This window comes from Desulfuromonas acetexigens (assembly GCF_900111775.1).
GTDB lineage: Bacteria > Desulfobacterota > Desulfuromonadia > Desulfuromonadales > Trichloromonadaceae > Trichloromonas > Trichloromonas acetexigens.
In genome coordinates this window covers 398009-455679 of record NZ_FOJJ01000001.1, presented here as the reverse complement: position 1 = coordinate 455679, position 57671 = coordinate 398009, and the positions used below count along the sequence as shown (strand labels likewise).

Genomic DNA, 57671 nt, shown 5'->3' with positions numbered 1-57671 from the left:
ATCTCCCCTCGGCCGTGGCCGATTGTCACCTTTGTCTCGGCACCACCCGCCGCTTCGGCAAGTATCGGGAGGACTTCCTCCATCCCGACGAGGCCGCGCGGGAGTTGCTCCCCCTGACCGAAAAGGGTCGGGTCGCCTTGGTCTTCGGCCGCGAGGATAGCGGCTTGCTGACGGCGGAACTCGATCTCTGCCAGCGTTTCATCACCATCCCTACTGCCGATGCCCTACCGTCCATGAACCTCGCCCAGGCTGTCTCCCTTTGCCTCTATGAAACGGCCAAGACCTTCGGCGAGCTGGAAGGTCGCCAACATGGGCGCAAGAAACTCGCCGAGAACCGCACCCTGGAGGGACTCTACGCGCACGTGCGTCGCACACTGCTCGATATCGAATTTCTCGACGCCCAGAATCCCGAGCACATTCTCCGTTCTTTCCGCCGCATCTTCGGCCGCGCCGGGCTTAACGACCGGGAAGTACGTATCCTCCACGGTCTCTTCAGCCGCATCGACTGGGTCGAGTCCGAGCGGCGGAAAGGGTAGGGAGCATGGCAACCACCCTGCGTCAGGAACAATTTGAAAACGGCGTGCGACTCGAATTCAAAGAGGATTCGAACCGCTATTTTGGTGATTACTACCGTCTGCGCATCGAAGTGCGCTGCCGGGTCGTAATCGATGCTGTGCTCTTTCCCGAGACCGCCGATCCCGCTGGAGAGGCCCGCCGCGTCCGGGGGTTGCTCGGCGAGGAGCTGACCTGGACCCGTCATCTGGAACGCATGGGCGTGGCTACGGCCGATCTTCCCGTCGTTCGCGCCGAACTTCTGGATTCCTTCGCGACCAGTGCCTACCCCTATCTGCGCAGCCCGGAATTTCCCCACCGTCTGCTGGCGGGGGAGCTGGAAAAACGCAAACAGGCCCGTCGTCCCTTTCGGTTGGTGAAATGATTAAACGTTTACGCATTGAGCGTCTCGCCTACGGCGGCGCCGGAATCGGCCGTCATGAGGGCAAGGCGATCTTCGTCCCCTGCACCGCGCCGGGCGATCTGGTGGATTGTCGCATCGTCCGCGAAAAGAAACGCTATGCCGAAGGGGAACTGGTCGCCCTGCTGGAGTCGGGTTGTGGACGGCGGTCGCCAGCCTGTCCGCTCTTCGGGCGCTGTGGCGGCTGTCAGTGGCAGCATCTGGACTATGGCGAACAGGCGCGCTGGAAGGAGGAGATCTTCCGCGACACCCTGGTCCGTCAGGTGAATGTTCCGCCGGATCTTGTTCTCCCGCTGGCGCAAGCCCCCGAGGAATGGGGCTATCGCAGCCGGGTGCAGTTCAAGTGCCGGCAGACCGAGGCGGGCCTGGTCATGGGCTTCTATAAAAGCGGCAGCCATTTCGTGATCGACGTGCCCCATTGCCCCATCGCCGCTCCGGCGGTCAACGGCGCGCTGAGGTATTTTCGCGAGTGGCTGGCGGCTTCCCCCTGCCCGGAGAAGATTCCCCAGGTGGACGTGGCGGTCGACGACGAAGAGCGGATTCGCGTCGTTGTGCATGTGCTTGACGGCCGGGAAGGGGAGTTGGCCGCCTATCTGCGCCCCTTGGCGGAAACGGCCGGTTATGCTCTCTTTCTCCAGAGTGGACGCAAGGATTCGTTGCGGGCCGTGACCGGCGCCGAGGATCTGTACATCCACCCCGAAACCGGCGGCGATCTGCGCCTGGCCTACGGGCCGGGGGGCTTCGCCCAGGTCAACCTGGCGCAGAACCGGCAACTGGTGGCAGAAGTCCTGGCCGCCCTCGGCGACGCGGCCCCGGGGCGGGTGCTCGATCTCTTCTGCGGCATGGGCAACTTTTCCTTGCCCCTGGCCCGTCGCGCCGGTGAGGTGGTCGGGGTGGAGGATTACGCCCCCTCCATCACCAAGGCCCGGGCGAACGCCGCCGACAACGGCCTGACCAATGCCTTTTTCCATGCTCGCCCGGCGGAAGGGGCGGCGGAATTCTTCAGTCGCGAGAAGCCCTTCGACCTGGTGCTGCTCGATCCTCCCCGCACCGGCGCTTATGCCGTGACCAGGGAACTGTCACAGCTGCGGCCTCCGCGCATTCTCTACGTCTCCTGCGATCCCCCGACCTTGGCCCGTGATCTCGTCCCACTGCTGCACGGCGGCTATCGCCTGGAATGGTCGCGCCCCTTCGATCTTTTCCCCCAGACCCATCACACCGAAAGCCTGACTTCCCTGCGCCTGAGTGCATAGAACATGATTTTTCATCGTCGGCTTTCGTCGATCAGGAAGCGTGGTATATTCCTTAATCCAGCGGTTAATCCCGGCCGTTGTTCTTCAGGGAGGGTCCCATGCCCCGTCGCTTCGCCCGTCTTTTTCTGATTTCGGCCCTGCTTCTTCTCTGCGCTTGCGCGAAACGCCCCTGGCCCGACCATCTGCTGGAAGTGGCCCCCGGACTAACCCTGGCGATCCAGATTCCGCCGGGACGGTGGCAGGCGTCCGATCAGCCCCCGGAATTTCTGGTGGCGGATATGATCGAACACCTTGCCCATGATCTCGAAGCACAGGGCAAGAAGGTGGATGAAGCCGCGCTTCAAGACTTCGCCACCAAACGCCTGGCGGCCAACGAGCACTTCATCTTTAATCCCGTCAGCGGCGCCCATCTCGATATCGATTTCAGCCCGTTAAGCGCCGGAGATATCGCCCCGTCACGGCGCATGGTTGCCGACTCGGCCCGTTTCGCGGCGGATAGTCTGATCGGTGAGGAAGGGGTGACGGAGGTCAACCATCGGGTACGGCGGGAACGGGTGCAGGGGGCCGATTATGCCTATAGCCTCGATGCCGCCTATCGCAAGCATGATGTCCCCACCCGTTTTTACGGCCTCATCGGTTTTGTCCGGGATAGCTGGTTCTTCTTTTATTTCACCGAATCGGGCAAGGACCCGGAGGATTATCCGGAGGCCCGCTGCATGTTGCGTTCGGCCCGACTGCTCCCCACCTCCTCCCGTTGAATGGCGGTTCGGTGCTTGCCTGAGAGGTCCGTTTCATGATAGCTTAACGCCTCTTTTGATCGTTATCCCCGATTTCAGACCCGAAGAGTCGACCTCCATGCGCTTACGGATCCCCGAACATCTGGCCATCATCATGGATGGCAACGGCCGCTGGGCCGAACGGCGGCATCTGCCGCGCATCGCCGGGCATCATCGCGGCGTTGAGGCAGTACGGGAGGTCGTTTCGGAGTGCCGGACCCTGGGCGTCCGTTATCTGACCCTTTATGCCTTCAGCTCGGAAAACTGGGGCCGCCCCGAGGATGAGGTCAAGGCCCTGATGGGTTTGCTGGTGCGTTATCTGGCTTCGGAACTCAACGATCTCTGCGCCCGTTCCATCCGCTTCCGGGTCATTGGCGAGACCGACCGGCTCCCTGCCGAGGTGGCGCAGGTGCTGCGCGAGACGATGGAGCGGACCAAAGACAACACCAGCATGGTGCTGACCCTGGCGCTCTCCTACGGTTCGCGCAACGAAATGATCCGGGCTGTACGCTCCCTGGCCGGGGAGGTCGCGGCGGGACAGCTCACACCGGAGGCGATCGACGAAGAGCGCCTGAACTTGGCCCTGGATACGGCCGGCATGCCCGATCCCGATCTGCTCATCCGCACCAGCGGCGAGATGCGCATCAGCAACTTCCTGCTCTGGCAACTGGCCTACACGGAACTCTACTTCAGCGAGGAACTCTGGCCCGACTTCAGCCGCCAGAAGCTGCATGAAGCCTTTGCCGTCTTCGCCCGTCGTCAGCGCCGGTTCGGACTGACCTCGGCGCAGGTTGCCGACCAGGATGTCCATTCCGAGGAGAACTGCCATTAAACAACGTATTCTGACCGCGTTAATCTCCCTGCCGCTGCTGATTCTGTTTGTTTCCTATGCTCCGCCCTTCCTCTTCAATCTGCTGGTCATCGCGGTGGCCGGCCTGGGTCTGACGGAGTTCTATCGCATGGCTCTGCCCGGAGAACCGCCCCGGGAACGGAATCTGGCGGTCGCCGGCGGGGTCCTTTTGACCCTGGCCTTTGCCTTCAATCCGGCGGCGGCGGTGCCGGGACTGGCCCTCGCCACTCTGCTTTTCGCCTCCTTTCTGCTCTTTCGCTTCGGTGATCTGTCCTCGGTCATCCAACGGCTCGGCCTCTTTTTGCTCGGTCTGCTTTATCTGCCGTTGCTCTTCGGCCATCTGGCCTTGCTGCACGCCCTGCCTGAAGGCAAGTACTGGGTTTTTCTGGTGCTCTTCATCATCATGTGCTCCGATTCGGCGGCTTATTTTACCGGGGTGAGTCTGGGCAAGCGTAAGCTCTATCCGGCCATCAGCCCCAATAAGAGTGTCGAAGGCGCCCTGGGTGGATTGGTCGGCGGGGTCTTCGGCGCGTTGCTCTTCAAATTCTGGTTTTTTTCCTCCCTGGGGATTTTCGATGCGCTTTTGCTCGGGATCGTCCTTGGGGTTTGCGGTCAGGTCGGCGATCTCTTCGAATCGATGATCAAGCGCAGTTTCGGGGTTAAGGATTCCGGCTCCCTGTTGCCGGGACACGGGGGTATCCTCGATCGTCTCGACAGCCTGATCTTTGCCTTCGCGCCCGTTTACTACTATGCGCTCTGGTTTGGCCCGGGCGCTGGTGGCCCGGCATGAAGCGTCTGAGCATTCTCGGTTCCACCGGTTCCATCGGCGTCAGCACCCTCGAAATCGTCGCCGAACATCCCGACCGCTTCCGGGTGGTGGCCATGACCGCCGGACGCAACCTCGACCTGCTGCAAAAGCAGATCCGCCGTTTCCAGCCGCGCCTGGTGGCGGTGTTGAGCGCCGCCGATGCTGAGATTCTCAAGGACGCTCTCGGCGCCTCGGGGCCGACGATCGTATCCGGGATCGAGGGGCTGATCGCCTGCGCCTGTCACGAAGAAGCGGACATGGTCCTTTCGGCCATTGTCGGAGCCGCCGGACTGATCCCGACCATGGCCGCCATCGAAGCGGGCAAGGATGTCGCCCTGGCCAACAAGGAAACTCTGGTCACCGCCGGGTCCTTGGTGATGGCGGCGGTGGCGCGCAAAGGGGTGCGGCTTTTCCCCGTCGACAGCGAGCATTCGGCGATTTTCCAGTCGCTTATCGGCCACCGGCGCGGGGATGTGCGCCGCCTGATTCTCACCGCTTCGGGCGGTCCCTTTCGCAACCGCTCCCTGGCGGAGCTGCAACGGGTCACTCCGGCTGAAGCCCTGGCTCATCCCAACTGGAGCATGGGCCGCAAGATTTCCATCGATTCGGCGACCATGATGAACAAGGGGTTGGAGGTCATCGAGGCGCGCTGGCTCTTCGATCTGCCCGGCGAGCGGATTTCCGTGCATATCCACCCGCAGAGTGTGGTGCACTCCATGGTCGAGTATCAGGACGGGTCGGTCATCGCCCAACTCGGTATTCCCGACATGAAGGCGCCTATCGCCTACGCGCTCTCCTATCCGGAGCGGCTCCCCCTGAACCTCCCCCCCCTCGATCTCTGCCGGCTCGGTTCCCTCTCTTTCGAGCCGCCCGACGGCCACCGTTTTGCTTGCCTGGAACTGGCCTACGGTGCGCTCCGTGATGGGGGAAGCGCGCCCGCCGTGCTTAATGCCGCCAACGAAATGGCCGTCGAGGCCTTTCTGGCCGGGGAGATTTCTTTTCTGGCCATTCCTGAGATCATCCGCGCGACCCTCGCCAACCATCGTGTCCTGCCCCTCAATCATATCGATGAGGTCTTGCGGGCCGACCGCTGGGCCCGGGACGAGGCTCGCAAGTTGATCCATTCATCCGTTTAAACGGAGGTTTCATTCATGATTACCATCGCTGCCGGCATCATCATGCTCGGCATTCTCGTTTTCATCCATGAACTCGGTCATTTCGCCGTCGCCAAATTCTGCGGCGTCAAGGTACTCAAGTTTTCCCTGGGTTTCGGTCCCAAGCTGCTTGCCAAGCAGTGGGGGGAGACCGAATACCTGATCTGTGCCATTCCTTTGGGCGGCTATGTGCAGATGCTCGGGGAAGGAAGCGGGGAGGGGGGGGAAGATGGACCCTTGACCCCTGAAGAAGAGGCCCGCTCTTTCGCCCACAAGCCGGTATCGCGGCGGACCGCCATCGTCGCCGCCGGGCCGTTGATGAATCTGCTCTTGCCTTTTCTGGTCCTGCCTGTGGCCTATATGGTCGGGGTCAATCTGCCGTCCTTCCTCGACGAGCCCCCCTGTGTCGGTTACGTGGTGGCCGACAGCCCCGGGTCGCGCGCCGGTTTTGTCGCCGGCGACTGTATCGAGGCGATCAACGGCGAGTCGGTGGCGAACTGGACGGATACCGGACCCCTGTTGATCGCCAATGCCGGTTCCGCCCTCGAGTTTTCCCTGCGGCGGAACGGGGAGTTGGCGACGGTGAGTATTTCCCCCGAGGAGAGCGCCTTGGAAGGGCTGCAGTCCCTTGGCCTGCTTCCTCCCCAGGAGGCGGTGATCGGCGGTCTGGCGCCGGGGATGCCGGCGTTGGCGGCGGGGATGGAAGTGGGAGACCGCATCCTCGCCATCGACGGGACGCCGATCCGTTCCTGGTACGACCTTCGCGGGGCAGTGCAGCAGGGCGGAGGGCAAGCCCAAACCTTCGATCTGCAACGGGGTGAGCGGACCCTCAGCCTGTCGATCAAGCCGGTGCGGGACGAAGCCAACGGCGAGGCGTACCTAGTCGGCATCAGCCCGCTCCAGGAGAGCGTCTTCAAGCGTTTCGGTCCGCTGGAGTCGATCAAGGCGGGAGCACAACGGACGGTGGAGTTGATCGAGCTGACCCTGGTCTTCATCCAGAAGATGTTTACCGGCCATGTTTCCACCAAGAGCATCGGCGGCCCCATCACCGTGGTACAGATCGCCGGACAGGCGGCTCAGACCGATCTCTCCAGTATCCTTACGGTCCTCGCTTTTCTCAGCATCCAGTTGGGGATTCTCAACCTGCTGCCGATTCCCATTCTTGACGGTGGCCATCTTTTCTTCAATTTTTACGAGTTCGTCTTTCGCCGTCCTCTCTCTCTGCGCGCCCGCGAGGTCATGCAGCAGGTCGGCTTGGTGCTGCTGATTTCCCTGATGATCCTGGCTTTCTACAACGACATCATGCGTATTTTCCTCGGGGGACAGTGATGACCGAGCGGTTGTTGCTGGTCGACACCGCGACCCCGACGGGAAGCGTCGCCGTCAGCCAGGGTGAAAAACTGCTCGGGGAGATTGTTTTGAGTGGCCCCGCCAATCATACCGACCATCTGCTCGGAAATATCGACGAGTTGTTGCGAGGTGTGGGGCTTGCTATTGGTGATATGGACGGTTTCGGCGTGGTTCTGGGCCCCGGTTCCTTCACCGGCCTACGGGTTGGCGTGGCGACGATCAAGGGTCTGGCGCTGGCGACCGGTAAGCCGGTGGTCGGCGTTACTTCCCTGACCGCCTTGGCCTGGCGGCTACCTTTTGCCGCCCTGCCGGTCTGTCCTCTGCTCGATGCGCGCAAAGGGGAGGTTTACGCGGCCCTTTACCAATGGATTGGCGAAGAATTTTCACCCCTTCTGTCCCCTTGCGTCTTGCCGCCCGACCGCTGGCTGGAGCGGCTTTCCAATGACGTCCTCTTCATTGGCGACGGCGCGCAAAGCTACCGGAGGCTGATCGAGGAACGTCTGGGCGAAAGCGCCCATTTCGCCCCCTGGCCGGCCCATGCCTGCCGGGCGTCGAATGGCCTCGGCCCGGCCCTGCAGATGCTGCGCCGTGGCGAATATATCCCACTTGAAGGCCTGATCCCCACTTACATTCGTCCTTCCGAGGCGGAACTGGCGGAGATCGGTCGCTATAGGGGATAAAACCGGGCCGCGATGGATAGAATGTTGACAACAAAAAATCCATTGGTTATTTTAAAATTGTGTTTTCGCCCTATGTTAACCCTTGATCGGGAGGTGTTCCATGGAGGAAAAAGGTCAGCCGCAGCAGGATCTGGTCCAGCAACTGTTTGACGGAAATCCCCGGTTCCGACTCCTGTACGAAGAGCATTTGTTGCTGGAAAAAGAACTGGAAAAACTGGACCAGAAAGCCTATTTGACCCCCGACGAAGAACTGGAAAGAAAAAAGGTGCAAAAACTTAAACTGGCTGGTAAGGATGAAATGGAAGCTATTCTCAGCCAATTCCGTCAGTAACCGCTTTTTCGCGCGTTAAGTCCGGAAAAGGGTTCGGGCCTCTGGCTCGGACCCTTTCCTGTATCAAAGGGTGTTTATTTAGCCCGAATCGTTTTTGCCGGGCCTATATTTGTTGTTTTTGGCTCCGGTACTTTGTTTATCTCATATATAGTGTTGGAAGGATTTTGATCTATGACCGCCAAACGCAGTGACGCCATTACCCAGGGCTTCGAACGCACCCCGCACCGGGCTCTGCTCAAAGGAACCGGACTTCCCGACAGCTCGATGAACCGCCCCTTTATCGGGATCGCCACCTCTTTTACCGATCTGATTCCCGGCCATACCGGGATGCGTGAATTGGAGCGTTTCATCGAAAAAGGGGTCCATACCGGTGGTGGCCACGCTTTCTTTTTCGGCATCCCCGGGGTCTGCGACGGCATCGCCATGGGACACAAGGGGATGCACTATTCCCTGCCGACCCGGGAACTGATCGCCGACATGATCGAGTCGGTGGCCGAGGCCCATCGTCTCGACGGTCTGGTGCTACTCACCAATTGCGACAAGATCACCCCGGGCATGCTCATGGCTGCTGCGCGTCTCGACATCCCTTGCATCGTCGTCACCGCCGGGCCGATGATGACCGGCACCGGCCGTCAGGGGCGGCGCTTCTCTTTCGTCACCGACACCTTCGAGGCCATGGCCCGTTACAAGGCCGGGGTCATCGACGAAAAGGAACTAATGCAGTGCGAGGAGCACGCCTGTCCCACCGCCGGTTCCTGCCAGGGGCTCTTTACCGCCAACACCATGGCGATCCTCACCGAGACCCTGGGTATGAGCCTGCTGGGCTGCGGCACTGCCCTGGCCGTCTCCTCCCTGAAAAAGCGCATCGCCTTTGCTTCGGGGGAGCGGATCGTCGAATTGGTACGGGATAACATCACCCCGCGCCAAATTCTGACCAAGGCCGCCTTCGAGAATGCTATCCGCGTCGATCTGGCCTTGGGCGGTTCGAGCAACACCGTTCTGCATCTGCTCTCCATCGCCCGTGAGGCCGGAGTCGATCTGCCTCTGGAAGAATTCGATCGTCTCGGCCGCACCACGCCGCAGCTGGCCTCGATGAATCCTGGGGGCAAGCATTTCATGGAGGATCTCGATGCCGCTGGCGGTGTCGCCGCCGTCCTCTATCAGCTGCGTGATCTCATCCAAGACAACCCGACCCTGACCGGACTGTCGACCCAACAGATTATCGCCAGCGTCGCCGATGTCGACGAAGAAGTGGTGCATCCGGTCAGCGACCCGATTCGGGCCGAGGGTGGTCTCGCCATTCTCTCCGGCAACCTCGCCCCCGATGGGGCGGTGGTCAAGCAGTCCGGGGTCTCGGAGAAGATGATGCGCTTTTCCGGCAAGGCCCGTTGCTTTGAGTCGGAAGAAGCGGCGATGACGGCGCTCATGGGCGGGCAGGTAGTGGCCGGCGATGTGGTCGTGATCCGTTACGAAGGCCCCAAGGGTGGCCCCGGCATGCGCGAAATGCTGGCGCCGACGGCGACCCTCATGGGTCTCGGGCTGGGCGATAGTGTGGCGCTCATTACCGATGGCCGTTTTTCCGGCGGCACCCGTGGCCCCTGCATTGGCCATGTCTCCCCCGAGGCGGCGGTGGGCGGTCCGATCGCCCTGGTCGAAGACGGGGACACCATTGAGCTCGATATTCCCAATCGCGCGCTCAAGCTGCAGGTTGACGACGTCGTGCTGGCCGAACGCCGGGCCCGTTGGAGCCGGCCCGAGCCAAAAATCAAAACGGGCTGGCTGGCCCGCTACGCCGCCGTGGTGACCTCGGCCAACACTGGCGCTATCTGTAAAGCCGATTGAGTCAGCGGCCCGCCGACGGGGAAGTGGCGGGCCGCTCCCGATAGTGTTTTAAAAACCCTGGAGGAGATCTTTTCGTGAAAAAGACCGGTTCACAGATTTTACTCGAATGCCTGCGCCTGGAAGGGGTGGACACCATCTTTGGTTATCCCGGCGGGACGGTCATCAACATCTACGATGACCTGATGGATTCGCCGATCAAGCACATCCTGACCCGTCATGAGCAGGCCGCGGTCCATGCTGCCGACGGCTACGCCCGGGCCAGCGGCAAGGTCGGGGTGGCTATTGCCACCAGCGGCCCTGGCGCCACCAACACCATCACCGGCATCGCCACCGCCTACATGGATTCCATCCCTATGGTCATCATCACCGGGCAGGTGCCGACGCCCCTGATCGGCAACGATGCCTTCCAGGAAGCGGATGTGATCGGCATCACCCGGCCCATTACCAAGCACAATTACCTGGTGAAGAATGTCAATGATCTGGCCCGCATCATCAAGCAGGCTTTCTATATCGCCCGTACTGGCCGGCCCGGCCCGGTACTGGTCGACCTCCCCAAGGACGTGCAGGTCGCCACGGCCGAGTTTGAGTATCCGGAAACCGTGGAACTGCGCGGCTACAAGCCGACCTACAGCGGCAACGTACGGCAGATTGAGAACGCCGCCAAAATGATCATGGCCGCCCGCAAGCCGGTGTTGTATGTGGGGGGGGGCGTTACCCTCTCCAATACCTCGCAAGAGCTCATGCAGTTGGCCGAACTGATCCAGGCGCCGGTCACCACCACGCTTATGGCGATGGCGTCTTTTCCCAAGAAACACCCCCTGTCTCTGGGGATGCTCGGCATGCACGGCACCTATTATGCCAACATGGCGGTGACCAACTCGGACCTGCTGATCTCCGTCGGTGCGCGCTTCGACGATCGGGTTACCGGCAAAATCGCCACCTTCGCCCCCCACGCCAAGATCATCCATATCGACATTGATCCGACCTCGATCAAGAAGAATGTGCGGGTCGACCTTCCGATCGTCGGCGATCTCAAGGATGTGCTGAAAAAACTGGTGAGCAAGCTGGGTGAGCGCAAAGAAGAAATCCCAGCCCTGGTCGAAGCGACCGAAGGCTGGCGACAAGAAATCAATGGCTGGAAGACCCAGCATCCGATGAGCTATAAGGCTTCGAAGACCATCATCAAGCCCCAGTTCGTCATCGAAAAACTGCGCGAACTGACCCGGGACGATGCCATCATCACGACCGAAGTCGGCCAGCACCAGATGTGGACCGCCCAGTTCTTCGATTTCAGCCAACCACGCACCTTCCTCTCTTCCGGCGGACTCGGCACCATGGGCTACGGCCTACCGTCGGCCCTCGGCGCCCAGGCGGCCTTTCGCGAGCGGCAGGTCATCGATATCTCCGGCGACGGTTCCTTTCAGATGAATTCCCAGGAACTGGCGACCCTGGTTCAGTATCGCCTGCCGGTAAAGATTGTCATTCTCAACAACAACTTCCTCGGCATGGTTCGCCAGTGGCAGCATCTTTTCTTCCATAACCGCTACAGTCAGACCTGTATGGAACTGCCCATCGACTTCGTCAAGCTGGCCGAGGCCTACGGCGCTACTGGCCTGAGGGCGACCAAGCCCGAAGAGGTCGAGGAGGTCATCCGCAAGGCTCTCGAGACCCCGGGGCCGGTCATTATGGAGTTCAAGATTTCCCGCGAGGAAAACGTTATGCCGATGGTGCCGGCCGGTGCCGGGCTCAACGAAATGGTGCTGGCTTCCTGAGCCGGACCCGACAGCCTTTTTTGAGGAGAGTTTTTTGCTATGAAACACACCATTTCCGTGCTCGTGGAGAATGAGTTCGGGGTTCTGAGTCGGGTCGCCGGACTCTTTTCCGGAAGGGGCTTCAATATCGAAAGCCTCTCCGTGGCGCCGGCTCTCGATCCCACCATCTCCCGCATGACCATCGTCACCAGCGGCGACGACCAGGTTCTGGAGCAGATCACCAAACAGCTGAACAAACTGATCGACACCATCAAGATCATCGATTTCACCGGCCAGGATTTCATCGAGCGGGAGATGGGGATGATCAAGGTGACGGCCGAGGAAGGAACCCGCGCCGAAGTGTTGCGTATCGTCGACATCTTCCGTGCCAAGGTCGTCGATGTCACTCCCCGCTCCTACACCATCGAAGTGACCGGTTCGCCGTCGAAGATCGATGCGGTGGTCGAATTACTGCGACCGATGGGGATCAAGGAACTGGTGCGCAGCGGCCCGGTCGTTCTCGGGCGCGGTCCCAAGGGCTGGCGCAACAGCTGACAAAACGGACGGTGAAGACAACGAAGCGACGCAAGGGCGAAGCGTTACGAGGAAAAATCATAGCGCGGAGCCCTTGCATTATGTTATAAGTATGGGCCAAATTTCCGGGACTTGAACGGTCCCGCCACGAGGAGGAAAGAACTAATGAAGGTTTATTACGACAAGGATGCCAACCTGGGTGTTCTCAAAGGCAAGAAGATCGCCATCATCGGTTATGGCAGCCAGGGCCATGCCCATGCGAACAACCTGAAGGAAAGCGGTATCGAGGTCATTATCGCCGAGGCCCCCAAGGGCGGCGCGAACTGGGTCAAGGCCGAAAAGGCCGGTTTCACTGTGATGACCACACAGGACGCGGTCAAGGCGTCCGACGTCATCATGATCCTGCTGCCGGACGAACTGCAGGGGGACATCTACCGCGAGCAGATCGGCCCCTTTCTCAAGCCGGGCAGCTACATCGGTTTCGGCCACGGCTTCAACATCCACTACGGCCAGATCGTTCCTGGCAAGGACATCAACGTCTTCATGGTCGCCCCCAAGGGGCCCGGCCACACCGTGCGCCATGAGTACCAGCTGGGCGGCGGCGTTCCCTGCCTGATCGCCGTCGAGCAGGACCCCTCGGCCAATACCAAGGACGTGGCCATGGCCTATGCCAGCGGCATCGGCGGCGGCCGCGCCGGGATCATCGAGACCACCTTCAAGGAAGAGACCGAGACCGACCTCTTCGGCGAGCAGGCGGTTCTCTGCGGCGGCGCCACGGCGCTGGTCCAGGCTGGTTTCGAGACTCTGGTGGAAGCCGGCTATGCGCCGGAAATGGCCTACTTCGAGTGCCTGCACGAGCTCAAGCTGATCGTTGACCTGATGTATGAAGGCGGTATCGCCAACATGCGCTACTCCATTTCCAACACCGCCGAGTACGGCGATTTCACCCGCGGTCCCCGCATCGTCACGAGCGAGACCAAAGTGGCGATGAAAAAGATTTTGGAAGAGATCCAGAACGGCGAATTCGCTCGCGAGTGGATGCTGGAAAACCGCGCCAACAAGCCGGTGCTCAACGCTCTGCGGCGTAAAGGCGCGGCCCATCAGATCGAAGAAGTCGGCGAGCGTCTGCGTGGCATGATGAGCTGGATCGGCAAGAACAAAATGGTGGATAAAGAGCGCAACTAATCGGCTCGAATCACAGACGACCCGGCGGCCGAGTCCCTCGTGCCGCCGGGTTTTTCTATGGGGAAACGACCTTCATGAAAAATCACAATCAGCCGGTGGCGGTGGAGGGTTATCCCTTTATCGGCCTTTTCGCTTTCGTGACCTTGATCCTGGCCTTGCTCGGCTGGGGTTTCCTGACCTTTCTCTGCCTCTGTCTGACCCTCTTCAGCGTCTATTTCTTCCGCAACCCCGAGCGGGTCGTGCCGAGCCAGGACGATGCCGTGGTGGCTCCGGCCGACGGCAAGGTCGTCTTTGTCGGCCCAGTCCAGGAGGAGCGCTGTTTCAAGGGGGAGGCGGTCAAGGTCAGCATCTTCATGTCGGTCTTCAACGTTCATGTCAACCGGGCGCCCTTTTCCGGCAAGGTCGTCGATATGTTCTATAACAAGGGGCAGTTTCTCAATGCCTCTCTCGACAAGGCCAGTCTGGACAATGAGCAGGGAGGGATCGTGCTCGAGACGGCCAATGGTCAGCGCCTGCTTTTCGTCCAGATTGCCGGTCTCATCGCCCGCCGCATCGTTACCTATCCCAAAGTCGGTGATCTTCTGGAAAAGGGGGAGCGTTACGGCCTGATCCGCTTCGGTTCCCGGGTCGACGTCTATTTTCCCGCCGGCAGCGAAGTTTCCGTTCGTCTCGGCGATCGCACCGTTGCCGGCGAGACGATCATCGGCACCCTCCGTTAGTTTTGCCCTTGCCGGGTTTCGCCGTTCAGTACCATCGATAAAGTCAAAGCATCCATGCCCGGCGGGTGTGGATGTTTTGACTTTTCCTTTTAGCACGCTCGGACCAACTTCCACGCCACTCACCCACTCATCTTAAAGCCCAAAGATCAGGGGACAAGCAACGATGTCCGCAACGAAAAAACGTATTGTCGTCGCCATGAGCGGCGGGGTCGATTCCAGCGTCACGGCCGCTCTGCTCAAGGAGCAGGGGCATGAAGTGATCGGCATGACCATGCAGATCTGGGACTATTCCTCTTTCGCGGAAAAAAATGGCGAAACCTGCGGCAGCTGTTGTTCCCACGACGATGTCCACGACGCCCGAAGGGTCGCGGAAAGCCTCGATATCCCTTTTTATGTGGTGAATTTTGAAAAGGATTTCCAGCGGCAGGTCATCGACCGCTTCTGCGACGACTACTTCGCCGGCCGCACCCCCAATCCCTGCGTGCTCTGTAATCAGAGACTCAAATTCGAGCTGCTGTTGCGGCGGGCGCGGGAACTGGAGGCCGATCTCCTCGCCACCGGCCATTATGCCCGTATCGAGCGCGAGCCGGAGGGCTTCGTCTTGCGTAAAGGGCTCGATCCGGCCAAGGATCAGAGCTATTTTCTCTTCACTCTGACCCAGGAAGAGATGGCACGGGTCATCTTCCCCCTCGGTGTAATGAGCAAGGAAGAGGTGCGTGCCCATGCCGCCCGGCTCAATCTGCGGGTGGCGGAGAAGGCGGAAAGTCAGGATATCTGTTTCGTTCCCGATGGCGACTACGTGCGTTTTCTTGAAGAGGAGCGCGGCGGCGGGCACATGGACGGTGAAATTGTCCATGTCTCGGGGCAGGTCCTCGGTCGCCACCGGGGCACCTACCGCTACACCATCGGTCAGCGCAAGGGGCTGGGGCTGGCCTGGTCCGAACCTCTGTACGTGGTCGCTATCGATGCCGCGAACAAACGGGTTGTGGTCGGGGAAAAGCCCCATCTAGCGGTGCGCGAACTGCGGTTGCGGGAAGTCACCTGGAGTCTCGCGGCGCCACCAGGGGAGCTGCGTATGGCCTGTCGCATTCGCTACCGTCATCATGAAGTGCCGGCGACGGTGACGCCGCTGGAGCATGACGAGGCCTGTGTCGTCTTCGATACGCCGCAAAACGGCGTGACTCCCGGGCAGGCGGCGGTCTTCTACGACGGCTACCGGGTTGTGGGCGGAGGGTGGATCGCTTGAGCCGGACCGTCGCCATCGCCACCCTGGGCTGCAAGACCAACCAGTTCGAGTCGGCGGCCATGGAAGAACGGCTGAATGCCGTCGGATTCACCGTTGTGCCTTTCGCCGCCGGGGCGTCCCTGGTCATCGTCAACAGCTGCACGGTGACCGCCGCCACCGATTCCCAGTCCCGCAACCTGATCCGCAAGGCCCGGCGGCTCAATCCTGACTGTCGGGTGGTGGTGACGGGCTGTTACGCTCAGGTCGACCCCCAGGCGTTGCGGGATATCCCCGGCGTCGCCGTGGTTCTCGGCAATGCCGAAAAGAGGAATTTTCTCGACTTTCTTGAAGAGGCCGGGGAGGGGACGCGCGTCGCTGTCTCCGATATTTCTGCCGAAACGGAGGCGGTTCCTTTGCCGTTGACCGCTTTTGCCGAACGCAGCCGGGCCTTTGTCCAGATCCAGAATGGCTGTAACGCTTTCTGTTCCTACTGCATCATCCCCTATGCCCGGGGGCGTAGCCGTTCGGTCCGGGCGGACGAGGTTGTCGAGCAGATTCGGTCGCTGACGGCGCGGGGCTATACCGAAGTGGTGCTGACCGGTATCCACATCGGCGGTTACGGCCTCGATTTGGCCCCGGCCACGACGCTGTTGGAACTGGTTGAGCGCATCGAAGGGGAAACGGAACTTGCGCGTCTGCGTCTGGGCTCGCTGGAACCGACGGAAATTCCCGATTCTCTCATCGAGCGGATCGCCGATTCCGCCATCCTTTGCCCCCATTTTCACATCCCCTTGCAGGCCGGGGATGATGCCGTGCTGCAGCGCATGAATCGCCATTACGATACCCGTTTCTTTCGCGACCTGGTGACAACGATCCACCGGCGCCTCCCCGAAGCGGCCATCGGGCTTGATCTCATCACCGGCTTTCCCGGCGAAAGCGATGACGAATTCGCCCACACCCTGCAGTTGATCGAGGAGTTACCGGTATCCCATCTGCATGTTTTTCCCTTCAGCCGCCGTCCCGGAACCCCGGCGGCAGCCATGGCCGGACAGGTGCATGGCGCGATTGTCAAGGAGCGGGCCGCGCGACTGCGGGAACTGGGGGAGAGAAAGCATCGGGCGTTTGCGCAAAGCTTCATCGGTCGCACTCTGGAGGTGGTCGTTGAAAGGGGCGCAGGGCGCGGTGCCTGCCGAGGCTTGACCCGTAATTATCTCAATGTTCTTTTCCCCGGAAACGCTCGGCTTGCCGGAAGACGCCTGCCGGTGACCGTTGATGCCTGGCGGGACGGGGCCTTGCACGGTACCCTGGCATGAGCAAACGGCGGGAGGAGTTGTTCGCTGAGGGTAAGGATGCCGGCACACGTCTCGACCTTTTTCTTGCCGGATGTCTCGCCGGCGTTTCGCGCAAGACCATCAAGCGGGCGTTGGACGGGGGCTGCGTCTTTGTCGATGGCCGAGTGCAACGCCGCGCCAATTACTCGTTACGGGGGAATGAACGGGTTTTTTTGACCCTTGCCGGGGAGAGTCCGCCGCCAGCGAAACCGGAACTGCACATCCTTTATCGGGATGAAGGCCTCCTTGCCATCGACAAACCGGCGGGGTTTCACTCCCATCCCACCGTGGACGGTCGGGGCAACGCCCTCGACCTCGTTCGTGAAGAATTGGCCGCAGGGGAGGGGGGCGAAACTCCGATCTTGCTCCATCGCCTCGACGGGGATACCACCGGCGTGCTCCTCTTTGCCCTCAATATCGAAACGAATCGCGACCTGGCCCGTCAGTTCGCGCAGCGTCAAGTCGAAAAGACCTATCTGGCGCTGGTGGCGGGCAATCCCCCAGACGTGTTTTCCGTGCGTAATAGCCTCAAAGCCGGTGTGCGGGGCCGGACCATTGCCGTCACCAGCGGTGGCCAAATCGCCGAGACCCATTTTCGTACTCTTTCCCGGGCTGCGCAGTTCGCTCTGGTCGAAGCCCTACCGAAAACCGGGCGCACCCACCAGATCCGTACCCATCTTGCCGGCTTGGGCCATCCCCTGTTAGGGGATGAGCTTTACGGTGGTCCGACCTCTCTCTCCTTGGGCGGAAGCTGTCTTCACCTGCGGCGCCATCTGCTCCATGCCTCGCGCCTTGGCTTTTTCTCCCCGGAATCCCGCCACTTCATGACCATCGATGCGCCCCTTCCGACTGATTTTCTTCCGTTTTTGAGGGAGTTCTCCCCAGCCCCCGGGGTGTAAATCCATCGCCTCGACAAATCATTTCCTGATCTGCTTTATTACATCGATTGGCTTTTATCTGATCGCTTTTAGGTTAAAATTGATGTCGAGGCACGTTTTTTGCTAATTAGAAATATTGAGTCTAATGGTCGTGATTGTTCTGGTGAAATCACCGCTATTTATGGAAAAAACGGCGATATAGCCACGAAAAGGGATATTGCATGACCGATACGGCGGAACCGCTACCCAATTCCTTGACAGTGCAGAGCAGCGACGGCAGCTATGCCTTGCGCCTGGTCGTGGTCAATGACGGCCTGGAGTGCCGAGGGGCGGTCGTCGTTAAAAAACCGAGTCTCGAGCTTTCTCCCGAGCGACTGCTCGCCATTTTCAAGGAATTTGGCATTCGTTACGGCCTGATCAAGCAACAGTGCCTGGAACTCTGTTACGCCGTGCGACACGGAAAGTCCTGCTCTAACCTCCTTTTGGCCCGCGGTACCCTTCCTTTCCCCGGAAAGGATGGCTATGTCGAGTTTTCGCCCGGGGTCTACCGTGAACGTCCTGATTTTTCCGAAGCAGAAGACGGCCATGTCGACTTTCGCCGGTTGAATGTTCATGGCAATGTCCGGCCGGGTCAGTTGATCGGAACCTTGCGCCCCGCCACTCCGGGAACGGACGGCAAGGGAGTTCGGGGGGAAGTTGTGGCGGCTGTGGCTGGTGAACCCTTGGCCCTCGAGCTGGGAGAGGGAGTGCGCGGCCCCGATGCCCAAAGACAGATTCATGCCGAACGGGAAGGGCGAGTCGTTTTTGACGGCAAGATGCTCGAAGTCAGCGAGATTCATCTGGTCGAAGGCGATATCGACCTGGAAACCGGGCATATCGATTTTATCGGTTTTGTCGAGGTGCGTGGGGATGTTCCGGACGGTTTTCAGATCAAAGCGCGGCGGGGCGTTAAAATCGGCGGGATTGCCGGGGCCTGTCTCATCGAATCCGAAGGGGATGTGGAGTTGCGCGGCATGGCCGGGAAGGGGACGGGGAAAATCCTCTGCCGGGGTAATTTGACGGCGCATTTCCTTAACGATGTCGAGGTGGAATGCGCCAACCATGTTCTCGTGCAGAATGAAATCCGCAATTCCCTGATCAAGTGCCTGGGGCTGGTCAGCCTCCCCAAGGGGATGATTACCGGCGGGGATTGTATCGCCCTGGGCGGTATCGAAGCGAACAAGGTCGGCGCACCCTCGGGGCTGCGCACCGAACTGGAGGCGGGAATCGACTACCGCGTGCGCGAGAAGCTCTGTGAGGCTCGCGACGAACTCCATGAGATCAATACCGAATTGCTCGAAATTAACAGCATTCTGGGTTCATTGAAGGCTCGCCTGGAAAGTGGTTTGCCCTTGAGTGACGGGGAAAAAGCCCGAATCACCGAACTCGCGGCCAAACTCGCTGAGTGCGAAAGCCAGCGACAACAGTTGCTCAATCAGATCGAAACCTTACAGGGGCAGGACAATAACCAGGCGAACGGCAAAGTAAATGTGAAATCTCTGCTTTTCGAAGGGGTGATTGTTGCTATCGGCAAGGCGCGCGAAACGATCAAGGCTGAGCGTCAAGGGCCCCTTTCCCTGATCGAAAATTCCCTTGATCACCAGCTTCGCTTCCTGCCGATGACCCCGCTGATGAAAACCTCCCGCGAACTCGAAAGAGAGTTGCTGGAAAATTCCCCACCGGAATAGCCCGCCTGATTTCCCCGAATCTTTTTGCCCCCCTTTGACGGATAGTGTATTTTGCCTGGTGCCCAAAAGCTTGCGCGGTCGCTTGTGCCAGGCCGCTGCTCTCTGTTTGTTTGATTCCGGTTATCTGAATTCATTGGAGTGTTTATGATCCTTCCTGCTATCGCTATCGTCTTCGGCCTCATCTTGCTGGTGTGGAGCGCGGACCGCTTCGTCGAAGGTGCGGCTTGCGTTGCCCGTCATTACGGCATGCCGCCGTTGCTCATCGGTATGGTCATCGTCGGCTTCGGCACCTCGGCGCCGGAAATGGTGGTTTCGGCGATTTCCGCCGCTCAGGGCAACCCTGGGATCGCTCTCGGCAACGCCTACGGCTCGAATATCACCAATATCGCCCTGATTCTTGGGGTGACGGCATTGATCAGTCCCATCGCGGTCCATTCCCAAGTGCTGCATAAAGAGCTGCCGATACTTGCCGGAATGACCGTTCTCGCGGCTTGGCAGTTGTGGGACGGGTCGATCACCCGGTTCGATGCGGTGGTCTTGTTGCTGGTTTTCGCCGGTTTGATGGGCTGGACGATTTGGCAAGGTTTGCGGAAGCGGGTCGATCGTCTGGGGTCGGAGATCGAAGAGGAACTTTCCACCCACCCCATGCCGATCAATCGGGCTTTTTTCTGGCTGGCGGCTGGTCTTTTGCTGCTGATCGCCAGTTCCCGCATGCTGGTTTGGGGATCTGTGGAAATCGCTCATCTTCTGGGGGTGAGTGATCTGATTATCGGGCTGACCATCGTTGCGGTCGGAACCTCCCTGCCCGAGTTGGCGTCATCGGTGATCGCCGCGCGCAAAGGGGAACACGATATCGCTCTCGGCAACATCATCGGCTCCAACCTCTTCAATACCCTGGCTGTGGTCGGTATCGCCGGCGCCATCCACCCCTTGACTGTCGGTCCGGAAGTTTTTTCCCGGGACCTGATGGTCATGGGCGGCGTGACGATTTCACTTTTTCTGATGGGTTGGGGATTTCGCGGACCCGGACGGATCAACCGCTGGGAGGGAGGGACGTTGCTCTGTGTTTACCTGGGCTACAACGCCTATCTGGCGAGCGAGGTCTTTCTCAAGTAGCTGCCGTCAGCGGGCATTCATGCGAATCGTTTCGTCGTTATCTTCGGGCTCTTCATCGCTTTCGCCCGAGTAAAAGCGGTAGTCGTTTCCGCCCGCCTGTTTTGCCTGGTACATGGCGATGTCGGCGTTTTTCAGCAGTTCTTGAGTGTTGCCGGCATCCATCGGGTAGAGGGCGATGCCGATGCTGAGGGAGGTGAAGATCTCGCTCTCTTCGTGGATGACCGGTTCAACGCCAGCGGTCAGGAGGCGACGGGCGGTGTTGGCGGCATCCTGATGGGTGGCGATGTTCTCCAGGATCACGGCGAATTCGTCGCCGCCGAGGCGGGCGATGGTGTCGTTCCCGCGGACGCAGGTGCCGAGACGGTGGGAGAGGGTCTTGAGCAGGGTGTCGCCGGCGGCGTGTCCCAGGGTGTCGTTGACGCTCTTGAAACGGTCGAGGTCGATGAACATCAAGCCCAGCTGCCGGCCTTCGCGCTGGGCCAGTTGCATCGACTGGCGCAGGCGGTCGTTGAAGACCAGCCGGTTCGGCAATCCGGTGAGAAAATCGTACTGGGCCAGCTGTTCCAGTTTCTGTTCCGCCATCTTCCTCTCGGTGATGTCCTTGGCGACATAGACCAGCCCCTCGGCCGCACTTTCCCCTTCTTTGAGCCAGCCCGTAGATAGAAGCACGGGGATCTCCCTGCCGTCTTTCGCCAGGAGAACTTTCTCGGCGTTGCTGCACAGGTGTGGCAGCAGGTTGAGATCATCGATCAACTCGGGGTCGGGTTCGCCCGGAGAAAAATCCTTGAGAATCAGCGCGATATTCTGTCCGATCAATTCATTTTCCCGGTAGTCGAGCATTTCGCAAGTGGCCTGGTTGACGCCGCGAATCAGGAACTGGTTGGAGGTGACGATCAGGCTGTCGTTCATGTTGTACAGAATCGAATCGACATAGGCCTTGGAGACGGTGGTGGCTTCCAGTTCCGACGCCATATTCAGAAAGGCAATCCCCAGTTCGCCGATATCGTCGTGGGGATCCATGGTTTCCAGTTGCGGAAATTCCCGGCGTCCCCGGCCAAAAGCCCGGACTGCATCCTTGATATGGCGCAAGGGCGAGATGAGCATGCGCGTCGAGGCGATATTGACGACTAGGGTGATCAAGGTCAGCAGGGCGAGGAAAAAGATCGTCAGCCAATAGCTGTTCTGTCCAGCCAGGGTGATCAGTGAGCTGACATGGCCATCAAAGGTGTTGCGGTAAAATTCGGCGAAGTAGCGCAACTGTTTGTCCAGATTTTGCTGTTCCGTCGCCAGTTGTTGCAGTTCCGCGACCTTCTCCCCGGCGTCCTCCCCTTCGGCTAGGGGCAGGTAGATTTGAACGGCACGCTGGGCATAGTTCTGATAGTCGTCTTTGACTTCATGGAGATTTTCATTGCGTTTGGAATGGAGTCGGTCGCTGTCGTGGGAGAGGTGTGACAGGGTCTCCATCATCGCCAGGATGCGCTGAGTCAGGCCGTTGGCTTTATTTACCGACTCAGGCAGGCCAAAAAGGAAACTCTCTTCGTAGAGATCCTGCTGGGTTTCGAAGAGCGTCAGCAGTTCTGCCGAGCGCATCGCCAGATGGAAGTCAAGATCGCGCACATGGGTGAGGTGATCCTTGAGTCGGTGATTGCTGTAAAGAGCAAAACCGGTCGCCACCAGAAACCCGAGCAGGGCGATATTGACACAGAACCAGATTTTATGGCGAACGGAACCGAGGAGTTTCAACCTTATTCCTCTCGGATGATGGAAACGGATTTAACACGGTTGTCGTTAACGCTGTTGTCGATATAGCCGATGGCCTTGGTATTGGCGGCGATTGTTTCCAGCATCTCCTCGTCGCCAGTGACTTCCCGGGGGGGGAGACCCTCACCGGAAAAAAGGACGCGTTTCCAGTACATGCTCAGCTGCCGGGGCGATTTCCCGAGGATGTTTTGAGAAAAGTTCCGATGTGTTTCACCGGATTCCTGCAACAGCACCTCGATGGCGTTACCGTCGTCCCAAAACACCTTTTTCCCCAGGAAAATACTACGGACTTCCGTGAGTTCGAGGCTCGATATCGGGTTGTCCCGGTGAACCACCAGGACCGCTTCTCCCGCCAGGGCCGGCCCGGACCAGAGGAGCAGAAGCAGAATCGAAATGATGCGAATGTCGGTCATCTCGATCCTCCCTAGAAGTTGTAAGAGGCCTTCAGGACATAATAGTACCAGTCCCGCTTGACCCCTTCCGGTGGTGGGTTGAAGAGTGGCAGTTGCAGGCCGGCGCCGTCGACCTTGTGCCATTCCGCTTTGAGTACCCAGCTATCGTTCACATCCCAGCGCAGGCCCAGGCCAAAATCCTTGCGCCAGCCCAGGTAATCCAGTTCTCCTCTCGCCTCCAGTTCGCTTCCGTCACGGTCATCCTTATCCGCGTAGAAGACGTCGTAAAGGGCGTAAATAACCACCGGATCGATCAGGCGGTAGCTAACCTGCACATACCCCCCCTGGGAACGGCCGTCGGGAACATCGTTGTCGAAGACGACGCGATCGCCCGTGGCTTCCATGTACTCGGCGGAGATTTGCCAGCTTTCCCGGGCATATTCGGCGGAATAGACGATAAAGTCCTTCATGTTGCCCGAGGCTTCCGCGCGAAAGATGGAGCCGTCCCGGTTGCGCAGCTTGAAATCGAACTCACTTTTGCCGGTGAAATAAGAGACGCCCAGGCGCAGGCCTTCCACCGGCGGAGAGTAGATCAGCGAACCACCGTAAACATAGCGGTTGTCCGACTCGAAAGCAGTCACGCGCCGTCCGGCTTTGCCGGCCATTTTTTCTCCCAGGGCACGCATGCCCCGGGCCTGGCCCGAGTCTTCGGGGAAATTGACCTCGCCGTAATAGGCCTGATATTCGAGATCGCCGCTGGCGCCAAAGGAGAGGTTGCCGTAGATACTGCCGCCGGTGGCAGCGACCACCAGGTTCCGTTTGTTTTCGTCGTAGATGCTCTGCGGCAGGAAGACCGTCGGGCGCAGAAAATCCGAATCTCGCCCCTGGTTGTAGAGGCCGATCGGTAGCTTGACCTTGCCGAGGCGGACGCCGAGCCAGTCACGCCAACGATAATCGGCCATCCCCCAGTCGATATTGATCTTGTTGTTGCCTTCGGCGCCGAGATCCCGGGACAGAAGCTGCAGTCCAACGCGCAGGTTGTCGGTGATTTCGCCGTTGAGGGTCAGGCCGAATTCATTAATCTGGAAGGATCCGTCTTTTGACTCGCCGAAAAAGTTATTGTCCTGACTTTTGATGTAGCCTTGAGAAAGAAAGCCGTTGATGCGCATTTTCGTGCCCAGGTCGAAAGACCAGGCGGAAAGCTGGGCAAAATGCAGAATTAGTCCGAAACTCAGAACAGTGAAGAAAGTACGCGAAAATTTCATGAAAAATCCCCGGGGTTGGCCGCTGGTTGATCCAGTTGAGATTCCTTAAGGATTTGCAACAATCAGGCCATCCGAATAAAGGGAATGAACGATTCTGTTCAGGCCCAAGAAGCCCTTTAGTTGGAGTTTGTCTCAGCTTCTAAGTGCCTGAAATAATTAGCTGACCGATTGTCCTGCCGATGCGGATGAACAGAAGATCAAAAAATGATCGGGAAATTGCCGGATTCCGTCTACGTCTTTTCGCTTCTATCTTTTCTTTCCCCGGTTTTTTAACGAACTTAGACGAACGTCATTTATCTCGTTACGAGTGGAATTTTTTTGACACCCGTGATCGATCAGCTGTCGATTTCATCGAGCAGGATCTGGAATGCCTGCAGGCCGACGACGGGGGCTCGGCAGCTGCGGTCGCGACAAAGGTAGGCACGGGCTTCTCCATCTTTGGCGGTTTTTCCCCCAAGGAAAGGAATCCGTTTCGTTCCTTCGTCCGTATCGGGGGAGTGCAGGAGGAGAAATCCTTCCGGCAGGAAGCGGCGCCTTACGGCATCGAGCATCGAGCGGACTTCGCTGCTTTCGCTGGACGCGGCAAGGACGATCTCCAGTGGCGGGGAAAGGGCCAGGTCGAGCGCGCATAACTGCTGGGCATAGGCCCGGGGATGCTTGACGAATTCCGCCATTCCTTTTTTTAGAAGGGTTTCTCCCCGTGCTTCGAGATCCCGGCGCTCGAGGAGCCGGCCCAGACGCAGGAGATTGGCGGCGGCGACGGACGAGCCCGAGGGGAGGGCGCCGTCCATGGGATTACAGGAACGGTCGAGGATCTCTTCGGCATCGCTTGCTTCATCGAAAAGTCCGCCTTGGCCGTCATCAAAGAGTTTCAGCATCTCTTTCGTCAGGGTCAGGGCGTCATCCAGATCCTTCTCGCGAAAATCCGCCAGAAAGAGCTCAAGTCGCCCCCAGGCGAAAAACGCATAATCTTCGAGAAAACCGGGAATGGCCGCCTGATTCTCCCGCCAGCGGCGCAGCAGGCGGCCGTCAGATCGGCGCAGGTGCGTCCCGATGAAAACGGCGGCGCGGCGTGCTGCCTGGATTAGCTCGATGTCACCGGTAACAGCGCCGAGTCGGGCGAGGGCGGCGATCGCTAGACCGTTCCAGGCGACAAGAATCTTATCGTCGCGAAAGGGGCGCACCCGTTTCTGACGCACCGCCAGAAGTTGTCGCCGGGCCTGGTCAAGACGGGCCGTAAGCGTCGCCAAATCGAGTTTTGGGGAGGTCGCAAGCGCTTCGAAGGGGAGGGCTTGGCGAAGGACCATCCCCTCGCGCAGACCCTTTTCCCCTTCCAGGCCATAAGCCGCAAAAAATAGCACGGCATCCTCTCGACCAAGAATGGCCTCGATCTCTTCGTTCCGCCAGAGATAATAGGTCCCCTCAGCCCCTTCGGAATCGGCATCTTCGCCGCAGTGAAAGGCCCCCAGGTCGTCAACGAGTTCAGCGAGAAGATAAGCGGCGGTGTCCCGTGCCGTAGCGAGCAGATCCTCGGCGCCGGTAGCCTGATAGGCTTCCACCGCGGCGAGAATGAATGTCGCCTGGTCGTAGAGCATCTTTTCAAAGTGGGGAATGTGCCACTGACGGTCGACAGCGTAACGATGCAGGCCGTAGCCGAGTTGGTCGTAAACGCCCCCTTGTCGGATGGCGCGCAGGGTATGCAGGACCATCGCTGTCGCCTCGGGATGGTCGAAGCGGCGCGCCAGACGCACAAGCAGAGACAGGTTGTGGGGGGCGGGAAATTTGGGGGCAGCGCCGAAGCCGCCCCAGTCGGCATCGTAGTCCCGGCGGTATTCATCCAGCGCGCGGCGCAGGGGCGCATCGTTCAATGGTTGAGCTTCTCGTTTAGGATCACGGATATCCGCCAGGGCTTGGCACAACTGCCCGGCGCTGTGCCGAATCCCGGACTCGTCTCCACGCCAGGCTTCGGCAATCCGCTGTAGCAGATAGATCAGTCCCGGTTGTCCGGGGCGGCTTTCGCGAGGCAGATAGGTCGCGGCAAAAAAGGGCTCCTTTTCCGGGGTTAGAACCAAGGTCAGGGGCCAGCCCCCCTGGCCCGTCATCATTTGACATACGGTCATGTAGGTCTGGTCGATATCCGGGCGTTCCTCCCGATCGACCTTGACCGGGATGAATCCGGCGTTGAGCAGCGCGGCAACCTCGTCGTCTTCGAAAGATTCCCGTTCCATGACGTGGCACCAGTGACAGGTCGCATAGCCGATGGAAAGGAAGACCGGCCGGTTACTTCTCCGGGCCAGGGCGAAGGTCGCCTCGTCCCAGGGCTGCCAGTGAACGGGGTTGGGCGCGTGTTGAAGCAGATAGGGGCTCTTTTCTTCGGCAAGACGGTTGACGAGGGTGACCTTGGGGAAATTCGCGGGATCGTAAGGAAATTTAGACATGCCGACTCCAGAAAAATGGTTTTCATGAGTCTAGCAACAGGGAGGGCTTTGACAAGGGGGGAGAGGCTGTGCGGCGGTAGATAAAAAAATGCCCCGTGAAGGAGGGGTATCACGGGGCTAAAACCCCTGGTTTTTTTGGGGAACCAAGGGTGCAATGTGGGGATACTACTAAAGGCGTGCGCGGAAATCAAGGTAAAATCGACAGGCCGGACTCATCAAAAGCGGTTTTCTTTTGCTGGCGGCACGGCGAGATTTTCGCATGTTGATCAGCGGTTTTTTGCACAAAAAAAACCCGCGATCAGGGATCGCGGGTTGCTCTGTTTTTTGGTGCCGAAGGCGAGACTCGAACTCGCACGACCAGTTGGCCACCACCCCCTCAAGATGGCGTGTCTACCAATTCCACCACTTCGGCGAAGCGGATGTATTTATACTGATTCAGGCTGTTTGTGTCAACATTAAATCGGCGCGTTGTTAATTTTTTTCCGCGTCCGGATTGGCCTGGACAGGGGCGTCGCCGGTCGCGGGAGTGGCTTCCGTCGTCGCCGGTTCAGAGGCCGGAGCGACAGCGGATTCCGCAGCCGGTTCGGTGGCGGGAACAGGTTCGGCCTGAGGGGTTGCGGTTACAACGCTGGAGGGCATGATGCTGCTACCGCCGGGCTGGCCGTAAAAGTAGGCGAGGGTCAGGCTGGTCAGCATGAAGATAATGGCCGCCGCCGCGGTCAGTTTGCCCATGAAGCTCTGGCCGCCGGAGGCGCCAAAGACCGTCTGGCTGCCGCCGGCGCCGAAGGAGGCGCCCATTTCGGCCCCCTTGCCCCCTTGCAGCAGGACAATGGCGATCAGGGCCAGGCAGACGACAATATGCAGGACAATAAGAAAAGTGGTCATGATGGGTTAAGCTCCTTCAGGTGACATGAAAACAGGACCACGCACATTATCACGATTCGTCCGTTCCGCAAAGCATTAATCTTACGCGCTGGGACTCCGCCGAAAGCGGATGATGCGCAGGAAATCATCGGCCTTGAGGCTGGCGCCGCCGACCAGAGCGCCGTCCACATCCATCTGCGCCATGAGGCCGTCGACGTTGTCCGGTTTGACGCTGCCGCCATAAAGAATGCGCGTGCTCTCGGCGACTTCTTCGCTGTACAGGCCCCGCAGCAGCCCGCGAACGAAAGCATGGGCTTCCTCGGCCTGCAGATTGCTGGCGGTCTTGCCGGTGCCGATCGCCCAGACCGGCTCGTAGGCGACCACAACCTGGGACATCTGCGCGGCGGTGATGTCGCGCAAGCCCTCACGCACCTGCGTGGCAAGGACCTCGTACATCTGATCGCCTTCCCGCTCTTCCAGGGTTTCGCCAATACAGAAGATGACGTCCAGTCCTGCAGCGAGCAAGGACCGGACTTTTTCATTGATGAAGGCATCGGTCTCGCCGAAAAGCTGACGCCGTTCCGAATGGCCGACAATACAGTAGCGGCAGCCGGCATCCCGCAGCAAAGCCGGGGAGACCTCGCCGGTGAAAGCACCGGAAGCGGCGGGATGGCAGTTCTGTCCGGCTAGGGCGATGTTTGAGCCGACCAGTTGCTCGGCGACCTTGGCCAGCGAGGTGAAGACCGGGGCGATGACGATGTCGATATCATCGATCTCAGCGGTTTCCTGTTTGAGGGCGGAAGCCAGGTCGAGGGCTTCACCGATGGTTTTGTGCAGCTTCCAGTTGCCGGCGATCATGGGCTTGCGCATGTAAAATCCTCCGTGAAATATCCCTTAGGGCAGGGAACTGGGGCCGGAATAACGGCCGACCCGCATTGAAGATCAGGCTTTATCCGTCAGAGCGGTAACGCCGGGCAGTTCCCGACCTTCGAGGAACTCCAGGGAGGCGCCGCCGCCGGTGGAGATGTGGGTCATGTGCTCTTCCAGTCCCGACTGGTTGACGGCCGCCACCGAGTCACCGCCGCCGATGATGGAAAGGCAGTCCGTTTCGGCCAGCGTCCGGGCGACGGCCATGGTGCCGGCGGCGAAGGCGGGAAATTCGAAGACCCCCATCGGACCGTTCCAGACGACGGTGGCGGCCTCCTTCAACACCGCAGTGTAGGCGGCGATGCTCTTGGGGCCGATGTCCAGGGCCATCAATCCTTCACGGACGGCGCTGCCTTCGGATACGACCGCTTCAGCATCCGCCTTGAACTCGGCGGCCATGACGTGGTCGACGGGAAGGAGCATCTGAACTTTCCGGGCGGCGGCTTTGGCCAGCAGATCCCGCGCCAGATCGAGGCGGTCTTCTTCGACCAGGGATTTGCCGATGGCGATCCCTTGGGCCTTGAGGAAGGTGTAGGCCATGCCGCCGCCGATCAGCAGCGCATCGACCTTGCCGAGCAAGTTCTCAATGACGGTGATCTTGTCACTGACTTTGGCGCCACCGAGCACGGCGACAAAGGGTCGCTTCGGAGCGGCCAGGGCCTGGCCAAGATAACGCAGTTCCTTTTCCATGAGAAAACCGGCTGCCGCCGGCTTAAGCAGTCGGGCAACCCCTTCGGTGGAAGCGTGGGCGCGATGGGCGGCGCCAAAGGCGTCGTTGACGTAGACCTCGCCGAGGGCCGCAAGTTGCGCGGCAAAGGCGGAATCGTTCTTTTCCTCGCCGGCGTGAAAACGGACATTTTCCAATAACAGGATATCGCCGTCCTGCATGGCCGCGACCAGCTTTTCCACTTCCGCACCGATGCAGTCCGGCGCCATCGTTACCTTGCGGTCGAGAAGTTTGGAGAGATAGGGCGCGACCGGCGCCAGGCTGTATTTGGGGTTGACCTGAGCCTTGGGGCGGCCGAGATGGGAAGCGAGAATCAGTCGGCCGCCCTGCTCCACGATGTGGCGGATGGTCGGTAGAGCGGCGACGATCCGGGTGTCGTCGGTAATGGAACGCTGGTCGTCGAGGGGGACATTGAAATCGACCCGGCAGAAGACCCGCTTGCCTTTGAGATCCAGATCCTGAACGGTCACTTTGTTGAACATCGTCACGTCTCCAAAGGGGATAGGTAAAACAAAGGGCAGGATCTAGCGATCCTGCCCTCTATGGATGTGGCGGAAGGGGGTTACTTGGCCGCGATAAAATTGACCAGGTCGAGCACCCGGTTGGAGTAGCCCCACTCGTTATCGTACCAGGACATGACTTTGACCATGGTGCCGCCGATAACGTTGGTGGAGTCGGCATCGACCGTCGAGGAGGCGGGGCAGCCATTGAAATCACAGGAGACCAGCGGTTCTTCGCAGTAGGTCAGGATCCCTTTGAGCGGGCCATCGGCGGCTTTTTTGAATGCGGCGTTCACCTCGTCGATGCTGGTCGCCTTCTCGGTTTCCACCACCAGGTCGACGAGCGAGACGTTGGGGGTGGGAACGCGCACGGCGATGCCGTCCAGTTTTCCTTTAAGGGAAGGGAGCACCAGGGAAACGGCCTTGGCGGCACCGGTGGTGGTCGGAATCATCGACAACGCGGCGGCGCGGGCGCGGCGCAGATCCTTGTGGGGCAGGTCGAGGATCATCTGGTCGTTGGTGTAGGAATGGATGGTGGTCATCATCCCCTTGACGATGCCGAAGTTTTCGAGCAGCACCTTGGCCACCGGGGCCAGACAATTGGTGGTGCAGGAGGCGTTAGAGATGATGTGGTGATTGGCCGGATCGTAATCCTGCTCGTTGACCCCCATACAGACGGTCAGATCGACATCCTTGCCGGGAGCGCTGATAATGACTTTTTTGGCGCCAGCTTGGAGGTGTTTGCCGGCCGACGCCTTGTCGGTGAAGCGGCCGGTCGATTCAATGACGATCTCGACGCCAAGTTCCTTCCAGGGGAGAGCGGCGGGGTCGGTCGACTTGAGGACCTTGATCGCCTTCCCGTCAACGATGATTTCATCCTTGCCGGCTTCGACCTTGCCCTTGAAGGCGCCATGAACCGAGTCATATTTAAGCAGATGGGCGAGGGTCGCCGCATCGGTCAGGTCGTTGACGGCGACGATTTCGAGAGTTTTCGAAGCGGCGGCCGCGCGGAAGAAGTTTCTGCCGATGCGTCCGAAACCGTTGATCGCTACTTTGATGGCCATGGGTGCTCTCCTTTTTGGGAAAAGTCTTTTTAATAATTGAGAAGGGCTTAGGATAGTTCTTCTAAAACGGGGACTTAAAGAAGTTAAACGTGCGGCATGATAGTCAAAGAGAGGGGACTCGTCAACCTTTTTTCATTGGAGTCCCATGAATGAATCGTTGAATTGGCAAGGGCGGCTGTGGTAAAAAGGACGACATTCTCGATTCGAAAACTGCCACATTTCGAGTCCCAGAGTCTACCCGAGATGATCGAAAAGGCAACTGGTTTTTTCGTTCCACTTCCGTGTTTCATCACGCTTTTCCAGCTTTTTTCATGCGCATCAGGCGGTTTGCTAGTCACGACTAGTGGCGGCTTTTGGATTTCTGCAAGGGACGGCGGTTTGTCGCGACGATGAAAAGTACCCTCGAAAAACGTATCCTGATTTTTGTCTTTCTGATTCTCGGATTGACCATCGGGATTAACACGGCATTGAATATCGAGGGTTTCCGGCGTGACTACCGGGACGGTCTGCTCTTGCGCTGTCAGAGTGTCGCCACCGAGCTCAAGACCTCCGTCGAAAAGGTTCTGGCCCTGGGCCTGCCCCTCGACGAACTGGAGGGGATCAATGCCCGCTGTCAGGAGATTGTCGGCAGCGATCCGGAAATCAACTATTGTCTGATTGAAAACTCCGTCGGCCAACCGCTTTATTCCAGCGATCCCTCCTTTCACTTTTTTACCGGCGTCCAGTTTCTCAAGGCGATCTCCGATTCCACCTCCCTCCTCATGACCCCGCGCTGGGGGCAGATTTACGACCTTTCCCTGCCCATTTTCGATGCTTCCGGCAACCTGTCCGGACGCATCCGTATCGGTTTTCCTGATTCGGTGCTTGAGGCCCGTACCGCCAAGGCCCTGCAACGGGCCTTCATCATTTTCGGTCTTGCCTTTCTGGTCATTTTCGGGCTGGTCTTCCTTTTTACCCGCCGTGACCTGGTCGGGCCGATTCATCGACTGTGCGATGTGGCCAAGGAAATCGCCGGTGGCAACTTCAAGGTCGTCGTCCCGCCCATGTCCACTCCCGACTTTTCTGAGCTCGGTACAGCGTTGCAGGAAATGGCGGCCTCTTTGCGCCAGCGTGACGAGCAGATCAGCGAGAGCTACCGCGAGCTGGAGGAAACGAACCGCGAGCTGCAACTCTCCTACGAACGTCAGGAGCAGATCGGCACCGAACTGGGGCGCAGTCGCGAGATGTATCGCTCGCTTCTTGAGGATGCCTCCGACGCCATTCTCGTCAGCGACGACGAAGATCGCCTGGTCCTGCTCAACAAGGCGGCCGAGGCCTTCTTTGGCGTTTCCCGTCATGCCGTGCAAGGGACCAATCTCTTCACCTTCTGGGAAAAGCTGGAATGTGAAAATGTGGATGACCAGTACGAAATGCATCAGAGTATTTTGCTCGGCAATTTTCATGAAGCCGAGGTGCGCTTCACTCGCCCCTCGGACCACACCCGGCTGATTGCCTGGGGCAAGGGTTCACCGGTAGTCGGTCGCGACGGCAAACGCATGACCCAGATGACCTACCGCGACGTCACCCGGGAGCGGGAAATCACCGAAAACCTCGAGCGCAGTACCGCCGAGTTGCAGCGGCTCAACCAGATGAAAGACTCCTTCCTCGGCCTCGCCTCCCACGAGTTGAAGACCCCTCTGACCGTGATTCTCGGCTACTCGGATATCCTGCTTGACGAAATGGCTGACGTTGTCGGTGAAGAGGCTCTGCCGATGCTGCAGCACATCGACGAGGCCGCCAACCGCCTCTCCAATATCGTCCGCGACATGGTCGACGTTTCGATGCTCGACAGCCATGCCCTGCGTCTGCGCGAGCGGGTGGTCGATATCAATGAGGTGATTCGCCAGGCCCTCAAGGAGATCGAATATTTCTTCACGGTCCGCAAACAGAGTCACGAACTGCGCCTCGCCGAGCATCTGCCGCTGATCAAATGCGATCCCGACCGTCTGGTTCAGGTCATCACCAATCTCGTGGTCAATTCCATCAAATTCACTCCCGATGGCGGACGCATCACCGTGGAAACCCGGCTTTCCTATCGCCTGAAATATATGGGTGAGCGGGACGAAGAGGAAAACGACGACTGGCGGCGCATCGGTCGGGCGCCGGCGCCCTTTGTGGAAATTCTCATCAACGACACCGGCATCGGCATCGACGGAGCTGATCAGGTGCGGGTTTTCGAGAAGTTCTACGAGGTTGGCATCATCGAGGAACATTCCACCGGCAAGGTTGCCTTCAAGGGGAAGGGGACCGGGCTTGGCCTGACCATCGTCAAGGGGATCGTCGAAATGCACGGCGGCGAGGTCTGGGTGGAAAGCCCCGGTTGCGACCCCGATCACTTCCCCGGCAGCACCTTCCACATCCTTCTGCCCATCCCTTCCGAGAGCTGATTCAGCGGCGGATGAAAACCGGTTTTTCCCTTGCGGCGTCCTTGTTATATAAGGTATATAGTCAGGCGCCCATGCCCGGGGCGGGGAGAATTGTGTGCGGATTTGCCTGTTAGCCAGTGGAAGTCGGGGGAATGCCCTCTACCTTGAGTCGGACGAGTGCCGGGTGCTCATCGATGCCGGATTGCCGGCGCGGGAGTTGACCCGTCGCCTGGCGGGAATCGGGGTACGCTCCGAGGATCTCGATGCGTTGCTCGTCACCCACGAACATGGCGATCATTGCCTCGGCGTCGGCCCTTTGTCCCGCCGCTATTCCCTGCCTGTCTATCTGCATCATGCCACTCGCGCCGCCCTGCCCAATCTCGGCCGGATCGATGATCTCCGAGAAATTACCGACGGTGAGGCTTTCGACCTCAAGGATCTGCGGATTACTCCCTTTCCTGTGACCCATGATGCGGTAGCGCCGGTGGGATTTCTGATTGAAACGGCATTGGGCAAGATTGGCGTGGCCACCGACCTGGGCATCGCCACGCGGCTGGTCCGGGAACGCCTGAAAGGGTGTCGGGCGCTGGTGCTGGAAGCCAACCATGACCCCGAACTGTTGCGCGACGGCCCTTACCCCTGGCCGCTGAAGCAGCGGATTCGCGGACACCATGGGCATCTCTCCAACGACGACTGCGCCGAGCTTCTCGGCGAGGTGGTTTGCGACCGGCTCGAAGCGGTTTTTCTCGCCCATCTCAGTCACGAAAATAATCGCCCCGAACTGGCGCAGGCGGCCGTTTCCACCGTTCTTACCGAGCGGAATCTCTGCGCTCCGCGGGTGGTGGTCGGCCGTCAGGACGAAGCCAGCGTCTGTCTGGAACTGACGGCGTGAGCTAAAATGCGAACGAAATTATGGGGCAGGGCGGTAACGCGTCCTGCCCGTGCCTGTTTTAACCCGAAGGTTGCCTGAGGAGAATTCATGGCCTGGAGAATCGTAGTCGGACTGCTGGATGACGTCAAAGACCCTCGCGGTGAGCGGGTCAGGCGCGAAATCAGGGAACATCTCGGCATTGAACTGGAACAGGTGCGCACCCTAGATGTTTACACCGTCGACGCGGACCTGTCCGAAGCCGAAGTCGAGGCGGCCGCCGCCGGTCCGCTCTCCGACCCGGTGATCCAGCGCTACGCCGTCAACCGTCCGCTGGCCCGGGATTTCGACGTTCTGATCGAGGTCGGCTTCCGTCCTGGCGTCACCGACAATGTCGGACGCACCGCCCGCGAGGCGATCCAGTATCTCACCGGCCGTCCTTTTGCCGCCGGCGAGGCGGTCTATACCTCGGTCCAGTATCTGCTCAAGGGGAAGGTCGATAAGGCGATCGCCGAGCGCATCGCCTCGGGCTTTCTCGGCAACGGCCTGATCCAGCGCTGGGACATCGTCACCGCCGCCGAGTTCGACCAGGAAAAGGGAGTGACCATTACCCTGCCCAAGGTCACCGGCGATGCCCGTCCCGAGGTGCGGGAAATCGACCTCGACGTCGCTGACGAGGCGCTGATGCAGATCAGCCGCGACGGCATGCTCGCTCTCAATCTCGATGAGATGAAGACGATCCAAGCCCACGCCATCGATCCGACTTTCTCCCAGACGCGGACCGCCGTCGGCCTTGGCGCCAAGCTCACCGACGTCGAGCTTGAAGCCCTGGCCCAGACTTGGAGCGAACACTGCAAGCACAAGATCTTCTCGGCGCGCATTGATTACGAGGATGAGCAGGGGCGTAAAGAAAGCATCAACTCCCTGTTCAAGACCTACATCGTCGGCGCCACCCGCGACATCCGCGCGGCCAAGGGGGAAAAGGATTTCTGCCTGTCGGTCTTCAAAGACAACGCCGGGGTCATCGCCTTCAACGAGGACTGGAGTGTGGTCTTCAAAGTCGAAACCCACAACTCGCCGAGCGCTCTCGATCCCTACGGCGGCGCTCTGACCGGCATCGTCGGCGTCAACCGTGACGGCATGGGAACGGGCATGGGTGCCCGGTTGATCTTCAACACCGACGTCTTCTGCTTCGCTTCGCCCTTCTACGAAAAACCCTTGCCGCCCCGACTGCTGCATCCCCGGCGGATTTTTGAAGGGGTGGTCGAGGGGGTCGAACACGGCGGCAACAAGAGCGGCATCCCGACGGTCAATGGCTCTATCGTCTTCGATGAACGTTTCGCCGGCAAGCCGCTGGTCTATTGCGGCACCGCCTCGATCATGCCCCGCGTCCTGAACGGTAAGCCTTGTCATGAAAAGAAGGTTCAGGTCGGCGATCATATCGTCATGACCGGCGGACGCATCGGCAAAGACGGTATTCACGGCGCCACCTTCTCTTCGGAAGAGTTGCACGAAGGTTCGCCGGTGACCGCCGTGCAGATCGGCGATCCGATCACCCAGAAGCGCATGTTCGATTTTCTGCTCATCGCCCGCGACCGGGGGCTGTACAGTTCCATCACCGACAACGGCGCCGGCGGTCTTTCCTCCTCGGTCGGCGAAATGAGTGAAGACACCGGCGGTTTCGAGCTGCATCTCGACCGCGCCCCGCTCAAATATCCTGGCCTGCAGCCCTGGGAGATTCTCATCTCCGAGGCGCAGGAACGCATGACCCTGGCGGTGCCGCCGGAGAAGCTGGAAGAATTCATCCAGCTCGCTCGGGAGATGGACGTGGAAGCCGTCGATCTCGGCGTCTTTACCGATTCCGGTTATTTTCATTGTCTCTACGAAGGCCGCACTGTGGCCTATCTGCCGATGGAGTTCCTTCATGGTGGGGTGCCGCAAATGGTCATCTCCGCCAAGTGGACGCCGCCCAAGACCGCCGAGCCGGTCTTCCCCGTTCCCGCCGACCTCGGCGCCGAACTGGGCAAATTGCTTGGACGGCTCAATATCTGCTCGAAGGAGAGCGTCATCCGCCGTTACGACCATGAGGTTCAGGCCGGCACGGTCATCAAGCCGCTGGTCGGGGTCGCCAATGACGGGCCTTCCGACGCCGCCGTCTTTCGGCCCCTCTTCGATTCCTTCGAAGGGGTGGTCGTCTCCCACGGCATCTGCCCCAGCTATTCGGATATCGACACCTATCACATGATGGCCTGCGCCATTGACGAAGGTCTGCGCAACTATGTAGCGGTGGGGGGCGATATCGAGCATGTGGCCGGTCTTGACAACTTCTGCTGGTGCGACCCGGTGAAGAGCGAGAAAACCCCTGACGGCGAGTACAAGGCCGCCCAGCTGGTGCGGGCCAACAAGGCCCTCTACGAATATTGTGTCGCCTTCGGCGTGCCGCTGATCTCGGGCAAGGACTCGATGAAAAACGACTACCAGATCGGCGACACCAAGATCTCCATCCCGCCGACCGTGCTTTTTTCCGTCATCGGCAAGATCGATGACGTGCGCCAGGCGGTCTCCATGGATGTCAAGCGCCCCGGCGATCTCGTCTATCTGCTCGGCGAAACCCGCGATGAATGCGGCGGCTCTGAATACTATTCGGAACTCGGCTTCCTGGGGAGCAACGTCCCCAAAGTCGACGCGATGACGGCCTTTGCCCGCTATCAGGCCCTCAACGCCGCCCAACGGCAAGGACTGGTGCGCTCCTGTCACGACCTTTCCGACGGTGGTCTCGGCGTGGCTCTGGCCGAGAAGGCCTTCGCCGGCGGTTACGGCCTCCGTGTCGAACTGGAGGGGATGGTTGTCGAAGGGGAATTGCGCGATGACACGCTGCTCTTTTCCGAATCGCCGAGCCGACTGCTGGTCACCGTCCGTCCGCAAGAGCGCGAAAGCTTCGAACGTCTCTTCGCCGGCCAGGCGCTGGCCTGCCTTGGCGAAGTGCTTGATACGCCCCGTCTGGTTGTGAGCCGAAGCGGCCGGACGCTGCTCGATGTTGATATCAATCTACTGAAAGAGGCCTGGCAGGCGCCTCTGCGGGAGCTGTAAGATGGCGAAAGAGGTTCGTTCCATAGTGATTACCGGCAACGGCACCAACTGCGAGCGGGAAGTCGCCAACGCCTGCCGCCTGGCCGGGGCGGAGGTCGCCGACATCGTCCATATCGCCGAACTGCTGGCCGGGCGGGTTCGGCTCGACGACTATCATTTTCTCAATCTCGCCGGGGGCTTTCTCGATGGCGACGACCTCGGCAGCGCCAAGGCCGGGGCCAACCGCCTGCGTCACGCTCCGGTCAAGGGGAGCGCGGAGAGCCTGGCCGACCAGCTCTATCGTTTCATCGAAGCGGGCAAGCTGGTCATGGGGGTCTGCAACGGCTTCCAGCTGATGGTGAAAATGGGCCTGCTCCCCGCCCTGGACGGCGACTATCGCAGCCAGACCGCGACCCTGACCCATAACGACAGCGGCCGTTTCGAGGATCGCTGGACCTATCTCAAGGTCGATCCCGCGTCCCCCTGTATCTACACCCGGGGACTGACCGGCATCTATCTTCCGGTGCGTCACGGCGAGGGCAAGTTCCTGGTGCGCGAACCGCAGGTGCTGGAACGGATCGAAGCCGCTCATCTGGCGGCGCTCAAATATTGTGCTGCCGATTATAACGCGCCGACGATGGACTATCCCCTCAATCCCAATGGCTCGACGAACGCCATTGCCGGGGTCTGCGACGCTACGGGGCGGATTTTCGGTCTTATGCCTCATCCTGAAGCCTATGTCCACCGCACCCATCATCCGCGCTGGACCCGGGAAGAGGATCTGCCGGAAGAGGGGATGGGGCTGTGGCTTTACCGCAATGCCGTCGATTTCATCCGTAGGGAATTACTCTGACGGAGTAGCTTTATAACGCTCATACGTGTTATCATCTATTTTGATCTAACACCCTTTCAGATAAGGTTTTTTTAAACTTTTAACGGGTTGTCCCGAGGAGTTTTCCCGGCGCATGTTTGACAAATTCAACGATGAATGCGGCGTTTTTGGCATTTATGGCCATCCCGAAGCCGCCAATCTGACCTATCTCGGCCTTTACGCCCTCCAGCATCGGGGGCAGGAAAGTTGCGGTATAGTCTCCTCCGATGGCGCCCGCCTGCGGGCCCACAAGGGTATGGGGTTGGTCGCCGATGTTTTCAAGCAGGATTCCATCTTTGAGAGCCTGCCCGGTTCGAACGCCATCGGTCATGTGCGCTATTCGACGGCGGGAGGGAACGACTTCAAGAACTGTCAGCCGATTCTCGTCGATTACCATCGCGGCAGCATCGCCGTCGCCCACAACGGCAACCTGGTCAATGCTCAGGAGGTGCGCAACGACCTGGAGCGCAAGGGCTCGATCTTTTCCACCGTCGCCGACACCGAAGTCATCATGCATCTGCTCGCCCGTTCCGAGTGCGATTCCCTCACCGAGCGGGTGACGATGGCGCTCAACCAGGTCAAGGGGGCGTACAGCCTGATCTTTCTTACCGAGACCCGGATGCTCGCAGTGCGCGACCCCAACGGTTTTCGGCCGCTGGTTCTCGGCAAACTCGACGGCGCCTACATTGTCGCTTCGGAAACCTGCGCTCTCGATCTTATCGAAGCCCAATTCATCCGCGAGATCGAGCCGGGGGAGATGATCCTCATCGATAAAACCGGTCTGCAATCCTTCCGTCCCTTCGAGCAGACCCAGCCATCCCCCTGTATCTTCGAACACATCTATTTCGCCCGGCCGGACAGTACCATTTTCGGCCAGCAGGTCTATCAGGTACGCAAGGATTTTGGCCGGCAGTTGGCCCGCGAACATCCAGTGGAAGCCGATCTGGTCGTTCCCATCCCCGACTCAGGGGTGCCGGCGGCCATCGGCTACGCCGAGGAATCGGGCATCCCTTTTCAGCTTGGTCTGATCCGCAATCACTACGTGGGGCGCACCTTCATCGAGCCCCAGCAGTCGATCCGCCATTTCGGGGTGAAGATCAAGCTCAACCCGGTACGGGAGATCATCGAAGGCAAGCGGGTGGTCGTTATCGATGACTCGATCGTGCGTGGCACCACGGCTCGCAAAATCATCAAGATGATTCGCAACGCCGGGGCCAAGGAGGTGCATGTGCGCATCTCCTGCCCGCCGACCAGTTACCCCTGCTTCTACGGCATCGACACCCCGACCCGCAAGGAGCTGATTTCCTCTTCCCATACGGTGGAGGAGATCAACCGCTACATCACCTCGGACACCCTCGGCTATCTCTCTTTGGAGGGGATGCACGCCGCCGCCGGCGCGCCGATCATTGATGGGCGTAAAGGCTACTGTGACGCCTGCTTCAGCGGCAGTTATCCGGTGCGGTTTCCGCGGCTCAAGGACGATAGCCAGTTGGGACTATTTTAAAAACGAGTGCCGCTTTACGGCGGCCTGATTCATATCCATTGGGAGGATTTTCATGACACAGGCGGAGAGAGACGAATTGATGGCGATTGTCCGGGAGCTTTCCTATGAAGAGCGGGAAGTGACCCTGGCTTCGGGACGCAAGAGTAATTTTTATTTCGACGGCAAGCAAACGACTCTCCACGCCAAAGGCGGGCTTCTGGTCGGCAAGGCGTTCTGGAAAGAAGTCAAGGCCTTTGCCGGGCCGATCCACGGCGTCGGCGGTCTGACTCTGGGCGCTGATCCCATCGCCACCGCGACTTCCATCGCCGCCCAACTGGAGGGCGCCGATGTGCACGCCTTCATCATCCGCAAGGAGCCGAAAGGTCACGGCACCGGCCAGTGGCTGGAAGGGCGCAAGAATCTGCCCAAAGGCTCGCGGGTGGTGATTGTCGAGGACGTGACGACCACCGGCGGTTCGTCGATGAAGGCGGTGGAGCGGGCTCGGGAAGAAGGGCTGGAGGTGGTCGGTATCGTCACCCTGGTCGATCGCGAGGAAGGCGCCCGCGACAACATCGAAGGGGAGGGGATGGCGCTGCGCGCGGTCTTCACCCGCACCCAGGTGGTCGGTAAGTAATCCCGTGCGACAGGGATGATTTTACGAAAGGGGCGTTATTCGACGCCCCTTTCGTGCATTTGGGGCGAGAGAGGGCGGAGATGGCGCAGGTTTTCGAACTCTGGCGGCAGGATGACAACGGCGGACGTTTTGTCGTCGAGTGCTACTCCAGACGGGAGGACGCCGAAACGAAGCTTGACGAATTGAGTCGCGGTGCCCACAAACAGTTTTACTGGATCGTGGAAGCGGATCTGGCCCGCGCCAAGGACATCGAAGAATAAGGGGAGTTTTTCCTTTTTGGCGGGATAGGCCCTATCGGTTATGCTATCTGAAGAGTGAAACTTCCTCGGGAGAGGGGCCATGCGTTTATTGCTGAAAACTATTCTGTTCCTGATCTGGCTACCGGTGGCCGGCTGTGCCCCGGGCCTGCCTGAGCATCCCCGCGCCGACTCCTTGCGCGCTTATGTGGCGGGAAACGATGCCTGGCATTTCAGCCGCCATGCCCCGGTCTTTGTCGTCGAGGAACCGGGACGCTCCTTCAATCGCATCGGCACGGCAGCGGCGCGGATCATCAAGGGTGCGGAAGAGGTTTACATCGATCCCGAAGAGCCGACCCTTTACGCCCGCAAAACCTCTTTCCGCACGGCGCGCGGCAGCTACTCGAACCTGACCTATCGGGTTCATTTCGAAAAAGTTCCCGCGACCCGTCTCGGCTGGGGGAAGAACGTCGGCCTACTGGTCATCGTCACCCTCAACGAATCGGGACAGCCGGTCCTCATCACCACCCTCCACACCTGCGGCTGCTACCTGGCCTTCACCCCCACTTCCTACCTTGATGAAGGGGCTTTTCCTTCCGGCTGGGAGCGGGGGCGGCAGAAGGTTTATGGCGAAAGTCTCCCCGCCTATATCGATTACGGCGATGGTTCGCCGACGAATCACCGTTTGCACCTGTTGCTGCGGAAAGACACCCACCGGGTGATGGACTTGTGGCTGGCGGATGGGCGCACCCCACCAGGCTATCAGAGTGTTCTTGCCCCGGTGAAGCCGATGAAGGTTCTGGAGGGGCTGGGTCTGCCCGACGGCGCGTCGACCTCGTTTTACGAAACTGCGGGGGGGCGGCGCGACTACGTCAAAGACAGCCAGAAGCCCTGGGAACGGCTTTTCATGAGCTGGTGGGCCTTCGACTGGCGGGTCGGTGAGGATAAAAAGCTGGGGCGTGACCGCGAGGACGGCATCCTTTTCTACACCAGCCTCAAACCCTGGGCGCGGAAAGCCTCGGACCTGCGCAACTTCCCCGTTTTTCTCCAGTACTGGGGCTGGAATTTATAAGACTTTCGCCGCTGCGAACTATCCTTCGAAACGGTGGATGATGGCCGGCTCGTGCTGTACCGTGCGGACGTAATCGACGGCCGGTTTGCCGAACATCATGGCGTAGCCGAAGATGTGGTCTTCGGGGATGCCGAGCCGGGCGCGGAATTCTGGGAGCAGATCGTTCAGCGCCCACTTGGCCAGGCCGCACCAGACGGTGCCGACGCCGTGGCTCTGGGCGAAGAGCTCGAAATAGGCCAGGGCGATCATGCAGTCGAGCAGGGGGGTCGGCACCTTTTCCGGGGTCGAAGCCACCAGCAGGTGCGGGGCGCCGCGAAAGATCGTATCGATCCCTTTGTCTTCCCACAAGCGCACGAAATCAGCGAAGCGCTCGAAACCTTCCGTCAGCTTTTCCTCCCGCGCCAGACGTCCCAACCCCGCCATCACCTCGCCGCGCAGCGCCACCATCTTCTCTCGGTCATCTACCACGGTAAAGCGCACCTGCCGGGCATTGACCCCGGTCGGCGCGTGCCAGGCCACCTCCAGTAGATGTTTAATCAACTCCGGCTCGAGATTTTCTTCCCGATAACGGCGCACCGAGCGACGCCCCTTGATGAGCGTCTCCATCTGTCGCGGCCGGGGATAGTTCCCTTGCAGTGGGGTGACGTCCCCGGGCTTCACTCCCAAAATGGAGATCGCTTCCGTTGGGCAGATGGCCAGGCAATGTTGACAGCGATAACAGAGGGCTTCTTTTTCTTCGGCGATGGCGGGATAGCCCCCATCCATGGCGATGATGCGTGGCGGGCAGTCGATGACGCATTGGCCGCAACGGGTGCAGGCCGAAGGATTGACAGTGAAATCAAGCATGCTGTGACCTTCCCATAGATGAAAAGCGATTCAATCGGATGTGCTGAGTGCGTTTAGGTTGTCGGCCCCTGGGTGTCGGTAAAAGACGGTTCCAGGGCTTCGGCGATCGTTTCAAGGATTTCCTGCGCCTCTTTGAAGTTGTAAACGAGAAGCTTTTCCTCGAACGCCGCAGTCTTTTCCGGGCTCAGGCGGATCAGATCATCCCGCAGCGAAGCAAAAGCGGTTTCCGCATCGGTGTCGTTCAGGCGCAGATAGTCGGCCAATACCTCCAGTTGTCGGGCGAGTGCGGCAAAATCCGTTTCCTCGGGGGGATCAGCTGCCGCTGCCAGTTTCTCTTCGGGGAGCTCCGCCAGTTCCGCCATAACCAGCGCCAGGGCGTCTTCCGTCTCCTTCAGGGCCGGTTCGATGTCGTTTTTTCCTTTGATTATAGCTAGTTCCAGCTTTCTGGCGGCTTCCCATACCGCCTCCGCGCCGATATTCCCCGCCACCCCTTTCAGGGTGTGGGCCAGACGCTGCGTCCGTTCCCGGTCCCCGGATTTCAGGCTTTCCCGAATATCCCCCATCGTTTCCCGGTTGTCCCGGTAAAAGTCCCGAAGCAGGGCACGGTAGAGCGGGCGGTTGCCGGCCACGCAGCGCAGACCGGCGGCCGTATGGATGGTGTTGAATTCGGGGAGGGGCGTGCCATCTTCGGCCTGGCTTGTCAGGGCAGGCGCACCCCGCCAGCGGTTGCCCAGCCAACCGGCGAGCACGGCGTAGAACTGTTCAGGATCAAGGGGTTTGGTGACATGGTCGTTCATCCCTGCCGCCAGGCTTTTTTCCCGGTCCCCGGCCATGGCGTGGGCGGTCATGGCGATAATCGGCAGGTTGCGCAGGGCGTGGTTGAGGGCGGCCCGATCGCGGATCTGTCGGGTGCACTCTAAGCCGTCCATTTCCGGCATCTGGATGTCCATGAGAACCAGATCGAAACTTTCCCGGTCGAGGCGTTCCAGGGCCTGGACACCGTTGTCGGCGACCTGGACCTCCATCCCGGCCACCGTCAGCAGTTCTTTAGCCACCTGCTGGTTGATGGCGTTGTCTTCCACCACCAGCACCCGGGCGCCGCCGAGGGCGAAACGCCGGGTTCGCCGTGGCGACGTTTCGCGTGGGCTGGTACGGGCAAAGGCGTTCATGATCACGTCGAAAAGGGCGGAACGGTTGACCGGTTTGAAGACGAGCCAGTTGATGCCGGCGCGCAAGGCGCGGCTGCGGACATCGTCCCCCTCGCTGGTCGAGGCGAGCAGAATGACCCGCTGTTCGCCGGGAGTGTCCTTGATCCTCCGTGCCAGTTCGAGCCCGCTTATTTCCGGCAGGCTTTCGTCGATCAGAATCAGTTTCGGCGGCGAACTTTCAGCGAAGCGGGCCAGGGCCTCGTCGGCCGATGTCGCTTCGCTCACGGTAAAGGTCAGGGATTCGAGAATCAGGCGCAGGGCGTGACGGCTGGAGGCATTGTCGTCGACGAGCAGAACCGGCAGACCCCGTAGATCAGGATCAGGAGCGAGGGCGGCTTCCGCTTCGGCGGCGACCGATCCGAAACGGGCGGTGAAGGAGAACCGGCTGCCTTGGCCCTCTTCGCTTTCGGCGCCGATTTCCCCGCCCATCATCTCCACCAGTCGGCGGCTGATGGCCAGCCCCAGACCGGTGCCACCGAAACGACGGGTGGTGGTGTTGTCGGCCTGGGTGAAGGGGCGGAAGAGGCGGGAAATCTGGTCAGCGCTAAGGCCGATGCCCGTATCCTCCACGGTAAAACGAAGCACGACTTCCTCTGTTTCGGCGGAGAGACGGTCTACGGTCAAGACGACTTCTCCCGCCGGAGTGAACTTGACGGCGTTGTCCACCAGGTTGAGCAGCACCTGTTCGAGGCGCAGGGGGTCGCCAAGCAGTTGCCGGGGCAGATCCGGGGCCGGGGCGAAGACCAGTTCCAGCCCCTTGCGTTGGGCCTTGCTCGCCGAGAGATCGGCGAGGTTTTTGAGAACGTCGTCGAGGGAAAACTCCACCTGCTCCATATCCAGACGCCCCGCCTCGATCTTGGAAAAATCGAGGATGTCGTCGATCACCCGCATGAGCATCCGCCCTGAGGTTTCGACCTTATCCAGATAATCCCGCTGCCGGGTATCGAGGGGGGTCTGCAGGGCGAGATGGGTCATGCCTAAAATGGCGTTCATCGGCGTGCGGATTTCGTGGCTCATGTTCGCGAGAAATTCCGATTTGGCGTCATTGGCCGCTTCGGCTCGGCGTTCGGCCGCCAGGCGCTCATCGATCTCGGCGCTGAGGCGGGCGTTCCAGCGTTGCAGGTAGCGGTTGCGGAGCAGGAAGAGAGCGATGAGCAGGCTGGTCAGCAGCAGGGCGTAGAGGCCCCAGCGGCGGACCTCGGCGGGGTTGATGCCGTAGTCATAGCGTACCGAAAGCCACTTTTGCCGAATCGCACTGTGTTCTTCGGCTGTGATGCTCGCCAGGCCCTTGTCGAGGATGGTCACCAGTTGCGGCCAGTCCGAGCGGACGCCGATGCGCAGATCGTCGCTCCATTGGGAAGCCGGGGCGGCAATCTTCAGGTTGGTCAGCTGGTGACTCTGGATCAGATGGGTGGCGACCGCCAGGTTGTCGATGTAAGCATCGGCCTGGCCCAGGGAAACGGTGTGTAGGCCGTCGAGGGGAGCCTTCACCGTTCGCACCTGGATTTCCGGGTTCTGCTCGCGCAGATATTGATGAATGGCGTAGCCTTCGACGACGACGACCAGTTTTTCCCGCAGATCGGCCAACTCGGTAATCAGCGGGGCATCGTCGCGCATAATGACGACCATGGGAAAGGAGAGGTACGGTTGGGTGAAGTTGAGAACCTGCCCGCGGGCCGGAGTTTCGGTCAGACAGGAGAGAACATCGAGGGCGCGGTCCCGGGCGCCCGCTTCCACCTGGGCCCAGGTCAGGCCGAAAACGGCATTCATCGAGAGGCCCAGGCGTTCGTTGAGCAGGGCGATGTAGTCCGCCGCCATCCCCCGATATTCCCCCTTGTCGTCGAAATATTCGAAGGGCGGCCAGTTCGGGTCGACCCCCAGACGCAGGTTGCGATGCTCGGCGATCCAGGCCTGTTCGGCGGCGGTCAGGCGGATGTCGGGGATAGCCTTGGCGGCGAGGGCTTCTTCCCCCGGGGCGATCCAGGTTTTTTCGATCGCTTCCAGTTCCTTCGCCTGGATCGCGTCGAATGCGGTATCGACGATGGCGAGCAGGGGCGAGCCTTTGGCGACCCCGGCTCTCAGGGCGCTTTGTTCCATCACCCCTTCCAGAAGGCGGAAACTGCCCCGTTCCCCCATGCGGTCGAGCAGGGCTAGGACGATGGGCGTTTGATCGAGGAAGAGGTCGATCTCTCCTTTGCTCGCGGCCGCAATCAAGGCTCCCGTATCGGTGTATTCAATCACCCGCAAGGAGGGGAAGCGACTGTTCAGGTAGGGGCCGTAGACCGTTCCGGCAATCGCTCCGGCCTTGAAATCCTTCAGCTCCTCGGTCTTGGTCAAGACGCCCAGGCGTTCATGGTAGAAGAGGCCCGAAACCACCTGATAAAAGGGTTGGGAGAAATCCATGAAGCGCCAGCGTTCGGGGGAGGTGAACAGGCCGCCGTGGAGATCGATTTCCCCCTGTTTCAGTGCTTCAAAGAGTTGGGGCCAGGAGGCGAGGCGAAAGTCGATATCGCGGCCGCTCTTTTGCGCCCAGAGCTTCCAGATATCGACGAGCATACCGACCGGTTCTCCCCGGAAGTTCCGCCCGGAAAAGGGGAGGGCGCCGTCCGGCAGGCCGACGATCAGGCGGTCCTCCCGCCATTTTTCCAGTTCCGCCATCCAGCGCCGGACGACGGCGGCCTTCTCTTTCGGGGTGATGCGACGCAAGCCGTCGTTGACCAGGGTCAAAAGCTCGACGTTGCCTTCGCGCACGGCCGCGCGGAAATAGTTACTGTAAAGGGGGGAGGGAGGATGATATTCGAACTGGGGGAGAAGCCCGCGCCGCCGGAGGTGGTGCAGGGCGATGGGGGTGTCCTTGATGAAGACCCGGATCTCGCTGCGCTCGGCCGCGTCGAAAAGCTCCTGGTTGTCGGGATAGATGGCCAGGGTGGCCTGGGGCAGGTGCTCGCGCAGGTAATCAAGGGCGAGATCCCCGGCGATGACTCCAACGCGGAAACCGCTCAGATCCTCCAGCGACCTGACCTGGGAAACGCTGCGGTGATAAAAGATGTGGGTTTCGCTTTCGTAAAGCTGATCGGCATAGTCGAGAAAGGCATCTCTTTCTTTACTGAAAAAGACCCCGGCATGGATATCCGCCGTCCCCTCGCGCACCAGGCGCAGGCTGTCATCCCAGCTGGCGATGCGGAACTCCACGGCGATGCCGGTCTTTTCCGCCCACAGCCGCCACAGGTCGACGAACATTCCGACCGGCTGGCCCAGCTCATCCCGAAAATGAAAGGGGGCCGAACCGGCACTGCACGCGACGATCAACTTTTGCGGTGATGGAGCTGCTTCCAGGGTGGCGCAGGGGATCAGCCACAACGCCGACAGCCACAGCAATGGTATGAAAAATCGTCGAATCATCCGCCGTTTCCCCGTTCGGTCAACGAATATCCGAGACAGGCCGTGATTTTAGCTTGCAGCGTAACGGGATCGATCGGTTTGACGATGAAATCCGCGCCGCCCGCTTCGATCCCTCGGGAACGTCCTTCCTCTTCCGTCAGGCCGGTGACGAAAATCACCGGAATCTCCTGGGTCGCGGGCGCAGCCTTGAGCCGGCGACAGACCTCGAAGCCGTCCATTCCGGGCATCGATACGTCCAACAGGATGAGGTCGGGCGGCCGGGCAGCGGCAAGTTCCAGCGCCTCGAGGCCGCTGACGGCAACGCTGATCCGGTAGTTGCCACGGAGGATACCGTTGAGCAGACGCAGGTTTTGCGGGGCGTCGTCGACGATGAGAAGCCTCGGCTGGTCCACCGTTTCAGCGGCCATGAACGGATTCCGTCGGCGCGGGTTTCACCACCAGACGTTCGATCTTATCCAGCAGCATTTGGGCGCGGAAGGGTTTGGCCAGATAGTCGTTCATCCCGGCATCCAGGTAACTTTGCCGGTCCCCCGCTTGGCCGTGGGCGGTCAGGGCGATAATGGGAATCGCCGGATTCCAGTGTTCGCCACTGCCTTCGCGGATCCGCCGAGTCGCCGCCAGGCCGTCCATCTCCGGCATCTGGATATCCATGAGAATCAGGTCAAAGGGTTCCTTTTCGAGGATATCGAGAGCCTTGCGACCATTGTTGGCGACCCGCACATGACACTTCTGGTTTTCCAGAAGGATCTGGAAGAGCCGCCGGTTGGGTTCGGTATCCTCGACGATCAGCACACGCAGGTCGTTCCAGCTTTTTCCGGGATTTTGCGCCACCATAGTGTTGCCGTTTTCGCGGTCCAGGCGCACGGTGAAGGTGAAACGGCTACCGCCGGCCGGGACCGATTCCGCGCGGATGCTTCCCCCCATCATTTCCACCAGCCGGCGGGTCATGGCCAGCCCGACGCCGGTGCCGGCATAGCGGCGTGAAAGACTGCCGTCGATCTGGTAAAAGGGCTGAAAAATCCGTTCCTGTTCATTCTCCGGGATGCCGATGCCGGTGTCCGTTATTGAAAAGCGCAGTAGGACCTGCTGCTCCGGAGTCTGCGCCGCTGTGTTCTCGTCAAGGGTGCATTTCAGGTCGACGGCGCCGGAAGGGGTGAACTTCAGGGCATTGTCGAGCAGATGGGCCAGCGCCTGCTTCAGGCGTTCAGCGTCTCCCAAAAGCACTTCCGGAATTTTGGGATCGATCTTCCAGAAGAAGGACAGTCCGCGTTTTTCCGCTTTGGCCAGGAATTCCAAGAGCAGGGGGAGAAAGACACGGTGGGGTTCGAGCGGGGCTTTCTCCAGGTCGATTTTTCCGGTTTCAAAACTGGAGAAATCGAGCAGGTCGTTCAACAGCCGCTTCAGCTGCGTCACCGAATCGGAGACGGTCTCCATGTATTCCTGCTGCCGGGAGTTCAGTTCCGTCTTCAGCATCAATTCGGTCATGCCGAGGACACTGATCATCGGCGTGCGAATTTCATGGCTGATGTTGGTGATGAACTCGCCTTGGGCGCGGTTCGCCTCCTCGGCGCGGGCGCGGGCCTCGACCAGTTCGCGGGTCCGTTCCCGGACCAGCTCTTCGAGATGATCCTGATGCCGCTTCAGCCGCATGTGCGCCCGCACCCGGGCCTGGACGACAGAGGGAGCTATCGGCTTGGTGATATAGTCGACCGCGCCCATTTCCAGACCCTTGGCTTCGTCCTCCGTTTCGTTCAGCACGGTGACGAAGAGGATAGGAATGTCCCGGGTTTCCGGCGACTGTTTCAGGCGGCGGCAGACCTCGTAGCCATCCATGTCGGGCATCTTGATGTCGAGCAGGATCAGGTCGGGATGCTGTGCGGCGGCAACAGCCAGGGCATCCTTGCCGCTGGTGGTGACACTGATCTGGTATTCGGCGCGCAGCGCGTCGTTGAGAATTTTCAGGACCGACGGGCTGTCGTCGACAATCAGTATGCGCTGATCCATAGGATGACCTCTTTGGGCGGGAGCGGAACAATTGCGGGTGGCAGGACGCATCTATATGAAAAGATTAAAGCAGTGGGGATGATTTAGGCAATGTAAAAAATGCGTTCGAGCGTGAACCTGGCGGAGGACTTCGCGCGAATAGGCTTTATCAACGAGACCTTGAGGATGACCGTTCACGGGATCCGAATTTCAGAAATATTCCTGGAGACCTTGCGCCATCGATTCGAAACGGCGGATGTCGTCGAAGAACTTGTCTTCCGGCAAGGATGTCCCCTCGGCAAGAGCCGCCAGAAAGGCGGCGGCTGTTTCCGACGAGAATTCCACATCGCGGCAGACCTTACGTTTTTCGATGACCAGCTTCTGGGTGGGGGTCAGCTTGACTTCGACAAAAGGATGGCGATAGGAGACCGCCGACATCTGCGCCGCTTCGCCGTAGCCGACCAGCAGACGGAAATTACCCCAGGCGATCAGAGGGATAAGAGAGGCGCTGACGTTCAGACGATCCCGGGTGCCGCCGAAGGCCCAGAGTTCAGCGGCGGCCCCCGCCTGGCGGAAGCGCTCGGCCTGTGCGGCGATCGAGTCCGTATCCCCGAGCAGTGTCAGGGTGCGCAGATAGCCGCTCTCCGTCAGATCCTCGAAGCCCTTCTTGACGAAGGGGGCATTGCGCCGGCGCGCGGCGGCTTGCTGGAAGCGGTTTTTGTAGACAAAGGAGCAGTAGTTGACCGGCAGATCGATGCCCCGCTCCAAACCGTGACGAATCAGGCGCAAGGCCGTCAGTTCCGATTCGAGCACCGTCACCTTTTCGCCGTGCAGATAGGTGTAGTTCCGCTGGATCAGTTTTTCGAAATTATAGGGTGTCAACCGCAGCTGGTGCAGGTTGAGATGGCGGACGCCGACCTCTTGCATTTCCGCCAGCTTTCCCTTCATCAACTCGAGCTCTTCGGGGATGGCCGGAATCTCCACCGTCACGCAGGGAATCTCCTCCGCCGCCAGAGCCGCCTTTTTCAGCGAATAGTCGGTGGCGCCGATATCGAAACGGATCTCGTCGAGACCGGCATCGCGCAGCCGTCGCAGCATCTCCCGGTCGAGCAGGGTACCGTTGGTGTAGAGCCAAATGTGCATCCGCCGGCCGAAATGGGCGCGGGCGGCGGCGATAAAGGCCAGGGTGCGGCCGGGGGTGAGCAGGGGCTCGCCGCCGCTGATGCTCATCCCCTTGAAACCGAAGCGTTCGAGATAGGCCACGTAATCGCTGGGACGGCGAAAGTTGACCGTGTTGGTGGTCGGCAGGCCAATTTCGTCCTGGGCGGTCGGGCAGTAGAAGCAGTCCCGGTTGCACTTGCCGCTGATAAAGAGGCACGACCAGGTCCCGGCGCCGCACTCGACACAGCCTGGGGAAAGGCGGCGGCAGTCGAGCTTGGTCCCTTCGTAACCGCACATCGCGCCGCGCCCGTTCAGTTCGGCCAATAGCTGCTCACGCTCGGCGCTGGCGGTGGCGAGACGGTGCGAATCGGAAAAGCGGAGCAGGTCATAGCGCTCGCCGTATTCCGCGCGGTTTTCTTCAATAAACTGCCGTTTGCGGTCCTCTGAAAGTCCCATGGAAAACCCCCGAAAAGAAAGATGCGGACCAAAAAACCGCCTGCCGGCAGAGCCGGACAGACGGTTGAAAAAACTGGCGAATATTAGCATGGTCCCGAGGATGGGGAATAGGGGGGATTTGTCGGAAATGTCGTTTTTTATCCTTCGATGCTGATGGTCAATCCTGATCTTTTTTCCCTGAATGAAAACAGGATCGCTCAGGGACTCGGCGGCTCTTCGAAAGCCCCGAAGGAATGATCGAAAATCTCCAACAGTTCGAGGTTCTGCTTGGAGAGCATCATGGCGTTGCCGACGATGCCGTAATAGAGGATGCTCAGCCGGGTCTTGGAGGTATTGTCCTTGATGCGGGCCGCCTGGCGGAGATTGAGGTCGGCGGCCAAGGCCCGCAACTGGTGGTCTTTGGCTGTCAACCGCTCGAGATTGGCGGTCTGCTTGCGACTGAAGGTCTGCTCGACCTCGAGGAGGATGTCCTGCAACAGTCGGCGCACCTCTTCGAGTTCTTCGATCTGCACCGGCAGCAACCCCTTGTGATGATTGCCGATATGGGTGTATCCCCGCAACACGATGTCGCGGTAGCCGTCGGTGAGCTTCTGCAGCCGACGGATAGTCTGGGCGTAGCGGTGGGAAACGGCGAGACCTTGTTGATCGAGAAGGCGCATGGCTTTCAAGACGTTGGCACTGATGATGTTGGACCACTGCTGAACATGGGAGATCTTCTTACGTTCGACGCCGAGACGGTCGAAGCTTTGCCGGAAGAGGGCGTCGAGGGAAACGTCGAGGGAAGTGCGGATTTCGCGGAGCAATAAGCTCATATGCTCGAAGGTGATGGCCACCGCCGCCCGGGGATCATCCACGGTCTTGAGATTGAAGACCTTTTCCATCTGCGCCTCGCGCACCATCGATTGATGCTTGCGGTGGGCATTCCAGATCATCGCTCCGGCTAAAACGAGCAGCACCACGACACCGAAGGCTTCGCCATAGAAGATGACGGTAGCGCAGAGGGCGGCGGAGAGGAAGGCGACGACCGCAGTCATGAACCAGCCGCCGATCACCGTCAACACTCCGGTGACACGGTAGACGGCGCTATCCCGTCCCCAGGCCCGGTCGGCGAAGGAGCTGCCCATGGCGACCATGAAGGTCACGTAGGTGGTCGAGAGCGGGAGCTTGCTGGCAGTGGCGTAGGAAATCAGAGCGCTGGCCACCATCAGGTTGACCGTGGCCCGCAGCAGATCGAAGGAAGGGATGCGGCCGTCGACCAGCACCGGCGCGGCGGCGGCGGGATCGAGGCGGCGATCGATCCAGCTGCGCACCCCCTGCGGGATGATCAGGCGGACGGTATCGGAGAGATGCAGCACCAGCCGGACGATAGCCCGGGAGAGGAAAATCGACTCGAAGCGCTCATTCCCCTCTTCCTGCTGGCTCAGACTGATTTCCGTTTCGGTCACGGTGCGGGCCTTTTTCGACAGCCACAGGGTCACCACCATGACGCCGCCGGCCAGCATCAGCAGAAAGGTTTCCGAAGGGACCTTGGCGGCCAGCCCGCCCATAGTAACGCCCAAGGGGTTATCGCTGGCCAGAGCGAGCCGGTAGGCATGAAGACCGGCCAGGGGGACACCGATGAAGTTGACCAGGTCGTTGGCGGCAAAGGCCATGGCCAGAGCGAAGGTGCCGATCAACACCACCGGCCTGAGAATATTGAATTTGAGCAACTGCAGAAGCTGCAACACCGCCGCCGCCCCCACGAAGATCAAGAGCAGCAACAGTCCGGTGTGGGTATTGATCCACTCCTGGTTCTGCTTGGAGATGAAGGTGGCACCCTTGGCGCCTTTGACCAGAATAAAGTAGGTGATCGAAGCCAGGGCCATCCCGCCCCACAAGGCTCCGTAACGGCTGATCCGCTTCTGATAGTCGAAGGTGAAGAGTAAGCGGGTGAAAAACTGCACGATCGCCCCGCAGACAAAGGCGATGGCCACCGACAGCAGAATCCCCATGATGATAGTGATGGCCTTGGCCGAATTGATGTACTGGACGACGTTCACCAGGCTCTCACCGGTCGTGAGCAGTTTAAGCATCGCCAGGGCGACGGCGGCGCCGAGCAATTCAAAAACAATTGAAACGGTGGTCGAGGTGGGGAGGCCGTAGGTGTTGAACAGGTCGAGCAGAATGACGTCGGTGATCATCACCGCCAGAAAGATGGTGAGCAATTCGGGCAGGGTGAAGAACTGGGGATGGAAAATGCCGCTGCGGGCCACCTCCATCATGCCGCTGGAGAAGGTTACCCCGGCCATGATCCCGAGGCTGGCGATGATCATGATGGTCGTTCGCGGCGCTACCCGTGAACCAATGGACGAATTGAGAAAATTCACCGCATCGTTGCTGACCCCGACCATAATGTCGAAAAAGGCGACCAGACCGAGGATCACCACCCCGACAAAAAGAATTTCCATACTCATGATGCCTAGCTTTCCTTTCCCCGCGACCGTCGGCGGGACGCTTCCTGTGGGGGCCGAAAATATCCGGAGCGCCACAAATGGACGACGGGCCGGTCAGAATTTCTGTCCTGACCCCAATCCGTTCGTGAATGATGGTTATGCCTGACTCGCAGCAAAACGTACAGCTTTTACAGGAGAAATGTTAGGATCGTGTTAGCGTTTTGAATATTACCAAAGAAACCTGAAGTTTTTCGGCCGGCGCCCGAGAAACCGCCATTGCGGATTCATCTCAGGGCAAACTATCTGTGGGTTGCGCCTGCGTAAAGGCGAGGTATGATTAAAAAACTCAACACTTAAGGGGAGGGGAGAAGCGGATGAAGAAGATGTAACTTCTCCCTTCGCAGGCCAGGGGATAACCCTTTCTGGAATTATCCCGTAGCTACAATCGTACCCCCAGTAGAGCAAAGGAGAGCACCGATGACTGAATGGAGCTGTGAAAATCCGGAAGAACATTGCGATCTGCATGCCTGTCAGCTGAGCTACAAAGAACGCAACCCGCAACTCGACAAGGAATTATTCGATGATCCCCGTTTTGTGTGCCTCAACTGCGGCGCAAAAGTTCATGACGGCAAGAACGTCTGCCGACCTCGACCATTGTAGATTGAGTGGGCGCTGAAGCGTTCGCCTCGCGAAAACACCTTCATAAGTTTGTCAGCGTTACGTCTAACTTTCAGCCCCTTTCATACGCCAAAAGCCGCCTACTGGGTTGATCCCGTAGGCGGCTTTTCATAGTGATGACAACGATTTCAGGCTTAACTATCCTCGCCCAAAAAATCCACAACAAACCCCTCTTTTCTGGCTCGCCGATGAATGACATGGGGAAGTTTTCGGTCGGCGCGGCGATGCTCCGCGCGTTTTCCTCCCCGCACTTTCACCGGACCTAGCCCACACTCCCCAGGCTCGCCAACGCCAACATCCGGTCCAGGCGCGCTGCGCCGGGGCCGCCCCGGACCATCAGTGCCGCGCGGCGGCTGGGGATGAAGCCGACTTCGGCTAAAAGAGGATGCACGGGGGAGGAGAGGAGAGTGTCGATCACCAGTTCACGGCCGGGATCGGCGGCGGTGAGGGCCTGTCGCAGCAGGTCGCGGTTAGCACAGGGATCGGATTCCCCTTTGTCCTTGTACCAGGGACCGAGGATGTTCATGTCGCCGCCCTGCTGTAAGAAGATCACCACATCCCCGGCGATAAAAGCGCGACCGTGGTTGGCCACCGCCATCAGCAGTTCGCGGCGGCTTTCCCCCCAGGCGCGGCTGTCGGCGAGCCACAGTCCTTCGTTGTTTCGTAAGCCGTCATCGCACCCGCCGCCAACGCCATCGCCCACCCACCGCTCGATTTCGTCGATTTTCGCGAAGCCGTATTGTTTATAAAGCGGTCGTCCCTGCTCCGAGGCCGTCAGCCAGAGATTGTTCAGCCTTTTTCTTTCCAACCGGGCCACGGCCGCTGCAAAGAGCTGTCGGCCGTACCCACGGCCCCGAGATTCCGGTGGCACGATAAGGTTGCCGATCCAGCCGCTGCGTTGGTGGGGGACCGCGGTGACGAAACCGCGCCATTGGCCATCGATTTCCAGGGCAAGGGCATGCCCCGCCCAGGGGCCGCGAAAGAGTTGCCGCTCCGCCGGTGAAATCCGCCAGTTCTCGGCGGCGGCCAAGCGCGCGAAAATGTCCCAGTCCGCCGCCGTCGCGGTGCGAATCTCCGTCACGGCTCAGGCCACCTTCCGCAACGTGCCGCAGAGCAGGCGCAGTTCCGGGTCGCTCAAGGGGCGTTTGTTGCGCTGGGAAATCCCCCGCACTCGCTCCAGCAGGGCATCGAGTTCGCTCCGCTCCAGGTCGATACCGAGCTGACGCAGGCGGTAACCGAGGCCGTGCCGCCCGGAATGCTTGCCGACCACCAGATGCCGCTCCAGGCCGACTTCCGCCGGATCGAAGCCTTCGTAGTTGCCTGGGTTTTTCAGCACGCCGTCGGCGTGCAGACCCGACTCGTGGGAAAAGACCTTCTCGCCGACCACCGCCTTCCAGTCCGGCACCGGCCGACAACTGGCGCAACCGACCAGTCGTGACAGCTCGACGAAGCGCCGGGTGTCGAGGCCGAGATCGACGCCGCAGGCGTGTTTCAATCCCATGACCACCTCTTCGAAGGCGGCGTTCCCGGCCCGCTCGCCGAGGCCGTTGACCGTGGTGTTGACGAAGCGCGCTCCGGCGCGGATGCCGGCCAGGGCGTTGGCGGTGGCCATCCCCAGGTCGTTGTGGGTGTGCACTTCGAGGTCGAGGTCGACCCGATCTGCCAGATATTTCACTTTTTCGTAGGTGGAAAAGGGATCGAGAATGCCCAGGGTGTCACAGAAGCGGAAACGGTCGGCGCCCAGCTCGCGGCCGATGGTCATCAGCTCGACGAGAAAGTCGAGATCGGCCCGGCTGGCGTCCTCGCCGCCGATGGAGACATACAGGCCGTGACGCTTGGCGAAACCGCAGGCGACCTTGAGCTGCTTTCGGACCCAGTCCCGGGACTGGCGTAGTTTTTTAGCGATGTGGATGTCGGAGACGGAGAGGGAAATGTCGACGGCACTCACGCCGCTGTCGATGGAAGCCTGGATGTCGGAGACGACCGCCCGGTTCCAGGTGATGAGCCGGGCCTTGAGGCCGAGATCGACCAGAGCCTTGACGTCGGCCCTCTCGGCCGCGCCCATGGCGGGGATACCGCACTCCAGTTCGCCGACGCCGATTGCGTCGAGCATGCGGGCAATGGCGACTTTTTCCGCGCGGCTGAAGACGACCCCGGCGGTTTGTTCGCCGTCGCGCAGGGTGGTGTCGTCAATGATGATGCGCGTTCCATCCAGCTGTTCCATGGTCCACCTCCAAAAGCAAAGCCCCGGCTCGATAGGGAGTCCGGGGCGGCGTCGCCGAGTGCGGCCGGCGGCGGTGCCGGCGTGGTCAGCTTAGGGTAGAGCAAGGGCCGTGCCGTTGTGGAAAGGGGGCAAATACAGGGTTTTTTGGGATTCTCGGCGCGCAATTCTGCCGAAAAAAGCGGCAATCTGCCTGCTTTTTATTCGGTGATCAGCCGTTCCAGCAATGTCGAAGGCCCATTCTCCGATGTTTTTTATCCTGGCAAGGCTTTTGCTGTAGGACAAAGCGAGCGCCTCGTCCCAACGCCGTGACCAGGCTTGAATCCCGATTTTTCTGGAAAGGGACGCGCCATGGCCGGTAAACCGAAAATCAAGGAACTGCTCAACGAAAGCGCCTGCGCCCACAGCCCGACGAAAAAGGCCGCCTGCAACGCCCCGACGCCGGGGGCGACCACCGGCGGCTGCGCCTTCGAAGGGGCGCAGATTTCTCTCTTCCCTTACGCCGACGCCGCCCATCTGGTGCACGGCCCGATCACCTGCCTCGGCGCCTCCTGGGAAACCCGCGCCACCAAAACCAGCCATCCGGGGCGGGATTTCACCCAGATGGGTTTCACCACCGACATCACCAACAACGACGTGGTTTTCGGCGGCGAGGGGAAGCTGCGCGATGCCATCGCCCATATCCTGACGCACTACGCCCCGTCGGCGATCTTTGTCTATGCCACCTGTGTTACCGCCCTGATCGGCGACGATATCGACGCCATTTGCAAGGAGGCGGCGGAACAGTACGGCCTGCCGGTGGTGCCGGTGCACGCCCCCGGCTTCGTCGGCGGCAAGAATCTCGGCAGCCGCCTCGGCGGCGAGGCGGTGCTGCGCCACCTGATCGGCACCGCCGAGCCCGAATTCACGACGGATTTCGACATCAACCTGATCGGCGAATACAACGTCACCGGTGATCTCTGGCAATATTCCCATCTGCTGGAAGAGCTGGGTATCCGCGTTCTGTCGACTTTGAGCGGTGATGGGCGCATCGCGGCCATCCGCACCGCCCACCGCGCCCGACTGAACGTCCTGGTCTGCGCCAAATCTTTGATCTCCCTGACCCGCAAGATGCAGGAGCGCTACGACATCCCTTTCGTCTCCCTCTCTTTCTACGGCAAGCGCGACACCTCGGCGGGGCTGCTGGCCATCGCCGAGGCCCTGGGGGACTCCGACCTGATCGAACGCACCCAAAAGCTGATCGTCCGCGAGGAGGCGAAGCTGGAGGAACGGCTCGCCCCCTACCGGGAAGTGTTTCGCGGCAAGAAAGCGGTGCTCAACACCGGCGGCAACAAGGCCTGGTCCATCGCCGCGGCCTTGCAGGATCTTGGCATCGAGGTGGTGGCGACGGCGGTGGGCAAATCGACGGAGGCGGATCGGGAGAAGGCTCGGGAATATCTCGGCCCGGACGCGGTGTTGATGACCAAGCCGGGGCAGGAGCAGGCGCGGATCATCGACGAGACCGGCGCCCAGCTATTGCTGGCGGGGGGACGCAGCCTCTATACGGCGATCAAGAAGGGGATCGCCTTCGCCGACGTCAATCAGGAAAAGAAGAAGAGCTACGGCGGCTACGCGGGACTGCTCAACCTGGCCGAAGATCTCAGGAACGCCCTGGAGAATCCGGTGTTCCGCAACGTAGCACGGAGGGCGCCATGGGAGAAGTGATGATGAAAACGCGCAAGCCGTTGCAGGTCAACCCCTTCAAGCTCTCCCAGCCGATGGGGGCGACCCTGGCCTTTCTCGGCGTCGACCGCTGCATGCCGCTGATGCACGGCGCCATGGGCTGCACCAGCTTCGCCAAGGTCTATTATACCCGCCATTTCTGCGAGCCGATCGCCATCCAGACCACCGCCGTCACCGACGTGACCGCCATTCTCGACGGCGGCGATACCAGCATCGTCGAAGCGGTGAAGAACATCACCGCCAAGGTCAGCCCAGGCCTGATCGGTCTGCACAGCACCGGCCTGACCGAAACCAAGGGGGACGATCTGCGCGGCGTTGCTTCAAAAATCGACTTTCCCCTGGTCTATGTCAACACCCCCGATTACGAAGGGGGGCTGGAGAGCGGTTGGGCGCTGGCGACTCAGGCGATGATCGAGCAGCTGGTCGCGCCGACTGAAGAGATCAACGACGACAAGCTGGTGCTGCTCCCCCATGTCGGTCTCACCTCCATCGAGGTGGAGAAA

The 57671-nt window shown here is 60.1% G+C and carries 47 protein-coding genes and 1 tRNA gene (2 of these 48 running past the window's edge); 31 read left to right on the top strand and 17 right to left on the bottom strand.

Translation table 11 applies throughout. The features are described 5' to 3' along the window. The 20 genes from BQ4888_RS02160 to BQ4888_RS02065 form a co-directional block, all read left to right on the top strand. Window positions 1-536, top strand: the 3' portion of a protein-coding gene (locus BQ4888_RS02160) for an RNA methyltransferase (RefSeq protein ID WP_240746291.1). Its footprint begins 214 nt before the window's first position; 536 of the gene's 750 nt are visible here — the last part of the coding sequence; its start codon lies off the left edge, out of view; the stop codon is at window positions 534-536. A 5-nt stretch (window positions 537-541) separates the two neighbouring features. Next, window positions 542-937 carry a hypothetical protein gene (locus BQ4888_RS02155; RefSeq protein ID WP_092053039.1) on the top strand — a complete coding sequence of 132 codons (396 nt, stop codon included), beginning with the start codon at window positions 542-544 and terminating at the stop codon, window positions 935-937. Then, the gene (locus BQ4888_RS02150) at window positions 934-2226 is read left to right on the top strand and encodes a class I SAM-dependent RNA methyltransferase (protein WP_092053037.1); all 1293 of its coding nucleotides are present in this window, start codon (window positions 934-936) and stop codon (window positions 2224-2226) included. Before BQ4888_RS02155 ends, BQ4888_RS02150 begins: the two co-directional genes overlap by 4 nt. Before the next feature lie 98 nt (window positions 2227-2324). After that, window positions 2325-2984 carry a hypothetical protein gene (locus BQ4888_RS02145; RefSeq protein WP_092053034.1) on the top strand — a complete coding sequence of 220 codons (660 nt, stop codon included), beginning with the start codon at window positions 2325-2327 and terminating at the stop codon, window positions 2982-2984. Window positions 2985-3081: 97 nt separating this feature from the next. Continuing rightward, on the top strand, window positions 3082-3834 hold the full coding sequence (gene uppS, locus BQ4888_RS02140; RefSeq protein ID WP_092053031.1) for an undecaprenyl pyrophosphate synthase: 753 nt from the start codon (window positions 3082-3084) through the stop codon (window positions 3832-3834). Beyond that, entirely contained in the window at window positions 3806-4642 is an 837-nt protein-coding gene (locus BQ4888_RS02135; RefSeq protein WP_092053029.1) for a phosphatidate cytidylyltransferase, read from the top strand. The genes uppS and BQ4888_RS02135 overlap by 29 nt, the downstream gene beginning before the upstream one ends. Continuing rightward, the gene (locus tag BQ4888_RS02130; protein WP_092053026.1) at window positions 4639-5796 is read left to right on the top strand and encodes a 1-deoxy-D-xylulose-5-phosphate reductoisomerase; all 1158 of its coding nucleotides are present in this window, start codon (window positions 4639-4641) and stop codon (window positions 5794-5796) included. The genes BQ4888_RS02135 and BQ4888_RS02130 overlap by 4 nt, the downstream gene beginning before the upstream one ends. A 15-nt stretch (window positions 5797-5811) precedes the next feature. After that, window positions 5812-7143, top strand: coding sequence for an RIP metalloprotease RseP (gene rseP / locus BQ4888_RS02125; RefSeq protein WP_092053023.1), 1332 nt, complete (start codon window positions 5812-5814; stop codon window positions 7141-7143). Further along, window positions 7143-7844: a tRNA (adenosine(37)-N6)-threonylcarbamoyltransferase complex dimerization subunit type 1 TsaB gene (gene tsaB, locus BQ4888_RS02120; protein ID WP_092053022.1), complete on the top strand. Its 702-nt coding sequence runs from the start codon at window positions 7143-7145 to the stop codon at window positions 7842-7844. Before rseP ends, tsaB begins: the two co-directional genes overlap by 1 nt. Before the next feature lie 100 nt (window positions 7845-7944). Beyond that, complete coding sequence (locus BQ4888_RS02115) at window positions 7945-8175, top strand: DUF465 domain-containing protein (RefSeq protein WP_092053019.1); 231 nt, start codon at window positions 7945-7947, stop codon at window positions 8173-8175. A gap of 171 nt (window positions 8176-8346) precedes the next feature. After that, complete coding sequence (gene ilvD, locus BQ4888_RS02110; protein ID WP_092053017.1) at window positions 8347-10017, top strand: dihydroxy-acid dehydratase; 1671 nt, start codon at window positions 8347-8349, stop codon at window positions 10015-10017. 74 nt (window positions 10018-10091) lie between these two features. After that, complete coding sequence (gene ilvB / locus BQ4888_RS02105; RefSeq protein WP_092053014.1) at window positions 10092-11789, top strand: biosynthetic-type acetolactate synthase large subunit; 1698 nt, start codon at window positions 10092-10094, stop codon at window positions 11787-11789. 39 nt (window positions 11790-11828) lie between these two features. Further along, a complete protein-coding gene (ilvN, locus tag BQ4888_RS02100) occupies window positions 11829-12323 on the top strand; it encodes an acetolactate synthase small subunit (RefSeq protein ID WP_092053012.1) in 495 nt (164 codons plus the stop codon). Between the two features lie 144 nt (window positions 12324-12467). Next, on the top strand, window positions 12468-13487 hold the full coding sequence (gene ilvC, locus BQ4888_RS02095) for a ketol-acid reductoisomerase (RefSeq protein WP_092053010.1): 1020 nt from the start codon (window positions 12468-12470) through the stop codon (window positions 13485-13487). A gap of 74 nt (window positions 13488-13561) precedes the next feature. Further along, complete coding sequence (locus tag BQ4888_RS02090) at window positions 13562-14206, top strand: phosphatidylserine decarboxylase family protein (protein ID WP_092053008.1); 645 nt, start codon at window positions 13562-13564, stop codon at window positions 14204-14206. A 163-nt stretch (window positions 14207-14369) separates the two neighbouring features. After that, entirely contained in the window at window positions 14370-15452 is a 1083-nt protein-coding gene (gene mnmA / locus BQ4888_RS02085) for a tRNA 2-thiouridine(34) synthase MnmA (RefSeq protein WP_092053006.1), read from the top strand. After that, window positions 15440-16744, top strand: coding sequence for a tRNA (N(6)-L-threonylcarbamoyladenosine(37)-C(2))-methylthiotransferase MtaB (gene mtaB, locus BQ4888_RS02080; RefSeq protein WP_420841939.1), 1305 nt, complete (start codon window positions 15440-15442; stop codon window positions 16742-16744). Before mnmA ends, mtaB begins: the two co-directional genes overlap by 13 nt. Beyond that, the gene (locus tag BQ4888_RS02075; protein ID WP_092053001.1) at window positions 16741-17661 is read left to right on the top strand and encodes an RluA family pseudouridine synthase; all 921 of its coding nucleotides are present in this window, start codon (window positions 16741-16743) and stop codon (window positions 17659-17661) included. The genes mtaB and BQ4888_RS02075 overlap by 4 nt, the downstream gene beginning before the upstream one ends. Window positions 17662-17861: 200 nt before the next feature. Beyond that, complete coding sequence (locus BQ4888_RS02070; RefSeq protein WP_092052998.1) at window positions 17862-19367, top strand: flagellar assembly protein A; 1506 nt, start codon at window positions 17862-17864, stop codon at window positions 19365-19367. A gap of 144 nt (window positions 19368-19511) precedes the next feature. Next, entirely contained in the window at window positions 19512-20483 is a 972-nt protein-coding gene (locus BQ4888_RS02065) for a calcium/sodium antiporter (protein WP_092052996.1), read from the top strand. Window positions 20484-20489: 6 nt separating this feature from the next. Here BQ4888_RS02065 and BQ4888_RS02060 read toward each other — a convergent pair whose 3' ends face one another. From BQ4888_RS02060 to gap, 9 genes are all read right to left on the bottom strand, one after another. After that, a complete protein-coding gene (locus BQ4888_RS02060; protein WP_092052993.1) occupies window positions 20490-22226 on the bottom strand; it encodes a diguanylate cyclase domain-containing protein in 1737 nt (578 codons plus the stop codon). Between the two features lie 2 nt (window positions 22227-22228). Next, entirely contained in the window at window positions 22229-22657 is a 429-nt protein-coding gene (locus BQ4888_RS02055) for a type 2 periplasmic-binding domain-containing protein (RefSeq protein WP_092052991.1), read from the bottom strand. An 11-nt stretch (window positions 22658-22668) separates the two neighbouring features. Next, on the bottom strand, window positions 22669-23901 hold the full coding sequence (locus BQ4888_RS02050; protein WP_092052988.1) for a porin family protein: 1233 nt from the start codon (window positions 23899-23901) through the stop codon (window positions 22669-22671). A 335-nt stretch (window positions 23902-24236) separates the two neighbouring features. Continuing rightward, complete coding sequence (locus tag BQ4888_RS02045) at window positions 24237-26339, bottom strand: thioredoxin domain-containing protein (protein WP_092052986.1); 2103 nt, start codon at window positions 26337-26339, stop codon at window positions 24237-24239. 325 nt (window positions 26340-26664) lie between these two features. Next, a tRNA-Leu gene (locus tag BQ4888_RS02040) sits at window positions 26665-26751 on the bottom strand. A 59-nt stretch (window positions 26752-26810) separates the two neighbouring features. Then, a complete protein-coding gene (gene secG / locus BQ4888_RS02035) occupies window positions 26811-27224 on the bottom strand; it encodes a preprotein translocase subunit SecG (RefSeq protein WP_092052983.1) in 414 nt (137 codons plus the stop codon). An 81-nt stretch (window positions 27225-27305) separates the two neighbouring features. Then, entirely contained in the window at window positions 27306-28073 is a 768-nt protein-coding gene (tpiA, locus tag BQ4888_RS02030) for a triose-phosphate isomerase (RefSeq protein WP_092052981.1), read from the bottom strand. Between the two features lie 72 nt (window positions 28074-28145). Continuing rightward, window positions 28146-29339: a phosphoglycerate kinase gene (locus BQ4888_RS02025; protein ID WP_092052979.1), complete on the bottom strand. Its 1194-nt coding sequence runs from the start codon at window positions 29337-29339 to the stop codon at window positions 28146-28148. Window positions 29340-29419: 80 nt separating this feature from the next. Further along, entirely contained in the window at window positions 29420-30421 is a 1002-nt protein-coding gene (gap, locus tag BQ4888_RS02020; protein WP_092052976.1) for a type I glyceraldehyde-3-phosphate dehydrogenase, read from the bottom strand. A gap of 389 nt (window positions 30422-30810) precedes the next feature. Between gap and BQ4888_RS02015 the strand changes: the two genes are divergently transcribed. The 8 genes from BQ4888_RS02015 (at window position 30811) to BQ4888_RS01980 (ending at window position 41059) form a co-directional block, all read left to right on the top strand. Continuing rightward, entirely contained in the window at window positions 30811-32847 is a 2037-nt protein-coding gene (locus BQ4888_RS02015; RefSeq protein WP_092052973.1) for an ATP-binding protein, read from the top strand. 94 nt (window positions 32848-32941) lie between these two features. Then, entirely contained in the window at window positions 32942-33718 is a 777-nt protein-coding gene (locus BQ4888_RS02010; protein ID WP_092052971.1) for an MBL fold metallo-hydrolase, read from the top strand. A gap of 87 nt (window positions 33719-33805) precedes the next feature. Further along, on the top strand, window positions 33806-36784 hold the full coding sequence (locus BQ4888_RS02005; RefSeq protein WP_092052968.1) for a phosphoribosylformylglycinamidine synthase subunit PurS: 2979 nt from the start codon (window positions 33806-33808) through the stop codon (window positions 36782-36784). Window position 36785: 1 nt separating this feature from the next. After that, the gene (locus BQ4888_RS02000) at window positions 36786-37616 is read left to right on the top strand and encodes a phosphoribosylformylglycinamidine synthase subunit PurQ (protein WP_092052965.1); all 831 of its coding nucleotides are present in this window, start codon (window positions 36786-36788) and stop codon (window positions 37614-37616) included. A 112-nt stretch (window positions 37617-37728) separates the two neighbouring features. Then, window positions 37729-39138, top strand: a complete 1410-nt coding sequence (gene purF, locus BQ4888_RS01995; protein ID WP_092052963.1) for an amidophosphoribosyltransferase — start codon at window positions 37729-37731, stop codon at window positions 39136-39138. Window positions 39139-39190: 52 nt separating this feature from the next. Further along, window positions 39191-39751 carry an orotate phosphoribosyltransferase gene (gene pyrE, locus BQ4888_RS01990; RefSeq protein WP_092052960.1) on the top strand — a complete coding sequence of 187 codons (561 nt, stop codon included), beginning with the start codon at window positions 39191-39193 and terminating at the stop codon, window positions 39749-39751. 80 nt (window positions 39752-39831) lie between these two features. Then, the gene (locus BQ4888_RS01985; RefSeq protein WP_092052958.1) at window positions 39832-40011 is read left to right on the top strand and encodes a hypothetical protein; all 180 of its coding nucleotides are present in this window, start codon (window positions 39832-39834) and stop codon (window positions 40009-40011) included. A gap of 79 nt (window positions 40012-40090) precedes the next feature. Then, complete coding sequence (locus BQ4888_RS01980; protein ID WP_092052955.1) at window positions 40091-41059, top strand: hypothetical protein; 969 nt, start codon at window positions 40091-40093, stop codon at window positions 41057-41059. A gap of 18 nt (window positions 41060-41077) precedes the next feature. On the opposite strand, the gene BQ4888_RS01975 is transcribed toward BQ4888_RS01980, so the two are convergent. The 6 genes from BQ4888_RS01975 to BQ4888_RS01950 form a co-directional block, all read right to left on the bottom strand. Then, a complete protein-coding gene (locus BQ4888_RS01975) occupies window positions 41078-41905 on the bottom strand; it encodes a nitroreductase family protein (RefSeq protein WP_092052952.1) in 828 nt (275 codons plus the stop codon). Window positions 41906-41958: 53 nt separating this feature from the next. Beyond that, window positions 41959-46515, bottom strand: coding sequence for a transporter substrate-binding domain-containing protein (locus BQ4888_RS01970; protein WP_092052950.1), 4557 nt, complete (start codon window positions 46513-46515; stop codon window positions 41959-41961). Next, on the bottom strand, window positions 46512-46922 hold the full coding sequence (locus BQ4888_RS01965; RefSeq protein WP_092052947.1) for a response regulator: 411 nt from the start codon (window positions 46920-46922) through the stop codon (window positions 46512-46514). The genes BQ4888_RS01970 and BQ4888_RS01965 overlap by 4 nt, the downstream gene beginning before the upstream one ends. Then, window positions 46912-48519: a response regulator gene (locus BQ4888_RS01960; RefSeq protein WP_170232766.1), complete on the bottom strand. Its 1608-nt coding sequence runs from the start codon at window positions 48517-48519 to the stop codon at window positions 46912-46914. The genes BQ4888_RS01965 and BQ4888_RS01960 overlap by 11 nt, the downstream gene beginning before the upstream one ends. A 189-nt stretch (window positions 48520-48708) precedes the next feature. After that, window positions 48709-50115: a radical SAM protein gene (locus BQ4888_RS01955; RefSeq protein ID WP_092052942.1), complete on the bottom strand. Its 1407-nt coding sequence runs from the start codon at window positions 50113-50115 to the stop codon at window positions 48709-48711. A gap of 197 nt (window positions 50116-50312) precedes the next feature. Next, entirely contained in the window at window positions 50313-52568 is a 2256-nt protein-coding gene (locus BQ4888_RS01950; protein ID WP_092052939.1) for an inorganic phosphate transporter, read from the bottom strand. A gap of 456 nt (window positions 52569-53024) precedes the next feature. Here BQ4888_RS01950 and BQ4888_RS01945 point away from each other — a divergent pair, with 456 nt between their 5' ends. After that, window positions 53025-53207, top strand: coding sequence for a hypothetical protein (locus BQ4888_RS01945; RefSeq protein WP_092052936.1), 183 nt, complete (start codon window positions 53025-53027; stop codon window positions 53205-53207). A gap of 280 nt (window positions 53208-53487) precedes the next feature. On the opposite strand, the gene BQ4888_RS01940 is transcribed toward BQ4888_RS01945, so the two are convergent. Both BQ4888_RS01940 and nifV read right to left on the bottom strand, forming a co-directional pair. Then, complete coding sequence (locus BQ4888_RS01940) at window positions 53488-54306, bottom strand: GNAT family N-acetyltransferase (protein ID WP_092052933.1); 819 nt, start codon at window positions 54304-54306, stop codon at window positions 53488-53490. A 3-nt stretch (window positions 54307-54309) separates the two neighbouring features. Continuing rightward, window positions 54310-55449: a homocitrate synthase gene (gene nifV, locus BQ4888_RS01935; RefSeq protein ID WP_092052931.1), complete on the bottom strand. Its 1140-nt coding sequence runs from the start codon at window positions 55447-55449 to the stop codon at window positions 54310-54312. 348 nt (window positions 55450-55797) lie between these two features. On the opposite strand from nifV, the gene nifE reads away from it, so the two are divergent. Both nifE and nifN read left to right on the top strand, forming a co-directional pair. Next, window positions 55798-57150 (top strand): nitrogenase iron-molybdenum cofactor biosynthesis protein NifE, encoded by a 1353-nt coding sequence (gene nifE / locus BQ4888_RS01930; protein WP_092052928.1) that lies wholly within the window; start codon window positions 55798-55800, stop codon window positions 57148-57150. Beyond that, window positions 57138-57671: the 5' end (the start) of a nitrogenase iron-molybdenum cofactor biosynthesis protein NifN gene (gene nifN / locus BQ4888_RS01925; RefSeq protein ID WP_092052925.1), read on the top strand. 753 nt of this gene lie beyond the right edge of the window; only the first 534 of its 1287 coding nucleotides appear in the window; the start codon lies at window positions 57138-57140; its stop codon lies off the right edge, out of view. The genes nifE and nifN overlap by 13 nt, the downstream gene beginning before the upstream one ends.

What these genes read in the sequence shown, in the direction of transcription:
- tpiA (WP_092052981.1), bottom strand. Translation starts at nt 28,073, where the DNA reads ATGCGCAAGCCCATGATCGCCGGCAACTGGAAGCTGCACAAAACCATC.
- BQ4888_RS02070 (WP_092052998.1), top strand. Translation starts at nt 17,862, where the DNA reads ATGACCGATACGGCGGAACCGCTACCCAATTCCTTGACAGTGCAGAGC.
- BQ4888_RS02055 (WP_092052991.1), bottom strand. Translation starts at nt 22,657, where the DNA reads ATGACCGACATTCGCATCATTTCGATTCTGCTTCTGCTCCTCTGGTCC.
- BQ4888_RS02015 (WP_092052973.1), top strand. Translation starts at nt 30,811, where the DNA reads ATGAAAAGTACCCTCGAAAAACGTATCCTGATTTTTGTCTTTCTGATT.
- BQ4888_RS02155 (WP_092053039.1), top strand. Translation starts at nt 542, where the DNA reads ATGGCAACCACCCTGCGTCAGGAACAATTTGAAAACGGCGTGCGACTC.
- uppS (WP_092053031.1), top strand. Translation starts at nt 3,082, where the DNA reads ATGCGCTTACGGATCCCCGAACATCTGGCCATCATCATGGATGGCAAC.
- BQ4888_RS02050 (WP_092052988.1), bottom strand. Translation starts at nt 23,901, where the DNA reads ATGAAATTTTCGCGTACTTTCTTCACTGTTCTGAGTTTCGGACTAATT.
- BQ4888_RS01985 (WP_092052958.1), top strand. Translation starts at nt 39,832, where the DNA reads ATGGCGCAGGTTTTCGAACTCTGGCGGCAGGATGACAACGGCGGACGT.
- BQ4888_RS01955 (WP_092052942.1), bottom strand. Translation starts at nt 50,115, where the DNA reads ATGGGACTTTCAGAGGACCGCAAACGGCAGTTTATTGAAGAAAACCGC.
- BQ4888_RS02150 (WP_092053037.1), top strand. Translation starts at nt 934, where the DNA reads ATGATTAAACGTTTACGCATTGAGCGTCTCGCCTACGGCGGCGCCGGA.
- gap (WP_092052976.1), bottom strand. Translation starts at nt 30,421, where the DNA reads ATGGCCATCAAAGTAGCGATCAACGGTTTCGGACGCATCGGCAGAAAC.
- secG (WP_092052983.1), bottom strand. Translation starts at nt 27,224, where the DNA reads ATGACCACTTTTCTTATTGTCCTGCATATTGTCGTCTGCCTGGCCCTG.
- ilvN (WP_092053012.1), top strand. Translation starts at nt 11,829, where the DNA reads ATGAAACACACCATTTCCGTGCTCGTGGAGAATGAGTTCGGGGTTCTG.
- BQ4888_RS02090 (WP_092053008.1), top strand. Translation starts at nt 13,562, where the DNA reads ATGAAAAATCACAATCAGCCGGTGGCGGTGGAGGGTTATCCCTTTATC.
- BQ4888_RS02130 (WP_092053026.1), top strand. Translation starts at nt 4,639, where the DNA reads ATGAAGCGTCTGAGCATTCTCGGTTCCACCGGTTCCATCGGCGTCAGC.
- BQ4888_RS02075 (WP_092053001.1), top strand. Translation starts at nt 16,741, where the DNA reads ATGAGCAAACGGCGGGAGGAGTTGTTCGCTGAGGGTAAGGATGCCGGC.
- purF (WP_092052963.1), top strand. Translation starts at nt 37,729, where the DNA reads ATGTTTGACAAATTCAACGATGAATGCGGCGTTTTTGGCATTTATGGC.
- nifE (WP_092052928.1), top strand. Translation starts at nt 55,798, where the DNA reads ATGGCCGGTAAACCGAAAATCAAGGAACTGCTCAACGAAAGCGCCTGC.
- BQ4888_RS02045 (WP_092052986.1), bottom strand. Translation starts at nt 26,339, where the DNA reads ATGTCTAAATTTCCTTACGATCCCGCGAATTTCCCCAAGGTCACCCTC.
- BQ4888_RS02065 (WP_092052996.1), top strand. Translation starts at nt 19,512, where the DNA reads ATGATCCTTCCTGCTATCGCTATCGTCTTCGGCCTCATCTTGCTGGTG.
- BQ4888_RS01950 (WP_092052939.1), bottom strand. Translation starts at nt 52,568, where the DNA reads ATGAGTATGGAAATTCTTTTTGTCGGGGTGGTGATCCTCGGTCTGGTC.
- rseP (WP_092053023.1), top strand. Translation starts at nt 5,812, where the DNA reads ATGATTACCATCGCTGCCGGCATCATCATGCTCGGCATTCTCGTTTTC.
- ilvD (WP_092053017.1), top strand. Translation starts at nt 8,347, where the DNA reads ATGACCGCCAAACGCAGTGACGCCATTACCCAGGGCTTCGAACGCACC.
- BQ4888_RS01980 (WP_092052955.1), top strand. Translation starts at nt 40,091, where the DNA reads ATGCGTTTATTGCTGAAAACTATTCTGTTCCTGATCTGGCTACCGGTG.
- pyrE (WP_092052960.1), top strand. Translation starts at nt 39,191, where the DNA reads ATGACACAGGCGGAGAGAGACGAATTGATGGCGATTGTCCGGGAGCTT.
- BQ4888_RS02000 (WP_092052965.1), top strand. Translation starts at nt 36,786, where the DNA reads ATGGCGAAAGAGGTTCGTTCCATAGTGATTACCGGCAACGGCACCAAC.
- BQ4888_RS01970 (WP_092052950.1), bottom strand. Translation starts at nt 46,515, where the DNA reads ATGATTCGACGATTTTTCATACCATTGCTGTGGCTGTCGGCGTTGTGG.
- BQ4888_RS02115 (WP_092053019.1), top strand. Translation starts at nt 7,945, where the DNA reads ATGGAGGAAAAAGGTCAGCCGCAGCAGGATCTGGTCCAGCAACTGTTT.
- ilvC (WP_092053010.1), top strand. Translation starts at nt 12,468, where the DNA reads ATGAAGGTTTATTACGACAAGGATGCCAACCTGGGTGTTCTCAAAGGC.
- BQ4888_RS02005 (WP_092052968.1), top strand. Translation starts at nt 33,806, where the DNA reads ATGGCCTGGAGAATCGTAGTCGGACTGCTGGATGACGTCAAAGACCCT.
- BQ4888_RS01975 (WP_092052952.1), bottom strand. Translation starts at nt 41,905, where the DNA reads ATGCTTGATTTCACTGTCAATCCTTCGGCCTGCACCCGTTGCGGCCAA.
- nifV (WP_092052931.1), bottom strand. Translation starts at nt 55,449, where the DNA reads ATGGAACAGCTGGATGGAACGCGCATCATCATTGACGACACCACCCTG.
- mnmA (WP_092053006.1), top strand. Translation starts at nt 14,370, where the DNA reads ATGTCCGCAACGAAAAAACGTATTGTCGTCGCCATGAGCGGCGGGGTC.
- BQ4888_RS02135 (WP_092053029.1), top strand. Translation starts at nt 3,806, where the DNA reads ATGTCCATTCCGAGGAGAACTGCCATTAAACAACGTATTCTGACCGCG.
- BQ4888_RS02025 (WP_092052979.1), bottom strand. Translation starts at nt 29,339, where the DNA reads ATGTTCAACAAAGTGACCGTTCAGGATCTGGATCTCAAAGGCAAGCGG.
- BQ4888_RS01965 (WP_092052947.1), bottom strand. Translation starts at nt 46,922, where the DNA reads ATGGCCGCTGAAACGGTGGACCAGCCGAGGCTTCTCATCGTCGACGAC.
- tsaB (WP_092053022.1), top strand. Translation starts at nt 7,143, where the DNA reads ATGACCGAGCGGTTGTTGCTGGTCGACACCGCGACCCCGACGGGAAGC.
- BQ4888_RS01960 (WP_170232766.1), bottom strand. Translation starts at nt 48,519, where the DNA reads ATGGATCAGCGCATACTGATTGTCGACGACAGCCCGTCGGTCCTGAAA.
- BQ4888_RS02145 (WP_092053034.1), top strand. Translation starts at nt 2,325, where the DNA reads ATGCCCCGTCGCTTCGCCCGTCTTTTTCTGATTTCGGCCCTGCTTCTT.
- BQ4888_RS01945 (WP_092052936.1), top strand. Translation starts at nt 53,025, where the DNA reads ATGACTGAATGGAGCTGTGAAAATCCGGAAGAACATTGCGATCTGCAT.